Source organism: Streptomyces sp. SN-593 (assembly GCF_016756395.1).
GTDB lineage: Bacteria > Actinomycetota > Actinomycetes > Streptomycetales > Streptomycetaceae > Actinacidiphila > Actinacidiphila reveromycinica.
Window position 1 is genome coordinate 6,900,711 of sequence record NZ_AP018365.1, and the last position, 52,404, is coordinate 6,953,114.

Consider the following 52,404-nt stretch of genomic DNA (forward strand, 5'->3'; position numbering starts at 1 on the left):
CGGCCCGGACGCTGCTGCTGGCGGTCCTCACCACCGTCCTCCGCGCCCACGGCAAGCACCGGGCGGGGGTGGCGGCGTGACCGCCAACTACCCCACGTCCACCGAGACGTTCGGGCATGAGCCGTTCCGTTACGACGGCGTACCCAACTGCATCCGGTGCTACACCGAGCGGCGCGGACGCCGACGCCCCGTTCCGTGGCCGTGCACGAGCGCCGTCGTCCTCGGCCTGGTCGTGGTGGATGCGGACCGCTGGAACGCCCGCAACCCGGTCGGCACGCCGGTGTGCGCGTACCCGCTGGCACGCCCGGAGCACCCGGCGTTCACCCCGGACATGCGCCTCACCACGGCGACCCGCACCCCGGCGTGGCGCCTCGGACACGGCACCTCAGTGGTGGCCGTGGACGGCTACCCGGGCGGCATCGCACTGACCCACATCGACCCGATCGGCGGTGCGTGATGCCCCTGCTCCCGCTCCTGTCCCTCGCCGCCGTGCTGTGGGCCGGCCTGTGCGCCGCCGCCCTCGCCTGGACCCGCCCCACCCCGACACCCGCCACGCCCGAGGAGGGCAACCGATGAACGGACCGGACCACTACCGCGAGGCCGAGCGGCGCCTGCTCATGGCGTGGGAGGACGACTCCACGCCGGAGCGCTCCATGCAACTGGTGGCCGAGGCTCAGGTGCACGCCACGCTCGCGCTCGCCGCCGCCACCGCGACGCAGACCTCGGTCTCCGCGTTCAGCGCCGACATCAACAGCCGGGACGTGGACGCCTGGGACGACGCCATCGCCCCGGACAGCAACGCGGCCTCCGCGCACGACGCCGCCGACGACGAGGCGGGTGAGTCCCGGTGACCAACGCGATCGACCCGTTCTGGGCCCAGTTGCTGGCCGAGGAGGCCGCCGCGCGGGGCCGTGTCGCGGACCCGTCCGCGTGCGGTACGTGCCGCCAGCGCGCCGCCGCCGGCGAGCAGGTCGAGCATGACGCCTGCGCCCAGCGCGCCGTCCTCACCCCGGCCCCGGACGCGCCGAGCTGGGAGGCCATCACCTTCATGACGCGTGAGGAACTGGAGGCGCTGCCCGCCCGGTTCCACACCCCGGTGTTCCTGGACACGGCCAGCCCAAGTGCGTGGGTGTGCGCGGTGTGCTGGGGCGACGGATGGGTCAGCCAGTGGCCGTGCAAGACCGCGACCGAGAAGGGCACGGAGGTCTTCACGCCCGAGCACCACGTGAAGGAGCTGGCCCCGGTCGCCTCGCTGCGCACGTGCGGCGCCCCGATCCCCGAGGCGCAGCGCCGCGCCTACTGCTCGGACCGCTGCCGCTGGGCGGATGACGACCACGGGCCGAACGGAGACGACCAGTGATGCCCCGCCCCGCGCAGTGCGACGACGACTGCGACTACGACGACACCGGCCGCTGGCAGCACCACGCCCGGTGCGCCTCCCGCGACCCGTGGGCCGAGGACATGGCCGTCACGACCGCCCGCGAGGACGGCTACACGTGGCGCCCCGCCACCGTCCTGCACCTCCCGCAGCGCGACAGGAGGGCATCGTGACCGCCCGCGACGAACTGTACGAGCTGGCCGTGTGGGGCGACGACCGCACCGCCAACCAGAAGATCGACGCCTACCGCGCCGAGGTGCTGTACGAGGCGATCGCCAACGAGACCATCCCCCACGACCCGCAGCCCGTAGACGTACCCACCGGCGACGGCGGCACGTTCACCCTGCGCCTCGTCTGCGGACAGATGCCCATGCGCTGCGTCCGCTGGGGCGCACCCACCTTCTTCCAGCCCGGCCGGACGTACACCTCCGCCGGGTGGCAGTTCCGCTGCGACACCGTCACCACCCACCCGCACACCGGCGAGCGCGTCGCTCTCGGCTGGGCCCGCATCGGCCGGTCGGAGTGGACGACGTGCAGTGAGACCGAAGACACCTGGACCGCCGGGCACTGGACCGAGACCACCGATGGCGGTGCGCCCACCAAGGCCATGGAAGACGCCGAGCCGGACACCCCGGCCCGGCGGGCGGCCCGCGCCATCCAGGCCCTCCACGACCCGGCCGTCATCGGCTACATCATCGGCCCCGACAGCCTGAGCCTCAGGCTCCACCCGACCACCTGGCAGCAGTGGACGGACTGGCAGAAGCGCCTCGACTGCCCGATCGGACTCACCACGTACCGGGGCGGGTCCGCCACGGCACACGGCTGGTGGGACAAGGTGCCGGTCACCGTCACCGCGATCCTCGACCGGCTGTCCACGCGCGACGGCGGTGCCTCCTGATGGCGACCGCGACCGAGACGGCCACCGTGTGGCGCGGCCCCGGCGTGTACAGCGCCGACGAACTGAGCCTGGAGCAATACCACGCCGACATCGTGCCCGGCGGGTCGCTGTCCAGCAGCGGCGCCCGGGCCTTGCTCGACCCCGGCTGCCCCGCCCAGTTCGACTACGACCGGCGGCAGCCGCAACTCCCGAAGAAGGAGTTCGAGATCGGCACGGCCGTCCACTCCGTGCTCCTCGGCAGCGGCGCCGACCTGGTCGTGGTCGACGCGGAGATGTGGAACACCAAGGCCATCAAAGCCGAGGTCGCCGACATCCGCGCCGACGGGCACATCCCCCTCAAGCCGTCCGACATGCAGCAGGTCGCCGACATGGTCGCCGCCGTCCGCGCGCACCCCGTCGCCGGCCCCCTCTTCACGCCCGGCAGCGGCACCCCGGAGCAGTCCCTGTACTGGATCGACCCTGACACCGGCGTCACCTGCCGGGTCCGTCCGGACTGGCTCAAGCACCTGCCTGACCTGACTCTGTGCGTCGACTACAAGACCGCGGTCAAGGCGGACCCGGAGGCCGTGTCCAAGGCCATCGCGGAGCGCGGCTACCACCAGCAGGACGCCTTCTACATCGACGGCATCCAGCAGGTGCTCGGCCTGCCGGCCCGGTTCCTGTTCGTGTTCCAGTCCAAGACCGCCCCGTACCTGATCACCGTCCGGGAGTTGTCCGACGCGGACCGGGCCATCGGCCGCGCCAAGAACCAGCGGGCCCTGCGCATCTACGCCGAGTGCACCAAGACCGGCATCTGGCCCGACTGGACCGGGCCCACCGACTCCATCCCGTACATCTCGCTGCCCACCTGGGCGGCCACCCGCGAAGCCGAGGAGTACCTGAAGTGACCGAACTTGCCGTCCCCGAAGCCGCACCCGTCGCCGCCCAGAACGGCAACGCCACGGCCCCGCAGCAGCAGATGTCCGCCGGAGCCGGCGCGCTCGTCGAGTGGGCGCAGCAGGCCGACATCGCCTACCAGATGGCCCACAAGCTTGCCGCGACGAGCTTCGTCCCGCAGTCCCTGCGCGGCAAGCCCGGCGACGTCGCCGCCGCGATCCTCGCCGGTCAGGAGCTCGGCCTGAAGCCGATGGCGACGCTCAAGAGCATCGACGTCATCCAGGGGACACCGGCCCTGCGGGCGCACGCCATGCGGGGCATCTTGCAGAACAAGGGCCACGAGATCGAACTGGTCGAGACGGACGAGCAGCACTGCGTGATGCGCGGGCGCCGGGCCGGCTCCGAGAACTGGCAGACCGTCGTATGGACGATCCAGCGCGCCGCGAAGCTCGGGCTGACCGGAAAGGGCGAGTGGAAGAAGCAGCCGCAGACGATGCTCGTGGCCCGCGCCACGGGCGAGATCTGCCGCCTGATCGCGTCGGACGCCCTGCACGGTATGCCCTACGCCGCGGAGGAACTGTCCGGGACGACGGAGTTGACCGTCGAGCAGGTCCGGGCGCCGCTGTCCGTCTCCGCGATCACCGCCGCACCGACGCCCGCGGCCCAGCCCGAACCGCCGGTCGAGGAGTTCGTGGACCCGGAGGCGGACGACGCCGAGCACGCCGCGGCGGTCGCCGAGTTGGACGCGTTCGGCGCGGAGTACGAGGCCCCCGACATCCGCGGCGACGCGTTCCGCGAGTTGGGCCTGCCCGTCGAGGACGCGCCCGCGCAAGCCATCCGCGACCTCGTCACCAAGTGGCGCACCGCCGCCGCCTAACCCACCCGCTGCACGGCCGCCCCGCCCGCCGGTAACAGGCGGGGCGGCCTCCGATCAGGAGACCACACCATGACCGAACCGCAAGCACTTCCCCCGACCGACATCGAGTCCCTGCGCAACGAACTCGACCGCACCCGCAACGAACTCGCCAAGTACGTCGGCCACGAGCCGACCGTCGCCGAAGAGATGCAGTACCTCAGCGAGGAGAACGAGCGCCTCCGCAAGATCGCCGCGTTCCTGCTGCTGGAGTACGCCGAGAAGAGCACCGTCGACCTCTGGGACGACGACCTCGACACGATGACCGGGCCGCTCGACATCGAGCCGTCACCGGACCGCAAGGAAACTACCCGCGTCACCTACACCCGCGGCCCGGTCCGACCGCCGAAGCGCACCCGCAAGCCCATCAACCACCGCGCCGAGGCGGAGAAGCACGCCAGCCAGGCCGCACACCTCAAGAGCGACCGGCGGCACCACCCGATCGACCCGATCGCCACCGACTTCCACCTGCGCATGGCCACGGTCCACGCCACCCTCGCCGCCGGCGAGACCACGGCCGCCAGTAGCACCGACATGCGAGACGCCCTCATCCTGCTGCGGCGCCGCGAGTACGCGATGCGCGACCTGGTGTCCACGCACATCGCCAAGGGCCTCGCCAGCAGGGAGAAGAACCGCTGGGGCGCAGCCCGCGCCCTCGCCCAGGGCCTCGACGAGGCCGACGCCAACATGGACGACCTCATCGACGCCCGACTCACCGACGACGGATGGGACCCCCGATCCGCGTGGAAGGCAGTCGCCTCCGCTGTCCCCTCCGACGACCCGTGGGCGCCGACGCCCGACATCAGCGCCGACGTGCCCGAGCCGGTCCGCCGCGCCATCACCGAGCAACTCGTCCGCGCGCTGCTGGACCACGACGAGATCAACGGCGGCGAGTGGGCCCGGCGCCTCACGTGGGCGCTCAAGGGCGAGGGCATCGACCTCACCAGCGCCATCGAGAAGCGGATCTCCGACCTGACGCTCGGCCGCGACCCGTCCGAGCCCCCGTTCTAACCCACCCGCAGACGGGGCCGACCTGCCCGATCGAAGCAGGCAGGTCGGCCCCGGAAGGAGCATCCCATGAGCTGGCACAAGCGGCCCGCCCTGGCCTTCGACACCGAGACCACGGGGATCAACATCGAGTCCGACCGGATCGTGTCCGCCGCCGCCATCCACGTCTCCAGCGCCGGCGCCAAGGCCGCCACGTGGCTCGCCAACCCGGGGGTCGAGATCCCAGAGGCCGCCACTGCGGTCCACCACATCACCACCGAGCACGCCCGCGCCCACGGCCACCCCGCGAAGGACGTCATCGAGGACGTTGTCCATGTGATTGGAGAGGCCGTCCACGACGGCGTACCGATCGCCGGTCACAACGTCGTCTACGACCTGTCCATCCTTGACCGCGAGGCGCGCCGTCACCTCGGCTGCGGGCTCGATGGGGCATTCGACCTCACCCGTATCCGCGTCATCGACACCAGCGTCCTCGACAAGCACGTGCTGCCCCGCCGCCGTCGCGTGTCGGAGAAGCAGGGCGCCCGTCAACTCATCACCCTCGCGCAGGTCTACAGCCTCGGATGGGACGAGGGGGCCGCGCACGGCTCCGAGTACGACGCGCTGATGGCCGCGCGGATCGCGTACAGGATCGGGTCGTTGATCGAGATGCCGGCCGTGAAGCGCCCTGAGTTCGAGTTCGGCGAGTTCCAGCAGTTCGATCAGTTGCGCGGGTTGGACATCGACGCTCTGCACGACCGGCAGAGGGCGCTGGCCGTAGAGCAGGCGGCCGGTCTGGAGTCGTACTTCCGGCAGAAGGACCCGAACGCGGTGGTGGATGGCCGCTGGCCGCTGATCCCCTTCACCACCGAGGGGACGTCCCGATGATGACCGACGAGCAGGCCACGCAAGCCGTGTGGGACCTGATGGGCCACGCCATCGAAGGTCGCGGCGAGCAAGCCGCCCGGCTGCTGGCGGAGATCGGAGCGGACTCCGACGGCCCCCGAATGTACGGCATCTGCTGCGCCATTGCGGAGATCGGCAAGGCCACCCTCCGGCAGCTCTACCCCCACATGACGTGGGGGCCCTCCGGCTACATGTGGGCGATGCAGCAGCTCGGCCCCGGCAGCCCGGCCGACGTGTGGGCTGCGCGGTTCCTCGTCGCCTACGCCGACGGCGACAAGGCGAACGCGAACGCCCTGTGGAGCGCGGCAACGGCTGCCAGTGGCGACGAGCACGTGGACTCGATCTGTGCACTCGTCACCACCGTCGCCGGGCTCGCCATCACGGCGCTCCGCAAGAAGCGCGGGGAGGCGTGATGCAGACCGGCCACGCCCTCGTCGCCGTCATCTGCGTGATCGGCGCCCTCGCGTTCCTCGCCGCCGCAGTCGCCACCAACGGCCGCCGAGTCGAGACGCCGACCGGGCCCGCGCCCACCGCGTTCCGCTACTGCCCCGACGAGCAGCGCACCCGCGCCGCACTCCTGCACCCCGACGGCACCGCCCACTGCGGCGGCTGCGGCTGCCTCCTCGACCCGGCAGGTGACTGATGTCCTCCAAGCCCCCGCGCGTCCCCGCCCCGGCAAAGGTCACCGAGCAGGACCGGGCCGCCGCCGTCCGCCTCATCTGCCGCACCGTCCCCGACCCGCGGCACGCCCGCACCATCATCGCCGCCCTCGGACTGGAGGAGAAGTGACCACGCCCCTGCCCGGCATGCCCACCCCGCCCGCGCCGTCTGCCGACTACGAGACGTGGGCCGAGACCGTCCGTCCCGTGTACGCCGCCGCAGCCTCCACCGGCCGCACGTTCCTGTGCTGGCACATCGCCCGCGACCACCACCTCCCCGACCCGCCCAACCCCAAGCGCGACTGGGCACGCCTCATGAGCGACCTCCACCGCGCCGGCCTCATCCGCCAGGACGGCTACGGCGAAGCCCGCGACCACTCCGCCGTCCACGCCTGGCGCGGCACCCGCGCCGCCATGCAGGGGAGGGCAGCGTGACCACCGCCGTCCGGACCCCGCCCAGCCGCCGCTACATCAACCGCAAGCAGCGGGACCTCAACATCGCCCGCGGCATCCCCAACCGCGTCAACACCGCCATCGCCCGCGCCCACATCCTCGAACTCCGCAAAACCATGGGCTGGAACGCCATCGCCGCCGCCACCGGATGCAGCGCCTGCCACCTCCGCTACATCGCCGACGGACGCACCACCACCATCAACCGCGTCACCCACCAGAAGATCCTCCGCGCCAAGCCGGCTAGCACCAGCACCCGCGGCCTGTACATCGACGCCACCGGTACTCGCCGCCGCGTCCGCGCTCTCCAGGCCATCGGCTACTCCCAGCAGGCCATCGCCGAAGCCGCCGACACTACGCAGCACCGCATCAGCGTCATCTCCCTCGGCGCCGAACGAGTCCGACAGAAGATCGCCGACAAGATCGCCGACGCCTACCGGCAACTCGCCCACCACACCCCGCCCGACAACGCCTTCACCTGCCGCGCCCGCAACCACGCCGCCGCCCAGAAGTGGCTCACGCCCGACTTCTGGGAGGACTACGACCGGATCGACGACCCGCAGTTCGACCCGACCGCCACGCTCCCGACGAAGCAGATCCTCGCCGAGGACGCCCGCTGGTTCATGGCCATGGACGGCCTCACCGTCACCCAGGCCGCCGACCGTCTCGGCCGGTCCGTCGGCTACATCCGCGACTGCCTCGACGAGTACCCCGAGCAGGGGGCCGCGGCATGACCCTCGCCGACGCGGCCACGGCCCGTGACCAGCTCCGCGACCTCGCCACGCGTGGCTTCACCAGCGCGTGGCTCGCAGGACAGATAGGCGCCGACCGCCACCTCCTCACCCGCATCCGCTCCGGAGAACAGAAGCGCTCCTCCGCCTACGTCATCACCCGCATCCACCGGCTGTACCGCAGCCTCCACGACACCACCGCCGACCAGCACGGCATCGCGCCCGGGCCCGTGGCCCGCACCCAGCTCATCGCCGGACGAGGCGGCTGGACCGCCATCCCACAACCGGCCGACGAACCCGCCACCCACTGACCCCGGGAGACCACCCATGGGCTACTACCACTCCACCTACTTCGCCTACGGCATCCACATCCCTGTGGATGGCCCCGCCTGGGAAGAGTCGGAGCGCGCCGACGAGGAACTGCCGAAGATCAAGGCCGCCTGCCCGGACGTCGGCCACCTCGAAGCCGGCGACTACGACCGCGACCACTTCTTCCTCGTCACGAAGTGCCACTCGGTCGACCTCGGCCGATTCGAGCACGTCACCCCGCAGACCGCCACCCCGGAGCAGATCGCCGACTGGGACCAGCAACTCATCGCCGCCGCCATGGCCCTCGGCTACAAGGACACCTCCGCGCCCGGCTGGCTCGTCGTCCCCGACCTGAGCTGACCCGCACGCCGGCGGCCGGGCCGTGGCCACCACCGCCCCGGCCGCCGGACATCACCCACCCTCACCTCTGGAGACCCGCATGTCCCTGTTCCGCAAGTCCGCCACCGCCACCGCCCCGAGCGAGGCGCCGTCCGACCTCGTCAGCCTCATCAAGACCGCCGCCGTCAGCCTGGAGAAGACGGGCCTGTCCGGCCAGCGCGCCGCGGTGTACCTCGTCCTCGACCACTCCGGCAGCATGACGTCCTTCTACCGCTCCGGGGCCGTCCAGCGCCTCGCCGAACAAGCCCTCGGCCTGTCCGCCAACCTCGACGACGACGGCACCGTCCCGGTCGTCTACTTCGGCTCCCGCGCCGAGGACCCCATCGACGTCCGTGTCGACAACTACGCCGGGATCATCGACCGCACCCACCCGAGCGTCCGGTGGGGCTCCACTGACTACGCCGCCGCCATGCGGGCCGTCGTCGCCGAACACCGAGCATCCGGGGCGACCGTGCCCGCGCTGGTCATCTTCCAGACCGACGGCTCACCCGACAACCAGGGCGACGCCGAACGCGAACTGCGCAACGCCAGCAACCAGCCGATCTTCTGGGCGTTCGTCGGCTTCGGCAACAACATCCACTTCCTGGAACAGCTCGACGAACTGCGCGGCCGGGCCGTCGACAACGCGTCGTTCTTCCACGCCCGCGACCCGCGCAACGTCACCGACGCCCAGCTCTACGACGGCATCACCCGCGAGTACGCCGCGTGGCTCACCGCCGCCACCACCGCAGGAATCGTCCACGCCTGACCCACCCCGGCCCGGGGCGACCACCGCCCCGGGCCAGCACAAAGCCCCGCACACTGAGAGGAGCGCACGCCGTGCTGAACAACCAGATCATCGTCACGGACGACGGTCTTGACGCCTGCGCTCACAGGAACGATCACGGCGTCATCGACGCCGCACTCCTCGCCGGGGCCGAGTGGCAGCAGCTCCGGGAACGGAGCGCCAGGGCAGGCGGGGCGACCAAAGCCAGGCTCATCAAGTGCGCCAAGTGTTGGTTGAAGTACGGCTCGGAGCAGTGGCTGAGCCCGAAGGTGAACCACGTCGGTACCCGCATCCTCGCCCACCAGGCCGGCGAGGGTCGCGCCGATCACGACTACGAACCGGTCGAGACGCCAGAGCATCGGGCGTACAACAACCGTGCCTTCCGTATCGGCGACGACGAGGGCTACAACCCGCGCAAAGAAGCGTGGGCGTCGAACATGAAGACGCGCGCCGATGTCCTCCTCACGGGCACCCTCGCCATCGCCTACGAACACCAGCACTCGCCGTTCAGCGCTACCGGCCGCTACAGCGCGCCTGAGCGAACTCGGCTCGCCACCGCTGTCGGCCGCACCCCAATGTGGCACGCCACCAGCGACAAGGTGCGCGGCCAGGTGCCGATCCTCCGCACTGACGGCGGTCTTCCGCCCCAGGTGATCGAGAACCCGAACTACCGCCACGAGTTCCGCGGCGGCGTCTACCGCATCGAGATCTACACCTGCGACGTCCGGTGGGGCCACGAGTGTCCGGACGGCAAGTTCAGCGGCTGCGGCAAGCCCCACGCCCGCGGACAGGTCACGGCAGCCAACTTGGACGACATCATCCGTGGCGCGCCCGTCGCCAAGTTCATGCCCATGTACGACGTCCAGGTCATTCGCGCGCCCCGCTTCTTCTGGACCGACGCCGCTTCCTACGTCCAATACCTCGCCTACGTCGGCGCCCCCCTTGAACTGGCGCCACAGCCTGGTGGCGCACTGCTCGACAAGCAGGCGAGCCGGCGCGGACTCCGCAGCGGCCACTCTCAAAGCAAAGAAGCCCAGCTAGAGGCGTTGCGCGAGCAAGCGGTGGTTCTCTCGCGGCCGAAAGACCCGGCCCCCGTCCCACCTGCTGCGGCAACTGCCGTCTCTCGTCCGACGGACGGCTCGTGCTCGCACTGGGTCGGCGCGGAACGTCGCTACTGCCGTGAAAGCGTCGGCGTCCGCCACTACCTGCCCGGCATGCGCTGCCCGGCCCACACCCCCGCCCGCTTGAAGGGCCAGCCCGAACCGCCGGAGATGCCCGGCTGGGGCGCGGGAAGTCGGGGGGATCGCCAGTGATGTCAGTCGCGACGGTGAGTGCTCTTGACCTCGATCGCTCCGCCGATCGATGGGCCGTTCACGCGGATCTCCGTTGGCGCCGATGCGGCCTTCGTCGCGGACTTCTGAATGATCCGCGTGACCCGCTTCTTCGTCGCGTTGCGGCTCGGGTCCGGGGCAATCTTCGCCACCCACTCGCGCGTGAAACCGGTCCAGCGGGCCATGTCCGACGGGCCGACGCCTTCCGCACGCCATTTGACCAGCAGGCGGCGCACCTCAGCGTCATCGCGGTCGAAGGCTTCCTTCGACTTCGCGCGCCTCTTCGCGGCGGCCCTCAGCTCGGTCTCGGCGTCCATGGACACAAGCATGGCATGCGCGAACGGCGTGCGCATACCCCATGCTCATGCTTTGCGCGAATGGCACTCGCGAACAGTGCATGCGAACGGTATTCTCATCCGTGGGACGGCGCTTTCGCCGTTCTCAAGCCCCCATGAAGGTCTGGTTCCGCCTGCCCAAAGACCCCCTGACCAGCACCTCCTGAAAGAAGAACCCATGGGCTACGAACTCCGCCGTCAACTGCGCGAGGCGCTGGGACCGGACATCACCGGCCTCCAGCGCGCCGTGGCCCTGGAGATCGCCGACGACGCCAACGACGACACGAAGGAGAGCTGGGTGAAGCTCGAAGACCTCGCCCGATGGACTGGCGCGAAGGACACCAGTGTCGTCCGCAATGCCCTCAAGCGTCTCGCCGCGGCCGGCTGGGAGTTCCGCGTGCCGATCGGCAAGGGCAAGGACGGCCGCGCCATGTACGCGGTACCCGGCCGCCGGATGACGTTCCTCGTTCCCCCGTTCGAAGGGGTAGCCGTGGCTACCCCTAAGGGAGAGCCCACGCTCCCCCATGGGGGAGCCCCCGCTACCCCTCAAGCCCCACAAGGGGGAGCCACGGCACCTTCAGAAGGAGCCACGGCACCTTCTGAAGGTGCCGTGGCTCCCCCCTTCTCCTCAGCCCCTCACTCCCCTCAAGAAGAAGAAGCTTCTTCCGCGCCGTCGGCCGTCCGCGAAATCAGCGACGCCGACAAGGTCGAGTTCGGCAACTTCTGGGGGCTCTTCCCCAAGAGCCAGAACTTCGACAAGACCCGCGACGCCTGGACCGCCGAAGTCCTCGCCGGAGCGGACCCCAAGGAGATCACCGCCGCCGCCGTCGCCTACGCCCACGACCAAGCAGGCAACGACTGGCAGTTCGTCAAGTCCTCCGCCGGCTGGCTCCGCGACAAGCGCTACCTCGACAAGCACGCCCCCACGCCCACCGGCAAGCCCAACCTCAAGGCCGTCAAGGGCTCCGGGCACCGCCCGTTCCAGGCCCCCGAGGCCCACGTCTACCACCAGCAGAAGGGTTTCTGACCCATGCCCGAACCCCAGCGCCTCGGCGGAGAAGAGGCCATGCGCCGGGTGCGAGCCATCCTCGAAGCCCGCGGACTCGACCGCATCGAACCTGGCCCCGTCGACCAGGCGCCCGCCCCGGATGAGCCCGGCCACCCTGACTACCACCACCGCCAGCGCGTCCAGGTCGCCGTCAACCGCTGGACCACCGCCGTCCCCTACCGCTACCAGGACGCCGCCGCCACCCACCCCGACATCACCGCCTGGGCCGACCGCGCAACAGCCGACTGGCGCTCCGCCGGCTTCCTCGTCCTCACCGGCAGCTTCGGCACCGGCAAAACCCACCAGGCATACGGCGCGCTCCGCCGCATCGCCGAAGCCGGCCCCGACCGCTTCGAGATGATCGCGATCACTGCCCCCGACATGTACGGGCTACTGCGCCCCGGCGGCTCCGACCGCGGCCACGAAGCCGAACTCAAACGCCTCTGCCGCATCCCGCTGCTCCTCCTCGACGACCTCGGCACCGAGAAGATCAGCGAGTGGACCGAGGAAGCCACCTACCGGCTCCTCAACGAGCGCTACAACGAGTGCCGCCCGCTCATCGTCACCAGCAACTTCCCCACCCGCAGTGACGACGGCGAAGACCTCTCCGACCGGCTCGGTGGACGCATCGCGTCCCGCCTCTCCCAGCTCACCACCGTCGTCGTCCTCGACGGCCCCGACCTCCGACGCCAACTCAGGAGCATCGCGTGACCACCCCTGACCAGCCCATCGACGCTGTCCCCACCACCTATGGCGGCACCACCTTCCGATCCCGCCTCGAAGCCGACTGGGCCCAAACCCTCGACGCCAACGGAATCACCTGGCAGTACGAACCCGAGATGATCGCTCTCCCGTCCGGCGCGAACTACCTCCCCGACTTCTGGCTCCCCGAACTCGGCACCTGGATCGAGGTCAAGGGCCCCGGCATCCCCCGCACGGAGAAAGCCGTCGAACTCGGCAAGACCCGCGCCTGCCACTGCGACGGCGACTGCACCTGCCGCTGGCCCGGCGGAGAACTCGTCATCATCGGCCGCCCCTCCCTGCCCTGGGACGGGAACGCCCGCGGCCACCGGCCCTCAGCCGGCTACGCCAACTGGGAATCCGCCTTCGGCCCCAGCGCCTACCACGTGACGTGTCCCCGCTGCACCCGCGATCAGTGGATCACCCTGCGGCGTCCCTGGACCTGCCGCAACTGCCAGCGCGGGCTGGAGAAGCAGCAAATCCATCTCCCGCACGAGCGCAGCCTGCGGTTCGTCGAAGGCTCCGGCGGCATTGGCTCGGCCTTCTCCAACCCGGCGCTCGACGCGCCCCTCACCGACGAGGAGATAGCGGCCGTCGATCCGTACCAGGACCCCTACAGCCACGGTCTGCACGACCCCTGGAGCGACCAGTGACCCGCTACGGAACGCCCGCCCCCGACGGCATCCGGCACGTGCTCCGCGCCGACCACCACCCCGCCCGCGCCGTCCCCTGCCCGCACTGCGGGGCCGCCGCGCACCGGCCGTGCACCACCCGATCCAAGCGGCGCCTGCTGACCGACGCCCCCGTCCACCCGGCCCGCATCACCGCCTGGGCCCGCACCACGTCCGTGTGCCCCGTCTGCCAGGTCGAACCCGGAATCGACTGCCACCAGGGCGGCTGGCCCCTCTCCGGCGGCGACGTCCACCCCGAGCGGACCGAACTCGCAGGGGAGGCGGCATGAACAACCAGCGGACCATGTCGCTCGCCAAGCTGCTCCGCGAGTTCGCACCGGTGGAGCAGCTACAAACCCCGGGGCACTCGTGGGACACCGAGGCCGCATGGCTCAAGACCAACCACCCCCGGCGCCTCGCGCGAGTCCGCCGCAGCATCGAACGCCTCGGCATCGAAGACCCCATCCAGCTCTGCTACGGCCACCCCGACTGCGGAACCGAACGCCACGTCGTCGACGGCCACCACCGCATCGTCATCGCCCGCGACCTCGGCATCAAGCGCCTCCCCGTCGGCGACGCATGGGCCCCCGGCGCCGACTGGTTCATGGGTGCGAGCGACCAACTCGGCGACGACCCCGAGGAGGCCACCCCGTGACCGCCCTGGACCGGCTCCTCGCCGAGGAACTCCCCACCGGCCAAGTCCCCGACTACCGCTCCGGCACCACGGCCGCCCGCACGGCACACACCCCCTGGACGCCCGAGGAGCAGGCCCGGCACCGCGCCGACCTCCTGGCCGCGCTCGACGAGAAGCCGTTGCGGGTCGGCCGTCGCGCCCGGCCCGTCCGCCACCTCGCCGCCGTACCCCCCGCCGCGTGACCACCACCCGCCCGAAACCCCGCCCGAACCGCACCCCGACAGAACCGGAGAACACACCGTGACCAGCAGCGATACCCCGACGCACCACCCGATCACCCTGCTCGTCGGCGGGCAGGAATGCCTCGACCGCGAGTGCGAGGAGTACGCCACCGAGGACGGCGGCAACGACCCGGGCGTGGAGCGTTGCTCCCACATCCGCGAGGAGATCGTCTGCGCGCAGTGCTCGACCATGACCCGCGAGGGCTACTGGGAGAACACCGTGCCGTGGACCGGCCCGCACGCCACCACCGGCGGGGTGCAGCGGTGAGCGGCGGCGGATACGCCGGCATCAGCCTGGCGGGCCGGTGGGAGTGCGGGGCCTGTGGCGCTACCGGAGACGGCTGGTACGACGCGGAGGACAACACGCTCGTCCTGCACGACGAGGACGAGCAGCCCTTCGCCCCCGAGGACCACGACTGCGCGGCGAACGGGGTGCAGCGGTGAGCGAGCAGCAGCCCGGGCGCGGGCACCGCATCGAGGCCGGGCAGGAGTACGCGGCGTGCCGCCCGACGCCGTCCATGCCCGGCGAGCACTACACCCGTATCCGGGTCACGGAGACGCCCGAGCCGACCTGGCACACGGCCAGCGTTGTCACCGTCTACGCCGACGGAAGCACCACCCGGCCCCGCAACATCAACACCCGGAAGCTGCACGCGACCGGGTTCCGGCAGGACGGACACCCGCGCGTCACCGGCTACCGGTTGGTGCGGCACGTGGACGGCACGACGGCAGGAGACGCGTAATGATCATCCACTTCCGTGAAGACGACTGGCGGCCCACCGAACGCACCGGCTTCCGCAGGGCCGCGAAACTCTCCGCCGGCGAACTGGTGATCTGGGAACGCCGCGCTCACCGCGTGGTCGAGACCCGGGAACGGGACCTGACCGACTGGCCCGAGCGGTACCGGGAGAAGTGGGTCGAGTGGGGCATGCCCGACCCTGCCACGTGGGACTACCGGCCGTTCGTCGTCGTCCTGCGCCCCGACGACCAGCCGGCCGCGAAGCCGACCCACCTGCTGCGCCCGGCCAACCACACGTGGCGCACCCTGCCCGAGCACTACGCCGTGTGCCGCCTCTGCGCGGAGATCCCGCCGTGCCGCCACGTCCACAACGAGACGATTGCCGAACGGGCCGCGGAGCGGTTCGAGCAGGAGATGGCGATCTTGCCCGGCTGCTGCCACGCCTGCCGCGAACCCATCACCCGCCGCCAGAAGTCCGTGCGGTTCACCGGCCCCAACCTGATCCGGCCCGACCTCGGCGACGACTCTGCGGTCTTTCACCTGCGCGCGAAGTGCCACGGCTCCGTGCGCGCCTACGACGAACGCTGGGCCAAAGCCGTTGGCAAGCCCCGGCGCTTCTTCTGCGAAGGCACCATGACCGTGCACCAGGGCGGCTCCACGGACTGCACCGAGCTGGCGGACTGCCCCGGCGAGGTCGACCACCGGGCCCGGATCTGGCACCACCCCGACGGTGCGCGACACGGCAAGTACAGCGGCTGCTGGTGCCTCGCAGGGGTGATCGCGTCGTGACCCCGCCGCGCGGCCTGGTGTCGCCCCCGAGCACCCCGCACGGGCCGGACGGCCATGGTCCTCCCGGGCGGAGTTCGGGCCGCAGACGGGCGTACAGCCGATCTGTGGCAGCGCGCCGCACAACCCACCGATGTGACTGGAGCCCAGCAGTGAGTGCCCGCAGCAAGCGCAACCAGCCCGTCGGCGACATGTTCGACGGGATGCCGGACATCCTCGCGAAGCAGCCCCCGAAGGCCGCCGAGGGCGACCACGAGATCCGCACCCTGGACGAGGCAATCGCCCGCTCCCACGAGATCCTGGACCAGGCGCTTGCCGAGCATCCGGTCGTTGGCACCTTCTGGCTGTTCTCCGGCGGCAACGACTCCGTGATCGTCGGGCACCTGTTGCGCGGCCGGTACGACGCCGTGCTGCACGTGAACACCGGCACGGGCATCCCGGAGACCACCGCACACGTTCGCGCCGTCGCGAAGGTGTGGGGCGAGACCCTGCACGAGCTGCACCCGAAGAACCGGTACGAGGATCTCGTCCTCGGCAAGGTCATCGCCGGGTCCGGGCCGAACGCCGGGTGGCGGCCGATCTGGAAGGGCTTCCCCGGGCCGGCTGGCCACAAGGTCATGTACCGGCAGCTCAAGAACGAGCCGCTGATGCGGTTCCGCCGCGAAACGCTAGGCGACCAGAAGAACCTGCCCCGCGCCGAACGCAAGAAGATCATCTACCTGGGTGGGATGCGCTGGGCCGAGTCCGACAAGCGTTTCCGCAACGCCGAAGCCATCGACCCCGACGGCTCCATCGTGTGGGTGTCCCCGCTGGTGCACTGGACCGACGCGCACATGCGCGAATACCGGGCCCGGCACCGCTGCCAGGAGCAGCACGACCACGCCGAGCACCGCCTGTGCCGGCCGGATGCCCTGCCGCTCAACCCGGTCACCGAGCACCTGCACATGTCCGGCGAATGCCTGTGCGGCGCCTACGCCAAGCCTGGGGAACTCGACGAGATCGAGTTCTTCTACCCGGAGACCGCCGCGCGGCTGCGCGCCCTGGAGACGGAAGCGGAGCAGGCCGGGATGCCGTACTGCAAGTGGGGCCAGCCCAACGGCAAGCCGGCATCCGGCGCCCCGGCCGGGCGGCTGTGCTCCTCGTGCGTCGTGCCCGAAGGCCAGGACGAGCTGGCTTCGTTCTGGCTGGAGCGTGGGCTGATCGACGTCACCCAGGCGGCGTTGCTCGGGCACTCCGACGACGAGCCGGACGGCCGGCGCGCATGACCACGCAGGAGAGGCGCGCCGGCTCTTACCCGGCGCGCCTCCACCCCCGATCTGATCACACCCCGCTGGAGGACACCATGACCACACCCACCGAGCCGCTGTGCGCGGACCGGACTGGCGAGTACGGGCCGTGCGCCCGGCCGCTGGGCCACCCCGAGGCGTACTGCCGCAACGCGGCGCAGACCCAACTGTGGCTGCGGGACGCCGACACGCCGCCCGCTGACGATGCGCCGTTCGGCCTGGACGGTTGCACCTGCATCCCGTGGACCCGGCAGGGCGGCGTGGCCCGGTACTACGGGCCGACCGACACCGTCGACATGATCGGCGGCTGGAAGCGGCGCTCAGACTGCCCCCACCACGTGCCCACCCCGCCCGTGCCGGACGACGACGGGCTGCGGCAGACGGTCGTCTGCTCGTCCGACTGCGATCCCGACTGCGACGTGGACTGCCACGAAAACCACGCCGTCCCGTGGCGGCGGCACCACGACCCCGACACCTGCCCCGGGACGCTGCGGCAGCGGATTGAGACCGCCCTGCGCGACGCCGTGCACGTCTGCGGCGAGGACTGCCCCGCCCCGGACGAGGCCGCGTGCCACGCCGCGCACCCGATCCAGGAGGCCGTGTCGCACCACGGGGTCGTCACGGACCTGTACGCGCCGATCGCGGCCCTCGCCGACGCCGTGCTGCCGCTGGTGGCCGAACGCGAAGCGCAGGTGCTCCGTGGCGCCGCCGACCTGATCGCCAACCACCCCGGGGCCATCCCGTACCGGCCTCAACTTGACGAGGACGGCGGCTTCTGGTGGGACACCCGCGACCGGGACGCCGCCGCGAACCTGCTCCGTGCCCGTGCCGACGCCATCCGGCCCCAGGGCGGGGGCGCGTGATGGCCCTCTGCCCGGGGTGCGACGGGGTCATCCCCTGCCACTGCCACCTCCAGCCGCCCGTGCAGACCCGCCCCGGCGTGTACCTGGCGGTCCCGCGCATGTCCCGGGCCGAGGTCATCGCCGCCCTGGACGCACTGACCGCGGCCGACATGGACCACGCCAACGCCAGCCTCGCCCGCTCGGCGGTGCGGGCCGATACCGAGGAGACCCAGCCGTGACCGCCCTGCCCGTCATCCTCCAGGTCGTCCGCTACCGCTGCCCGTTCTGCACCCGCTCCCGGGCGAAGAAGACCGTCACCGAGCAGCACATCGCCCGCTGCTGGCACAACCCGGAAGTGCGCTCCTGCAAGACGTGCGTGCACTACGAGCCCGCCGAGGAAGGCCCGTACCCGGAGCACCCCGGATGGCCCGAGTCCTGCGGCGCCGAGCACGACATCACCGCCGGGATCGCCACCGGCTGCCCGCAGTGGGAGGCGAAGTGAGCGCCCGCATCACCCTCCACTGCGACCGTGAATCGCAGTACGGCCTGTGCACCAGCCAGCTCTACACCGAGGCCCTGACGCTCGACCAGGCCCGCGCGGCTGGCGGCCAACTCGGCTGGCTCTCCCACTCCGACGGCAACGACTACTGCCCCACCTGCTCCGGAGCCCCCCAGCCCCGCCGCACCAACGTCGTCCACCTCGCACCGAAGGACCAGCCGTGATTCACCTCGCCGAACTGGCGCGCGTCCGCCTCGCCCGTGGCCGCGTCGTTCACGCGGTCGCCCCGGTCGGTTCCCGGACCACTGCCTGCGGACTGCACGTCCACCTCGAAGACCCGTGGGGCCGCAAGCAGGACACCGCCCTCGACCCGACCACGCCCGTCACATGCCCCCGATGCCGCGCCCCCGAGGAGCTCCAGCCGTGATCCGCGCCCATGCCTGCTACAGCGCCGTCTGCGACGCCTGCGGCGAACCCCTCCGCGACCCGGACTCCGAGGCCGAGGTCCACTTCGCCACCGAGGACGAAGCGCGGCGCGTGGCCCGGTCGTACCGGTGGCCCGTCACCAGCGGCGCGCTGATCTGCCCCGAGACCGACCCGGAGCACCAGGCCGCGCTCGACCGGCTCATGCCCGCCGAACCCATGCCGCTGAACCAGCCCACCCTTGACGGAGAGACCGCCTGATGCCCATCACCCCGCTCACCAAGCCCACCTATGCCCTCGACTGCGACCGCTGCGGTATCCCCGCCGAACACGACGACGGCACACCCACCCTGTTCGAGTCGGAGGACGCCGCCCGCGCCTGGGCCCGCGACAACGGCTGGACGGTCGGCGACGAACTCCTGTGCACCCAGGACGCCATCGACGCCGCGAACCAGCGGGAGCACGACGAAGAGATCGCCGCCGCGATCCAGTACGCCATGGGAGACCAGCCGTGACCGACACCCCCGACACCCAGCAGCGCCCCATGCACGCCGTCGTCAAGACCGCCGACGGATTCACCGCGCACGCAGGGCTCCTTGAGGAATGCGCCCGCCCCGAGTGCGTCGCCGCCGCCACGCTGGCCGCCGAGCGGGCGGCCCACGAGGAGCACCGGCGGCAGCTCGCCGCCGCGCTCGGCGCGGACGCCACCACCGCCGACTGGCCGTACCTGCTCGGGCGCGCCACCGAGATCCGCGACGGCCGAGACCGCGCCGACACCGAGTGCACCCGGCTCGCCGGCGAGGCCGAGGAACACCAGCGCCAACTCGCCGAGGCCCGTGCGGCGCAGGCCCGCTACGAGGAAGAGACCGTCGGTCGGTTCAACAAGCAGGCCACCGAAGACCGGCGCCGCGCCGAGCAGGCGGAGGCGACCGTGCGCGACTACGAGAACCGCATCACCTGGGAGACCACGTGCGGGGAGCATGCCCGGCTTCTGGACTCGTGCCGGGTGGCTGACGAGGCGCGCGAGCGGGCCGAGGCCGCGCTCACCCGCGTCCGGGAGCTACGCGCACAGGCCGACCGCGAGGACCCCGCCTCGTGGGGGCCGACCTGGGCAGCGCTGAACGCCGCCCTCGATGGCGACCGGCTGGCCGAGGTGCCGTGCACCCACCGCTGCGGGTGCGGGCACGACCAGCAAGACCACACCACCTCGGGCTACTGCAACGCCTGCGGCGTCAGCGACTGCCCGAACGACGGGCACTACCCGAGCGACTGCCCGAAGGAGATCCACCGATGACCGAACAGACCATGCAGCAGAACCCCGACGGTTCGTGGACCGAAGCAACGCCGCTCACCCTCACAGACTCGTTCGACGTCGAGGTCACCGGCCGCGGTCCGTTCGAGTGGGAGGCGTGGATCGGCATGCGCCGCGTCGCTGCCGGTCGCGCCCGCACCCGCCTCGGACTCCAGATCGCCCTACTCCGCGCACGCCGCAAGCACACCTGACCGCCCGCCCCCGCGCCCGGCCGAACCAAACCGGCCGGGCGCGGGGCGACCACCTGGTGGCTTTGACGAGGGACGGGGCGCTGTCACAACACCGCGCCAGCTCTCTTCTACGGAGGTGTAAGGCCGACCGCCTCCACGCGAACCGCCACCAGGGAGTGCCGTGACCCTCGAAGACCTCGCCAACATCCTCCGCGCCATCGCCGCACTCACCACCATCACCCGCAACACGATCACCCGGACGAAGGAGACCCGATGATCTGCCCCACCCGCGCCCCACCCGCGACAGCCAGCGCGCACCCCGCGACCAGCACTGCCACGATGCTGGCTGCACCTGCGGACATCGGGTCGAGCGGTACACGGCCGTGACGGTCCACGACCGAACCCCGACCGTGCCCATCAGCGTCCCCCCCATCGAGGACGCCGACCCGCCCATCAACCTCGGCGCACACCTCAACCTGACCGTGTAGGAAGGAGCAGACTGATCACGTGATCGACACCTACCGCTACCACGTCGTCGCCGACGCCCTCACCAAGCCCGGCGACACCCTCATCACCCTCATCTGCAAGGGCTGCGACGACACGCCGGACAAGGACCCCCGCGTCTACACCTTCGACATCAAGTGGCCCAGCCTCGCCCAACTCCACGAAATCGCAGAACTCCACGACCGGCAACACCCGGGCGCCCCGGCATGACCATCGCTCCGCCGCCAGCTCGGCCAAGTCCGGCGGCGGAGCGGAGACGGGCTAACCGAAGCGACCGCAGCGTCAGTTGGCACTCCGCAGTAAAGCCGGCGCCGGAAGTCCCGCTGGCCGGGGCGAGAGAAGGTGACGGATGACGGCCGGGCTCGCGGACAGGACCGCGAGGCCGTTGCATGCCTGGCCTGGCCCGGTTCCTCGGATGCTGATCGTCCCCCACTTCGCGCCAGTCGCAAGCAGCTTCGACCAAGCGCGGGCCTTCTGCTTGTTGATGTAGCCCACCGGGCCGATGCCGTCCGCGGAGTGCACGGCGATAGCGAAAGGATCATGGGGGTTGTCGGGCTCGGGCACCAGCCGGAGCGGCTGTCCGGGGCGTAGGTCTGCGGCGCGGGCAGCTCTGGCGTGGTACTTCTCGCCACGGGCGTTGGTGACGTACATGCCGGCCGCGGCAAGATGCCGGTTGGTGGGTCCAACGAGGAGTCCGGTTGCGTCTTCACAGAGGCGCAAGGCGCCTGCGTACTCGACGAGGTGGAAAGCCGGCATGCGGCCGGGCGGTGGCACGAAACGGCCTGCCAGTGCATCGGACGGAACATACATGAGGCTTCCCCCTTGCTTGCGGAACGCCATTTGATCGGACCTTGGGCACATCTGCGTGACGTGTTCTCGATTCGTGACACAAGCCCCCCGCCGCCCCGCTACGATCACGGCCCATGTCTTCGAACTGGCCCGACTGGGCCAACGCGGCAACCGCAGGGTTCAGCGCGGTCGCGGCCGGCGGTTCGTGGTGGGCGGCGGCCCGCGCGAACGGAATCGCCAAGGAAGCGACCACCGCCGCCGAGTCGGCGAATCGCACGGCCGAGGCGCTTGCACGGATCGAGCGCGACCGCCGCCAAGGCGAGCTTGCCCCACAATTCGAGATCGCACTGGCTGGCGAACAGGGCGACCACGCCACCCTCGACGTACAGCTCCGCGGACCAGCGGCGCTCAGTCGACTCGATGAGATCGTGATCGAGGTGACTCCCAGCGATGACCGAGACCGCACGCTGCGGCTACCGCACCCCGGGATGACGCAGGAGCAGATCGACGCCCACACGTGGGGGCCGTACCGCTTTCGCCCGGGCATCGACGAGGCAGACGCGCACGGACAGCGCATCGCGGCATTTCCGCTGGTCGTCGGGCGCGGAAGGCCAATCGCCGTTGAGCGCACCCGCCCGCCCGCGTGGCAGGAAGGGGCAAACCGCGATCAGCGGTGGCGCGATCAGTGGGACGGCAAACCCATCAAGCTGCGCATCCACTGCCGCAGGGGCGATCTCGTATGGGAGCTGCCCTACGACCTTCCGATCCCTCCGACGCCCCGCATCCGGGTCATGTAGCTGCCAGACTGCTCGCCTGGCGTGAGGGGGAATCGTGAGCGTCCTGGAGTTCATCTCGTCGCTGAAGTGGCCCGTCGTCGTGCTGGTGGGCATCTTCGTGGTGTCGCGGGGGTTCAAGCGCAACCCGGACATGGGCGCCTGGTTCCGGCGATGGCTGGACAGTCGGGACGTGAGGGGCCGCGTGGGCCCGGCGGAGTTCGAGGCCAATCTAAACGCGACGCGGGATGCACTGGTAACGGCCGCAGCCAGTGATGACGTCCTCGCAGCCGCGGATCAGCCGGTATCCGACCTCCTTGTGCCATCGCCGGACACGACCGCGTTGCGACGCGACGCGGTCGAAGTGGTGATGCGGACTGCGGCACGGTGGGGCTGGGACATGGCCGACATGGGATTCCGAAATCCGCCGGTGCCCGTGATCCAGTGGGATGACGACGGTACGCCGAAGATCTTGTTTGGCGAGGGTGCTTCCCGGAATCCCACACCCATGGCAGACAGATACGTCCCAGAGTGGCCGGGACCGCAGGGCTGAACTACGTCGCGGGCACCGTGGTGCGGATCAACCATCGATCGACGCCAGCCCTGTCGGCCGCCGGGCGCACACTGTCGGCATGAGCGAGTACGAGGTTCTGCGCGACACGTGGGGCACTGCCGCAGAACGCCACCAGACGCACCGGCCGCGCCTGTACCGCGGAGCGGATGGCATCTACCGCTGCCCCGAATGCGATCCGCCCGGCCTGTGGGCGCTGCCCGTCGAGCGTCTGCGCCTCGCGGTCGACGGGCACGCGTACCGGCGACGGCAGAAGAACCGAGTGAAGCGGAGGCGTCGATGAGCGATGACACCCACACCCACGGCGAGTTCCTCGACGCACTCCTGGAGCGCTTGGAGGCCCTCGGCTGGGAGATCGAGTACGCCCCGGGTGGCTGGCCACACGGGGAGATCGAGGTCATTTACCCCGACCCCAAGACGGGCCACGCCATGCGATTCTCCGGCTGGTGGATCAGTTGGCGCCCCGTGGACGGTGTAGTCGCCTGCGGGGTTGGCGACGACACGATGGACCGCCGGTGGCGCGCGACCCTCGACGTGGACACGACCGACCCGGTGGCCGTGGCGAATGCCGCAGACCGCGCCATGCACCTGCTGTGGCACCAGGAGGACGCCGACCTGCGCGAGAAGCTGTATGCGCAGGAGGCCCGACACCGGGCGTTCCGGCAGGACGTGGAAACCCTCGCCAACCGGATCGTGGTTACGCCCGGGATGCTTCGGACCGTGCTCAAGTCGGAGAGGAAGTCGTGGTGAGCGAGAGCCTGTACGACCAGATGGTCACCGAGATCCGCTTCTTGGAGATCGCCCGCGAGGAGTCGAAGCGGACGGTGTACTGCGAGCCGCACCGCGAGCACCAGATCCGCGCAGCCGTTGATCAGGCGGGCGTCGCCGACATCATCACCGTGCGGGCGAGCCCGGCATGCCCGGCAGGGGAGCTGCTGATCGTGGACGAGGGCGCGCTCAAGGCGGCGGGCGAGGTCGCGAAGAGGGAGCTTCTGCAAGGGCTCCAGCGGCAGCCGTGGCGGTTCGGGGGTGAGGCATCGTGACCAGCGACGACATCGCCAGCCACCTCTATCTGATCTTCGCCGACGACGTGCCGCTCTGCGGCTGCGGCGATCCGCAGTCGGCCCGCGCCCTCGTCCACCAGATCCTCAGCCTCGCGCCGCTCTACGAGAACCAGCGCTACAAGGAAGCCGAAGCACGGTGCGGCACCAACGGCGCCTACTACGTCGTCATGGGCCTACTCACCAATGCGGGTCTCCTCGAACACGGCACGGTCATCGGCGGCTCATGGCTCACCGACCGAGGCCGCTGGCTCCTGTGGGCGGTTGACCAGCTTGGCGGCATCGACAACATCGCACACCGCCTCGACGAGGCCGGATACCCGCACGACTGGGACCGCGAGAAGCACGCCATGCAGGAATGCGTAGACGCCTGCTGGACGATCCCCGCGCCCGCCACCACCTGATCCGCCGCACGACCAGGAGCACGCCATGCCAGTCACGGACGCCGCCGACTACCAGTGGCCCACCTGCACCGCCTGCCACCGAGACCTCCGCACCGACGAACTCGGCCGCATCGCCTGCCGAATCTGCCGCGACCGCGCCGAACGCGACCTCAACGCACTCCCCGGACCAACCGGGCTCTACGCCCAACTCTCCGCCTGCATGGCCCCCGGAGCATCCATCAGCGACGGCCGAGCGCCAGCCGGCCGCACCGCACCCCTGCCGGTCCGGCTCGCACCCCTCGACCTCGCAGCCCGCGGCGGCGTCGTCACCGTGTTGCAGACGTGGCTCGTCGACTGGCACGACATCCTCGGCTGGACCCACCCCCGCTGGCGGGGCAACCTCCAGCAGCAGCTTGACCAAGTCGTGGGCGCCTTGCGGAACAACCTCGACTGGGCATCCAGCGACCACCCCGCATTCGCCGAATTCGCCGACGAACTCGCGCAACTCGTCCGCGCCTGCCGACGGCAAACCACCGGCGAACGCCCCGAACGCCGAATCGCCGTCACCTGCCCCTGTGGCGGCATCCTTCGCGTCACCGTCTCTACGCCCGGAGCCCGCTGCTCAGGCTGCGACACCCAATACGACCGGATCGGCGTACTCGAACTACCACTTGCCGAACGAGTCACGGCCGCCTGACCACCCACGACACGCACGCAAATCCCGATCGATCGGGCTTGCGCGTGTGATCGTCATATGTCACAGTGCCTTCAACGAAGGACACGTGCGCCTTCTGCAAACCTCAGGCCCCCGATTCGTCGGGGGCTTTCTGCATTCCCGGAGGTGCCCATGCGTCCGGTCGAAGTGCAAGTCGAAGACCTCGTGTTCGCGAACGAGGCATCCGCAGAGACCGGCGTACCCGAAGCCGTCATTCGCAAGTGGGCGTCACGCGGCGCCATCCAGCGCTTCGCGGGAAACGGCCGGCTCACCGGCAACGGTCATGAGTACAAGACGATGTACGCGCTACCGGAGATCCGTGAGCGTGCCGCCCGGTACAAGCCGACCCCGCAGCGCGGCCAACGAGCCGCCTGACCACACAGACGCCGCGCTTGACCCCCGTCGCGCGGCCCGCAGGCCGATGCCAGAAGGCGACGCCTGCACCGCGCGGCCCGCTGCGGGTCGGGCCGCGCGGACCTTCCACCACGGACGCCCCAGACCCGTCCCCGCGCACAGACGCGCCACGGCAGGGGCACACACGAGCGGCCCAGCCTCAGGGACGGGCGCAGGCCGCCACCAAGACGGGGACGCCGCCGGCAGACGAAGGCTGTCGTCCGATGCTGGCCAGTACCGGTTCGAATCCGGAACGGCGGCGCGCCCTGAACAACCAGCCCCTGTAGCTCAGCGGTAGAGCGTCCCCCTCGTAAGGGGAAGGCCGGCGGTTCGACACCGTCTGGGGGCTCCGGGTGCATGAACGTTACGGGTTCAGGTCGCGGCTCCGGTTCGATTCCGGGTGCACCCCACAACCAAAACACGCCCGCCGCTGATCCCGGCGGGAAGGACGCCCCGCGACTCCAGGCACGGGGCGTCCACACACCTGGAGGAATGATGGCCGCGCTCACCGACGACCGGCGCCAGGAGGTCTGCGACTGGCTCACCGCCAACGGCATCAACCCCAACGACGTGCCGGTCGACGCCGACGTGGAGATCCAAGGCGACGGCGACCAGCGCACCCTGCGGTGCGAGGTGTACGTCACCAACGAGTTCGGCGACAAGGTGCGCGACGAAACCGGCAACGACATCGCACGCAACCACATCGGCGTCCCGCTCGCCGTCGAACCGCCCGAGTGGTGGGAGCCGCGCATCAAGCCCACGCGAGAGCAACTCATCGAGCAGCTTGCCGAAGCGCGGGAGTACATCAAGCGGGTCGACCGCGAGGCCGAGCGGACGATGGAGAAGTGGGACTCCGACCTTCTGGCCGCGACCCGCAGCGCCCGAGCGCGCGTGGAGGAAGCCGGCGCCCAGCTCATCGCCGTGTACCGCGAGCGTGCCCACCTGGTGGCGCACCTCGCCGCGATCCTGCCGTCCACCATGGCCGACGACCCCAGCGACCCCGACTGGCGCATCGTCTATCTCGACACCCCCAGCGGACAGTGGTCCTGGCACATCGCCCAGCGCGACCTCGACCTGTTCGCCCACGTGCCCGACGGCGAAGCCACGTGGGACGGGCACACCACCGACGAGAAGTACCAGCGGGTGCGGGACCTCACCCAAACCGTCGCAGAACAGCAGGGCGCCCAGGCGGTACGGGTGGTCACCCGGTAGGTGGCCCCGCCATAGGGACACGGCAGGCGCACCGCCGAGTGAGGTGACACCACGCGATGGCATCCACCAGCGACCGCGGTTACGGAACCGACCATCAACGGATTCGGCGAGCGCTACTCGCCGAGGCATACGGCCGGCCCTGCCACCACTGCGGCGCACCCATGCTCAAGGGCCAAGCCCTCGACCTCGACCACACCGCCGACCGGAGTGCCTACCGCGGCTTCGCTCACGCCTCGTGCAACCGCAGCGAAGGCGCCAAGCGAGGCAACGCCAATCGCCGCAGGTCAAAGGGCATGCGAACCTCTGAAGCTTGGTGAACCAATCAAAACGGACATAGTACGACAGGCGGGACGAGGGGGGCATGTCCGACACGGGTTCATGATCGTCTCCTGACCCCGCCCCCAGTGAACGAATCCGTCCGTGAGGCTTTGCGTCCCGGGACACGAAAAAAGCCCCTCTCGCTCATCTTCTGAGCGATCAGGGCTTGTGACCTCGGCGTCCGTTCCGCCGTTGCAACTAGGTTCTCGCAGGTCAGAGGCTTAGTCAAGCCAATGGGGTCCATTCGTTCTTGATTCTTTTCGCCGCTCCGAGAGGAGCGTTCAAGCGGGACCGCTGACGGGACACCCGTCGTGCGGCAATCCTCACAGGCACCAGTCGCTGATCACGGCTGGGAGGAAGCCCCGAGTCTCCCGGCTCGGGGCTTCCGCATCTCCGGGAGGCCTCATGGCTCGTAAGCCCGATACGCCGTGTTCAACCTGCGGAAAGTTGCTCTGGGGAGGCTCCACATCGCTCCCGGCTGGCGAACGGAAGTGTCGTCAGTGCCGCCGGGCGACGCGGCGCCGCGAATGCCTCCACTGCAGAAGCGCGTTCCTGAGCGTGGGTAACGCCTCGTACTGTTCGACCTCTTGCTCCAATAAGTCGCTGGCGACGGTCGCGGGTAGGGCACGCCTGCCCCTTCGGCCGTGCGCCGACTGCGGCGTGCAGGTGCGTAGCCGGGGGACGATACCGCTCTGCCTGGAGCACCAGGCCGAGCGGAAGCTGGAGCGGTATCGGCGCAAGAACCGGCAGCGGCGCGGCGACGACATCGTGTCGGAGTCGTACACCCTGGCGCAGATTGCCGCGCGGGACGGGTTCCGGTGCGGACTATGCGGGCTTCTCGTGAACATGCGGCTGCGGCGCCCGAACCCGCTGTCGCCTTCAATCGATCACATGGTGCCGATCTCGGAAAGTCGTGACGACACCCGGGCCAACGTGCAGTTGGCGCACCTGTCGTGCAACGTCGCCAAGGGCGTTCGGCCGATGGGTGAGCAACTGGCGTTGATCGGCTAGGGATCCCAATGGTGAGGACTTGCGACTGCGGCAAAGAGTTCGAGGCTAAGCGGTCTTCGGCCCGGTACTGCTCCGAGCGGTGCAAGAAGCGCGCACAACGCCGCCCCGGCGGCGTCGAGGCCGACGTCAAGGTACTTCCACGGCCGGCCGACGACGAAGGGGATGGCGCGCTCGCCGAGGTGGTGCGCGCCGAGCTTGCCGCAGTTGCGCGTGCGGAGACATCGGCTGGCCAGGTGGCCTTGGCGTTGGCTCGGCGGATTGACGGTGCGGAGCAGGAGTCAGGGGCGTCGCTGGCGGCGCTCGTGAAGGAGTTTCGGGCATCCCTTGCGGCGGCTACGGCTGGCGCCGAGGTGGAAACGGATCCCATTGACGAGTTGAGGGCGCATGTGCAGCGCAAGCGCGCGGCTCGTTGAGCCGGCCTTTTCGTGGGTGCCCCCGCACGTGGACACCTACGGGGCGCAGGTCGCCGAGTTGTCGAAGCTGGCCGGGTTCGTGCCGGACCTGGAGCAGCGCCTGATCCTGGATGCGATCTTCGCAGTAGACAGCGCGGACAAGGTGGCCGCCCTGGAGGCCGCGGTCGTGGTGGGCCGGCAGAACATGAAGACCGGGCTGTTCAAGATGGCGGCACTGGGCTGGCTCTTCATCACTGACCAGCGACTCGTGGTGTGGTCGGCTCACGAGTTCCGGACGGCGCAGGAGGCGTTCCGGGACATGGAGCAGCTCATCATGGATACGCCGAGATTCGCCGCCCGGGTGAAGCAGATTCACCGAGGGAGCGGGAACGAGGCGATCGAGCTTCACGGGGATCGTCGTCTGATGTTCAAGGCGCGGACGCGGACGGGTGGTCGTGGTCTCTCCGGAGACAAGATCATCCTTGATGAGGCGTTCGCGTTGCAGCCGACGCACATGGGGTCGCTGTTCCCCACCCTGGCGGCGCGCCCGAACCCGCAGGTGGTGTACGGCTCGTCGGCTGGGCTCATCGACTCCGGCGTCCTGCGCGGGATCCGTGATCGTGGCCGCAAGGGCGGAGACCCGTCGCTGACGTACTTCGAGTGGTGCGCGCCACCCCCGAATGAGGCGTGCGCGGACGGCGAGACGTGCACGCACGCCCAGGACGTGAAGGGGTGCGGGTGCGACAACCTCGACCTGGTAAAGCGCGCAAACCCGGCGGTAGGCCGGCGCATCACCGTGGAGTACATCCTCGGCGAGCGCCGCGGTCTTCCCCCCGCCGAGTACGCCCGCGAGCGGATGGGCTGGTGGGACGACCCGATCGGCGGGGAGACCCCGATCAAGCCGGGCGACTGGGCTGCCTGCCTCGACGAGGAGTCGAAGCGGGAGGGCACGGTGGCGCTGGCGGTGGACATCACCCCGGACCGGTCCACGACGTCGATCGCGGTGGCAGGCCGGCGATCGGATGGCCTGGTGCACGGCGAGGTTGTGGAGCACCGACAGGGCACCGGGTGGGTGGTTGACCGGCTGGTGGAGTTGTTCGAATCGATCGAGCCGACACCGGTGGCGCTGATCGTGGACCCGGCGGGGCCGGCTGGGTCGCTGGAGAAGAGCTTGCTGGAGCGCGGGTTCACCTTGGACAAGGAGCCGTTGGGCGACGCGTGGCGGCTCCACATGATGGGGACGCGGGAGTACGCGCAGGCGTGCGGCGCCCTTGCTGACGACATCGCCAACGACCGGTTCCGGCACATCGGGCAGACCCCCCTGGATACGGCGGTGGACGGGGTCGCGACCCGGCCGCTTGCAGAGGCGTGGGCGTGGTCGAGGCCGAAGTCGGGTGCGGTCATTGCCCCGTTGGTGGCGGTGACGCTGGCTCGCCATGGTCATGCGACATACGGCGTCGAGGAGCCACAGGCTCCGTTCGTACTCGTTGGGTGAGGGGGCGTCGTGGCGGCGTGGAGCGAGCAGATCCCGCTGGATCAGATCACCGCGGAGGCCCGCAGGATCCGGTTCTGGCGCACTGTCCTGACTGTCCTGGGCGGCCTGCTGTTCGGGGTGGGCTGGCTGGCGGCGAAGGGCTGCGGGCTGGTCTGGCTGGGCGTGGCCTGGGTGGCGGCGGCGCTCCGAATCGGATGGCAGGAGGCCCGTCGTGGGGCTGCTCGAACGGATTGAGGCGCAGCGCGCCGCGGCGCGCACCGGCTCACGGGATGCCCCGCTGGATCTGAACCAGTGGGCGCAGTACTTCGGGTTCGGCGGCCTGGACTATCCGATCGTCCAGACCACGATGAACACCATCGACCAGGAGGCTGTCGCCCTCACTACGGCGGCGGCAGCGAAGACGAACGGGCCGATCTTCTCGCTGATCCTGGCCCGGCAGCAGATCTTCAGCCAAGCCCGATTCCAGTGGACGCGGTTCTCCGGTGGCGCCCCGACGGACCTGTTCGGCTCGCCGGAGCTTGGGTTGCTGGAGCGGCCGTGGCCGGGCGGCACAACGGGCGACCTGCTGGGTCGGATGGAGTGGAACGCATCGACGGCCGGCAACTCCTACGTGCGGCGTACTCGCGCGGACCGGTTGAACGTCCTGCCGCCGCAGTGGGTGATCATCGTGTTGGGGTCGCAGACGAACGCCGACAATCCGGCCGAGGCGCCGGACGTCGAGGTCGCCGGCTACGTGTATGACCCGCCGTCGGGTCCGATGCGGTTCTACCCGGCGGACGGCTCCAACGGGAGGATGGCGCACTACGCGCCGATCCCCGACCCGGACTTCCACTTTCTGGGCATGTCGTGGATCACGCCGGTGCTGCGGGAGTTGCAGGCCGACTCGATGGCGACGGAGCACAAGGCCCGCTTCTTCCAGAACGCGGCCACACCGAACCTTGCGATCAAGTTCGATCCATCAGTGAAGCTTCAGCAGGTCCAGGCATTCAAGGAGCTGATGGAGGAGGAGCACACCGGGGTCGCGAACGCCTACCGGACCCTGTACATGGGCGGCGGCGCCGATCCGAAGGTGATCGGCGCGGATATGCGGCAGCTCGACTTCGCCGCGACGCAGGGCAAGGGCGAGTCGCGTCTCGCGGCGGCGGCCGGTGTCCCGCCGTCCTGGGTGGGTTTCTCGGAGGGGCTGCAAGGGTCCGCACTGAATGCAGGGAATTTCTCCAGCGCCCGGCGGCGCCTGTCCGACGGGACGCTGGAGCACCTGTGGTCGAACGCCGCAGCATCCCTGGAGCCACTGCTCACGCCGCCCGACTCCGGATCGTCTCTCTGGTATACGACCCGGTCGGTGGCGTTCATGCGGGAGGACGCCGAGGTGCTGTCCCGCATTCAGCAGACCCAAGCACAGACCATCACCGCTCTCGTCCGGGACGGGTTCACCCCGGATTCGGCGACGCAGGCGGTCCTGAACAACGACATGTCCCTGCTCAAGCACACCGGCCTCACATCGGTGCAGCTCTTGCCGCCGAGCAACGGCCAGGAGCCGTTCAACCCCAACGCCCCGGCGGTACCGCCGGCTGAGCAGCAGCCCCATGGCGGTGCTACCCCAGCGGAAGGAGCCGGGCAGTGACCGGTGATCAGAACCTGCATTCGCGCGTGTTCGCGCTCGACGACATCCAGATCCGAGCTGGCGGAGACGGCCGCACCGTGACGGCCTACGCCGCGGTGTTCGACAGTCCCACGTTCATCGTCGACCAGGATGGCGAGTACGACGAGCAGATCGCCCGCACGGCGTTCGACAAGACCGTCCAGGAGCGCGCGGGTCGGATCGGCGTGTTCTACAACCACGCGAAGACCCTGCACGGGACGCCATCGGAGTCGGGGTCGGTGCCGATCGGCGTTCCGCTGGAAGCACCTCGCGCGGACGGCAAGGGCCTGCTGACGGTCACCCGGTACAACAAGACCCCGCTGGCTGACGCCGTGCTGGAGTCGATCCGCAACGGCGATATCACCGGGCAGTCGTTCACCGGCAGGTTCATCAAGTCCACGCCGACCGGCCCGTACCTACCGGACCGGTCGACAGGTCAGCGGACGCTGGTGACCCGGCAGGAGATCGCCCTGATCGAGTATGGGCCGACGCCGATCCCGGCTTACTCGGACGCTGCGATCGTCGGCGTCCGGTCTCAGGGCGCCTCTGGCAACCTGGACGCGCCGAACGTCGCCGACCTCGACGCCGCAGCCGTTGCCCATGCCACGGCGCAGGGCTGGACGATGCCCGACGGGGCATGCCCGATTCGCGATCTGGACCACCACGGTCGCGCCGACCTCGACACCGCGCTCGTGGCAGTCGACAGCACCACCGCGGACGACGTCCGCGCCCACATCACCCAGCGGGCCGCGGAACTCGGGCTGTCCAGCCTGATCCCGGCCTCCTGGCCCAGCACTTCGGGACGCACCGAGCCGGCCCCTCGCACTCCAGCCGCTGTGCATGGCACTGGAGCCGCCGTCACGCCGACCGCACCTTCCGGAGCCGCATCCGAGCCGCACACGCACTCGGCGAACATCACCAACCGCTCGACGAACGAAGCGAGGACAGACATGGACGACCGCATGACGGTCGAGGAGCGGGCGGCTCGCCAGAGCGAGATCCGGGCCCGGCTCCAGGAGATCGACAGCGAGTACTCCGGTGCGACGATGCCCGCCGAACTCCAGCAGGAGTGGGACGGGCTGCTGGAGGAGAACGAGACGCACGGTCGTGCGCTCGCGGACAGCGAGCGGCGTCAGGCGCAGCTCCAGGCGGTGCTCGCCGCGAACCCGGGCGCCACGGAGCGCACCGACCGGGCTGGCTTCCTCGGCGGCGGTCGGCAGGCGCCGGCGGTGCACATCGGGGTGGACGTGTACGACACGACCTCGATCCGCACGCAGGCGCGGAACCCGGAGGAGGCGGCCGGGATGCTGCGGGACCGGGCGATGCGCGCGATCGAGATCGCGCAGTTCCCGGGCGCGGAGTCCCGTGAGGCGGCCCAGGAGCGCGCGTCGTACCTGGTCGACACGAAGGACGACGAGCACGGCACCCTGGCGCGTCGCATGCTCACCACCGGGAGCCCGATCTACAACCGGGCGTTCGGCAAGATGATGCAGAAGCTCAGCGTCAACGGCCTGACCGGTGAGGAGCACCGCGCCCTCAGCCTGGGCGTGGACGCAGGTGGCGGCTACGCGGTGCCGTTCCAGCTCGACCCGACGGTGATCCTCACCTCCAGCGGCGTGATCAACCCGCTGCGGCAGGTCGCGCGCGTCGAGCAGATCGTCGGGAAGGCGTGGGAGGGCGTCACCTCCGCGGGCGTCACCGTGACGCGTGGCTCGGAGGGCGACCAGGCTCCCGACTCGACGCCGACCCTGGGCCAGCCCAGCGTGACGACCACTCGGGTGCAGGGCTTCGTGCCGTTCTCCGTGGAGATCGAGCGCTCGTGGAACGAGATGCGCGGCGAGGTCACCATGCTGCTCCAGGACGCCAAGGACACTGAGGAGGCCGGGTCGTTCATCACCGGCGACGGCACGGGCACCAACCCGGGCGGCGTGATCGGCACGATCGGCGCGGGCCAGAAGGTCGGCCAGTCGGGCAGTGCGGGCGCGCTGACGATCCCGGACGACCTGTTCGCGCTGGAGACGGCGCTGCCTCCGCGGTTCCGTCCGCGCGCGACGTGGCTGGGCAACAAGACCATCTACAACAAGGTTCGGGCGGCGGCGCAGAGCAAGGGCGGGCTCGCCGGCGACCTGTGGGCGCGTCTTCAGACCGGCCAGCCGCCGGAGCTGATCGGCTACTCGGCCTACGAGGTGTCGTCGATGGACGGCACCATCGAGAGCACTGGCGGCGGCGACAACCTGGTGCTGGCCTTCGGGGACTTCAAGACCGGGTTCCTGATCGTGGACCGGATCGGCATGAGCGTGGAGCTGGTGCCGCACCTGTTCGGCGCGAACGGCCGCCCGACCGGGCAGCGCGGGATCTACGCGTACTGGTCGAACAACTCGAAGATCATCGTCCCGAACGCGATCCGCGTCCTGAACGTCGTCAGCCCGACCTGACCTGCCACTGGGCCCCGGCGCTATCCGCCGGGGCCCTCACCGGAGAGAGGAGATCGTCATGGCAGGCGACATTCTGGTCGCGCGGCGCACTGCGGCCGTGGTCTGGCAGGGACGGCAGATCGTGCTCCAGGCCGGCGAGACCTTCGCGCGGGCTGGTCACCCGATCCTGGACGTCTACGGCGCGGAGTTCGAGCCGATCACCGTGCACTTCGACACGGACGGCGTCGAGGAGGCCCTGAAGCCGCAGAAGGAGGCGGTGAAGGTGCCTAAGGCCGCGACCGGCGACGAGGGCGACGACTCGAAGCCGACCGCATCGGAACCCGCATCCGCCGCCGCGCAACCGGCCGCAAAGGACGTCCGGGCGTGGGCGAAGGACAACAGCGTCGAGGTGCCGGCCCGTGGCGCGATCCCCGAGGACGTGATGGCGCAGTACGTGGCGGCCCACGCGGAGGCGTGACGTGTCCATCGTGACCCTGGCGGAGGCCAAGCAGCAGCTTCGCATCGCAGATACGGACACGTCGTGCGATGACGAGGTGCAGGCGTACTGCGACGGGATCACTGCGGTTGTCGAGGACTACATGCACGAGGTCGTCGAACCGCGCACTGTCGTTGAGGATGTTGACGGCCATCGCCATTTCGGTCGGCGGTTCCGTCTGTGGTCGGTGCCGCTGATCTCCCTTACGTCCGTCAAGTCCGTGTACACGGAGTACGAGTGGGACGTGTCGTTGATGCGGCCCGATCCGCAGACGGGGCTGGTGCGTGTGCTGTCCGGTCCGCCGGTGCGCGGCCTGGTGGAGGTCACATACCAGGCCGGCTACGAGGACGTGCCGGTGAACTACAAGCGGGGCGCGTTGGTGGTGCTCCAGCACAACTGGGAGACGCGCCGAGGTGTGGGTGCGCTGCGGTCTTCGGTGGTGGGCCCGGAGGAGATCCACAATCCGCATTGGATGTACTCGATTCCCCGTAAGGCGCTGGAGTGGCTGGGGTCGCCGAGGGTGGTGGTGGGCTGATGGCGTGGTTCTCGACGGTTCCCGTCGTTCTGGATGCTCTCGCCGCGGAGTTCAAGTCGGCGCTGTCCACCGCGGGCGGCTTCGACGGCGTGGTGGTGTTCGACGGGCCGACCGTGACCGAAGGCGCTCCCACGGAGGCGGTCACGGTCGGCTACCACGACGACGAGGTCACCTCGGTCGACGGCGAGGACACCCGGGAGGGCCTGTCGACGCAGCGGAGCCGCGAGCGTTACACCGTGAACTGTGCCGCGGCGGTGTTGACGGGCAGCGGCGACATTCGTGCGGCTCGCGCTCGGGCTTACGACATCCTCAACGTTCTTGGGTCCGCGCTCGCGGTCAATCCGACGCTGGGGCAGTCGGCCATGAGTGTGCAGCCCGGCAGTATGACGTTGACGCAGACCCAGGACACGGACGGCGCGGTCGCGGTAGTGATGTTCGGCGTGGACGTGGACGCGTTCACGCGGTTGTGACCTACTCCTGCACGGTCCCGCCGAGGACTTTCGCGATGCGCGGTGCCATCTCCTTGCTGAGCTTGACGGATGCAGCGTTGTCGGAGGCGAGGCTGACGGCCCAGGTGTCGCCGGTGACGGCGATCCCTCCGAAGCCCTTCGACATGCCCGTCCAGGTCACCACTGCCTCGGGGTTGCGGAACATGTTGATCCCGGAGTCGCCGGGCGCCGCGCCGGGCTTCTCGGTGACGTCGAAGTCGTAGGCGGCATCGATGCCCATGTCGGAGCCGTCGTTGCTGCTCTTGTGGAGCATCGACACGACGAACCCCGCCGCTTCGAGCTTGTCGGCGATGGCCTGCGCTGACGTGTAGTGGCCGCCTCCCGTCCCGGTCGGGGCTGGGCTGCTGGCGACTGCCCCCGCTGGCGCCGCGGTGGCGGTGTCGTGGACGGTGTGCGTCTTGGTGGGCCCGAGGAGGGCCCATCCGCCTGCGCCGATGACGAGTCCCGCGACTGCTGCTGCGGCGGTCGGTATGTGTCTGTTCATGATCCCCCCTGGATCGTCCCCTGAGTGTGGTGCGCCCGCACTCTGCCATGTCTGCCGCGGCCCTGCGGTGGTTTCTTCTGAATCGTGAGGAGGCGGGGCCGGTGGCGGCTCTTGCGACGAATGTGGTGCCCCGAACGGGGCTGCAACTGGACGCCTTGCTTGTGGCGGCCACCTCGGGTGGCGATACGGCGCTGACCGGCGCCGGGGTGTTCCTGGTGGTGAAGAACGCGGACGCGTCGGCACACGTGGTGACGTTGGCGACGCCGGGCACGGTGGACGGTGACCTCGCGGTCGCGGATCGATCTGTGTCCGTGGCCGCGGGCAAGACCTTCTTCATCCCGCTGACGGCGACGTACCGGGACCCCAGCACGGGCCGGGCGTCCATCACCTACGACGGTGTGACTTCGATGTCGGTCGCGGTCGTGAGGGTGGGGTCGTGATGGCGGAGAGCGTGCGGATGGAGCATCCGAACCTGCCGGGACAGGTCATCACGGTGTCGCCGCTGGCGGTGCCGCATCACCAGGCGGCCGGATGGGTGCCGGCGACCGACCCGGAGCCAGAGCCGCGCAAGCCGAAGAGAGCGTCGGCCCCCGATCCCGAGCCCACCACCGACGCCCCGGCCGATGCCGGGGCTTCTGCATCTTCCGACAGCGACAGCGAGCCGACTAAGCGGCGGCGCACGCAGACCCCCAAGGAGGAGTCATGACTGCTACCCCGATCGCCGCCACCGTCCGGTACTTCCGGCCGGAGAAGACGAAGGTCTACTGGCTGCCCGCCGTGGCAAACCCGACGTCACCGACGCGTCCCGAACTGGACGCGGGCACCGACCTGTCGGACGAGGTCTCCGACATCTCCGGCTGGTCCGTGACCTCGGACACCGTGGACACCCCGGACCTCGGCAGTCGGTTCGTGGGGAAGATCCCCTCGACGATCTCCGCCGACGACAGCTCGCTGACGTTCTACGCGGACTCGTCCGGGCAGGACGTGCGCGGCCTCCTGACCCGCAACCAGAGCGGGTTCATCGTGTGGCTGGACGAGGGCGACACCGGCGACTACTACATGGACGTCTTCCCGGTGCGGGTCTCCTCGGTCCCGAAGGTCCGCGACATGTCGAACGCGGCGACGATCACCGTGAACTTCACGGTGACGCGCGAGCCGAGCGAGAACGTCACCATCCCGGCCTGACGTGGCGAAGTACAGCGGGAAGGACTTGTCCACCATCGCCCGCGAGTTGCGGAAGATGGACGACAAGACGATCCTGGCGGCCTTTCGTAAGGAACTGCGGAAGTCGGCCCAGCCGTTGGTTCCTGCGGTGCGGGCGAGCATCCGACGTATCCCGTCGTCGCGCCCGTACTCGGCTTCGGGCCTGCGGGGGCAGATGTCCCGTGCGACCACCCTCCAGGTGAAGACCGCGGGCAAGCAAGCCTCGGTCATCATCCGCGTGGACGGCCGGAAGATGCCCGCTCGCGCCAAGGCCGTGCAGGCGTACATGGAGGGCTCGAAGCCGAGGTGGAGGCACCCGGTTTTCGGCAATACGGCCGCGTGGGTGCAGCAGCCGGCCCAGCCCTACTTCTACAAGGTGATGCGCGCGGCCGGCCCGAAGGCCCGGCTCGCGGTGAACCGTGTCATTTCCAATGTCAGCAAGAAGATCACGTGAAAGAGAGCAACTGTCATGGCGTTGACCCGCGACGCGATCCTCGCGAAGTCCACCGACCCGGAGGTCGAGGAGGTTCCCATCCCGGAGTGGGACGACTCCGTGTTCGTGAAGGGCATGAGCGGTGCCGAGAGGGACGCGTTCGAGATGTCCAGCCGTCGGAAGGGCGAGACGGACCTGCGGAACTACAGGGCGCGGTTCCTGGTGCGGACGCTGGTGGACGAGTCCGGGAAGCGGCTGTTCCGCGACGAGGACGCTCCGACGCTCGGCAAGCACCCATCCCGCATCATCTCCCGCATGTTCGACGCGGCGTCCCGGCTGTCCGGGATGGATGACGAGGAGGTGGAGGAGGCGGAGGGAAACTCCGAGGAGGAGACGGCGGCGATGGCGGCTGGCTCCGATTCACCCTCGTTCTCGCCCGCGACCTCGGCTGCACACGCGCAGAGCTTCTCGCCCGCACCGACTCCCGTGAGCTGACCCTGTGGCAGCTCCTCTACTTCGTTGAGGCCGAGGAACGTGCCGCGGATGAGGCTGAGGCCGCCGCGATGAAGTAGCCCACACCGAGCCACCGTGCTCCCGTCAATTCGAGGGGGGCACGGTGGCCATTTCTACGACTGGTGTGCGGTTCGACGTCATTGCGCGGGACTCGGCGAGCAAGGCGTTCGACAAGATCGGCAAGCAGGCCGGGAAGCTCGACGGCGGCTTCGGGAAAGTCATCAAGAGCGCCGCGAAGTTCGGCGCCGTGCTGTCCGGGAGCGTCGCTGCGGGTCTGGCGGTGGCTGCCGATAAGGCGGTGGATTTCCAGACGGAGATGACCCGTATTCAGACGCAGGCTGGCGCCTCGGCGAAGGACGTCTCGACCCTGTCAAAGCAGGTGCTCTCGCTCGGAAAGTCCACGCAGCAGGGCCCACAGCAGCTTTCCGAGGCGCTGTACCACCTCAAGTCCGTCGGCATGGACAACGTCGATGCCATGAAGGCGTTGAAGACGGCGTCCGATCTCGCGGCGGTTGGCGGATCGGATCTCGAAGCGACGACGAACGCCTTGGCGGGCGCGTGGCGTACCGGGATCAAGGGCGCCACGAACATGGACCAGGCCGCCCGGACGCTGAACGCGACGATCGGCGCGGGCAACATGTCCATGGAGGACATGGTCTCTGCCCTCGGTACGGGAATTCTCCCGACGGCTAAGACTTTCGGCCTGACGCTCTCCCAAGTCGGCAGCGCCCTCGCGCTTTTCACGGATGAGGGCGTCGACTCCGCGTCGGCAGCTACCCGCCTGCGCATGTCCATCTCCCTGCTGGCCGCGCCGTCGGGTGCCGCGTCGAAGCAACTCAAGAAGATCGGCCTGACGGGTACGCAGCTCGGCGATGCGATGCGCGGCAAGGACGGCATCATCGGCGCCATCAGCTTGCTGAAGGACCACCTGGACAAGTCCGGGTTGAGTGCGACGCAGTCGGCTGCTCTGCTGTCTCGTGCTTTCGGTGGCGGCAAGTCGTCGTCGGCGATCCTGTCTATGGTCAATAACCTGGACGTGCTGGAGAAGAAGCAGGTCCAGGTCAACAACAGCATGGACAAATTCCCTGCCGCTGTAACGGCGCAAAGGAAGACCGTCCAGGCGCAATTCAACCTGATCAAGTCCAACTTGCAGGTGATGGAGATCGAGCTGGGCGACAAAGTCCTGCCGATCCTGTCGTCGGTGGTGCAGTACATCACCAAGACCGGCATCCCGACGCTCGGCCGGTTCACTGCTGCTGCGGCGAATCTGATCCCGATTGAGGCGCTGAAATCGAGGGCATCGCAGCTCGGGGGGATTCTCCAGTCCGCCTACAAGTCGGTGGGATTGGACAAGCTCACCGACCTGCTGGGCGGGTCTACGAAGAAGGCCACGTACCCGGTGTATCACCGGGTGACGGCTGACTCGTCGTCGCCGATCCAGCCGGGCACGACGGCCGCGCAGTCGAAGAAGCTCAACAGCACCCTGAACCCGACGAAGGTCTTCAAGGGTGGGGAGAACCTGTCGGCGTCGCAGTCGAAGGCGCTCGCGTCTGCCGGGAAGGCGAACCCGGGCGGCCTCGGCAACTTCGGGGAGAACCTGTCGCCAGCGCAGTCGCAAGCGTTGTCGAAAGCTGCCGCGCCGCCGTCGATGACGAAGCGCATCACCAGCGTGCTGGCCGCGGCCATCGGCAACGCGATCAAGACCGTGGACTGGCATGCTCTCGGTGGAACTCTGGGCAACGGGCTTGACGCCGCCTTCGGTTTCGTCGCGGATCATTCGAAGGCGCTCGGCAAGGACGTGTCGAAGGCCATTCAGAACATCGACTGGGTGGATGTCGGGAAGACGTTCGGCACGACGGCGATCCCTCTGGCCATCGGTTTCATCGACAAGCTGTTCGCGCCGCTTTTCACCGTGAGCTTCTGGAAGAAGCATTGGCTCGACGCCATCATCGCGGTGCTGTCGGTGGTGCCGATCGGTAAGGTCGGCGACGCGATCGGGACGGTCTTTTCGAAGATCCCCTGGGGCGACTCGATCAAAGCTATCGGCGCGGCCCTGGACAAAATTCCGTGGGTGCAGACCCTGGATTGGGCGTCCTGGATTGGTCGGACGTCAGGTCGGGCCGCGACCGCCGTGGGCGATGTTGTGACGCGCATGTACAGTGCTTTCACGGGTGCGTTTACCCGCGTGGCGCCGCGGCTGGCGGGGTGGCTCGGCACCGAGCTGGGGCTGATCCCGACGCGCATCGGCTTGATGGGTCTGGAGCTGCAGTCGGCTGCGGAGAAGGCGTTCAAGACGCTGACGGACAGCGTCCCGGGGATTTCCGGGAAGTTCGTCCGCGTGGTGCTCCGCTACTTGGGGAAGTTCACGTTCTACCAGTCGGGGATTGATCTGATCTCGGGCTTGTACAACGGCGTTGTGGCGAGGCTTGAGGGCGCCGCGAAGTGGGTGCGCGCGCATATCGTTGACCCGTTTGTCAGCTACGTGAAGTCCGCGTTCGGTATCCACTCCCCGTCCACGGTCTTCGCTGGTATCGGCGGGTATTTGATCTCGGGTCTGTACAGCGGGATCACGTCTGCGCTGGCTGGTGTGGGCAAGTGGGTGGTGTCGCACATCAAGTCGCCGCTGGTGTCGGCTGTGGTGAAGCCGTCGTCGTGGCTGACCGGCGCGGGCGGCAGCCTGATTCACGGCCTGATGTCGGGCGCATCCGCAGTGATGAACGACGCGAAGAGCGGGATCGGCCACTGGGCTGGTCAGGTCAAGGACAAGATCGTTGGCAGCATCAAGGCGGTCTTCGGCATCCACAGCCCCAGCAAGGTCATGGCAGAGCTAGGCGGGCACATGATGTCCGGCCTGATGAAGGGGCTGTTGCAGGGCAAGGACGTCTTGAACGCCGCCGTCAAGGGGCTGTTCCACAGCCCGCTGGACGCTGCGGAGAGCCTGCTGTCGAACGGGGTCTCGCTGCCTGCGAAGTGGGCGGCGAAGCTCCTGTCGGCGAAGACCCCGAACGCCGGCTCGGGGACGCCTCTGTCGCCGGGTGTGGCGTCGGCGCAGAAGTACGCGTCGGGTCTCGTCGGTCAGATGTGGCCGAAGAGCGCCAGCTCCGAGATGTCCGCGCTGATCAAGCTGTGGAACAGCGAATCGGGATGGAGGGCGAACGCCGAGAACCCCACGTCAGGCGCCTACGGCATCCCGCAGAGCCTCCCCGGATCGAAGATGGCGGCCGCCGGCTCGGACTGGCGAACGAACGCGGCCACACAGATCCGGTGGGGCCTGTCGTACATCAAGGGCCGGTATGGCGACCCCATGACCGCGTGGGCGTCGTGGAACTCCCACTCGCCGCACTGGTACGCGAAGGGCACGCCCGGGAGCGGCGCGGCCCGCGGCTGGGCGTGGGTGGGCGAGAAGGGCCCGGAGCTGGTCAACTTCGGCGGCGGCGAGACGGTGCTGAGCCACCTCGATTCGCTGCTGACCGCCCGCTCGGCAGGGATCAAGATCCCCGGCTACGCGTCGGGCACGGTGAGCCTGAGCCGGGCCCGGAGCGACGTGTCGAAGGCGCAGAAGCAGGTCGACGCGCTGGAGAAGCAGATCGCAGCTCTGCGGCGCGCCGAGGCGACGGCGCACACCAAGGCGCAGCGCAAGGCCGACCAGCTCGCGATCATGGCGGCCGAGGAAGACCTGAAGGCGGCCCGGAAGCGGCTGACCGCGGCAAACAAGGAACTCGCGACCGCGAACTCGCACTCCAAGCAGGTGCAGTCCGTCGCGAACACCCTCGCCAACGGCTGGCTGAAGACGCTGCAAACCGGCACCGCGAGCGCCATCGCGTCGGCGGTGAAGTCGATGAACACGAAGCTCCAGGCTGCTGGCGCAGGTGGCCTGGTGTCGGGCATGAACAAGTCGGCGTCGAAGCTGGAGTCCCTGGCGAACCAGCGGGCGGCGATCCAGTCGAAGATCGCGTCGGCGAAGTCCTACGCGTCGGATCAAGCATCGTCCCTAGGCGACTACCTGGGCATCGGGGACACGTCGGCGTCGTCGGTGTCCAGCCTGATCACGCAGATGCAGCAGTCCCAGTCGACCGCGAAGTCCTTCGCCACCGAGGTGGCGAAGCTGTCGAAGATGGGCCTGTCCAAGACGCTGCTGTCGCAGCTCGCGGACGCCGGCCCGGGCAGTCAGCTCGCGTCGACTCTGGCCGGCGCCAGCAGCTCCGACATCGCGAACCTCAACAAGCTCGCGGCGGCGCAGAACAAGCTGACCACGTCCTACGGCAACAGCCTCGCCGACTCGATGTACGACTCCGGAAGCCAAGCCGGGAAGGGCTTCTTGACGGGCTTGCAGGCCCAGGAGAAGGCCATCCAGGCGGAGATGAACAAGCTCGCGGCCGGGATGGTGTCCACGATCAAGAAGAAGCTGGGCATCCACAGTCCGTCGAGGGTGATGCGGGACCAGGTCGGCAAGCAGGTGGCGCTGGGAGCGGCTGCGGGTGTGCGGATGCACGCGCCGCAGGCGGTCAGGGCGACGCAGCGCATGGCCGACATGATGGGCGCGGTGCGGGTCCAGCGCTCCGGCTCGGGGTCCATGGCCACCGCCGCAGCCCCGGCGCGGGGCGGCGAGTTCACCGGGAAGCTCTACCTCGACTCGGGGCAGTTCCTCGGGGTCGTGCAGGGCACGGTCGAACCTCTCATCCGCAACGCCGTCGAGGCAGGGATTGACGACCTGGCGGCGGCGGCCGGCAACACGGGGGGTGCGTAGTGGCGATCCCCGGGAACTTCTTGTCGGCGGTTGCGGAGATGGTCGATCCGGATACGTCCGGGTGGACTACGACCCTGAACTGCACGAAGAGCCTCGGGAGCGGCGGCCGGAATGGCGACGGCGTCCTGACGATCACCAGCGTGGCGTCCGGCGATATGCAGGCTGCGACGTCCGCGGCGTACAGGGTGACCGCCGGGACGGTCTATCAGGCGTTCGCGGATGCGGCCTCATCCACCCAGCCGGAGCGCATCGGTATCCAGTGGCTCAACGCGAGCTACGCGGCGGTGGGGACGGCAACCTGGTCGCTGACGACGGACGCTGCGTCGGCGAGCTGGCACAGGATCAGTGTGGCCGCGCCCGCGCCGGTGGGTGCGATCTACGCCCGGGTAGCGCTGTCGGCCACCACCACGGCGGCCGCCCGGACGCACTTCTTCGAGAACGTGTACCTGGGGCCGCCGCAGCGGACCTCCGGCAATCTCCTGTCGTTCAACGCCGAGTCCGGCGGGGACATCGACGGGACCGCGTGGGCGGTGGATGCGAACTGCACCATCGCTCGTGACGTGCCGGTCGTGACGTGGCCGGTGTCCTGGTACCTCAGCGGCGGCGAGGTCGTGAAAGCCACGACCACCGCCAACGGCAACATGTCGGTGAAGTGCTCGGAGACGCCGTCCGTCCAGCCGGGCGTGGACTACCGCGGCTACCTGTACATCAACGCCCCCACGAGCAGCGCGGCGTGCTGGGTGGAGCTGCGGTGGATGGACGGCAACGGGACGCTCATCTCCACCAAGAGGGCTGCTCTGGCGCCCCCGGCGGCCGTGGGCTGGTACCGACAGATCGTGTCCGGCGTGGCCCCGGCGGGCGCGGCTCACGTCGTGCTGGCCGCTGGCGTGACGTCGGCTACCGCCGCCCAGGTGCTGCGGGTGGAAGGCGCCACGATCCAGCAGGCGTCGGCGGCGCCGGTGGCGATCGGCACGGTCATGCCGTATGAGGACGCCAGCTTCGAGCAAGGCGTGGGCCAGTGGACGGTCGCCTCGGGTGTGGCGACGATCGCCCGGTCCACGCCGTGGGGGGCCGCCGGGTACGACGGCGTGTACGCCATGGTTGTGACGTCCTCGACGGCCACAACGAGCGTGCTGGCGTCCGGCAAGTACCCCGTCGTGGCTGGACTGAACTGGCGCGCGCAGATCCAGTTCTCCGCCGCGTCCGGGACGTGGGGAGTCGCTCCACAGATCCACTGGTACGACGCGTCCGGCGTGAGCCTGGGCGCATCGTCCCTGCCTGCCGATTCGCTCGCGCCGGCGGGCGGCTGGTGGCGGGACTGGAATGACATCATCGCCCCGGCGAGCGCCGCCTCGGCCCGGGTCGAGGTCGACATCACGGCGCCGTCCGCAGGCGCGGTGTGCCAGCTCGACGCGGTCTCGCTCACGCAGACGGCGCCGGCGTTCTCCGCGACGGCCGACAGCTCGCGGGCTGTGGTCACGCTGGTGATGCGGGAGCTGACGGTCGGGGCGACGCTGACGGTGTACCGGGTGGTGGGCAGTACGCAGGCGGTGGTGCGCGGATCGTCGGGCGCCCTCCAGGGCGTGGTGGCGACGAGCGCGCAGATGGTGGTGGAGGACTACGAGGCCCCGCTGGGTGTGGACGTCTGGTATCGGATCGAGCAGTACGACGCGACCACCGGGGATTTCGGTGGGAGCGAGGCGTCGGCGACAGTACGGCTCGCCCTCGCGGACGTGTCGGACTGCTGGATCAAGGACCCGTTGCAGCCGCAGCGGAATGTCCTGGTCAGGGCGAGCGCCGCGCCGGACTGGGCCCGGCCGATCGAGCAGACCGAGTACCGGGTCAGGGGTCGTCGCAACTCGGTGATCTTGTCGGACGTGCGCGGTGGCCTCACCGGGACGCTCGCGGTGTGGACGGATGACGATCCGGGCCGCGGCGCCCTGCACTTCGCACTCGACTCGGGGAATCCGCTGCTGATCCAGTTCTCGCCGGGTCTCGGTCTCGACGACTCCTACTACGCGGTCGGTGACATTACCGAGGCGCGGCCGGTGGCCTATGGCGGGGAGCCCCGGCGGCTGTGGTCGCTGGCGCTGACGCAGCAGGACGCGCCGATCGGCGGGGTGGGTGGCACTGCGGGCTGGACGGTGCAGGACGTGCTGACGACGTGGCCGACCGCCCTGGATGTGGCCACCGCCTACGCAACAGTCCTTGACCTGGTCCTCGACAACCGGGAGGCGTGAGCGTGTACACCCCTCCCTCCTCGCGGTTCCTGGCCGCGCTCAACTACAGCCACCGCGTGGTGACCCGCGTCGAGCTGGTGCTCACCGACGGCACGGTCGCTGACCTCGACCACACGGGCGGCTCCGTGACCGTGGACCGGTCGGCGACCGCCCGGCGCACCTGCTCGGTGACCCTCGCGGACACGTCCCTGATCCCGCGGACCGCCGCCGACAAGCTCAGCGTCTACGGGAGCCAGCTCCGGATCTTCCGGGGCATCGGTTACCCCGACGGCACCGTAGAGACGGCACCTATCGGGGTGTTCCGCGTCGAGGAGGTGTCCGGGGATGTGGACATCGGCCCGGTGACGATCACCGGGTCGAGCATGGAGGCGCAGGTCGCCGACGCGCTGTTCACCGCGCCCACCACCGTGCAGTCCGCCGCCACCACCGCAGTCGGCGGCATCGGCACCCTCATCCACGCCGTGCTCCCGTCGGCGGTCATCATCAACCGGGCCACGGACGCGACGGTCGGCACGATGACATGGGACCAGCAGGACAGCAGGTGGGACGCCTGCACCACGCTGGCCACCGCGATCGGCGCCGAGGTCTACACGGACGCGGCGGGCCAGTTCATCATCGCGCCGCTACCCGACCTGTCCGGGCCGTCCGTGGTGTGGGAGGTCGCCGCCGGCGAGGGAGGCGCGCTCATCTCCGCCGACCGGGGCATGGCCCGATCGGGCGTCTACAACTCGGTGACTGCCTACGGGGAGAACACCACGGACGACACGGCGGCGGTGTCGGCGACGGTGGAGGACACCGACCCGACTTCGCCGACTTACGTCCTCGGCCCGTTCGGCAGGGTGCCCACCTTCTACTCGTCGGCGACTCTGACGACGACCGCGCTATGTACGGCGGCGGCGACGCAACTCCTGAAGACCAGTCTCAAGCCCAACGCCAGCGCGGACATCACCTCGCTACCGAACCCGCTGCTCGAACCCGGCGATGTGATCCGGGCCGGCTACCTGGACGGCACGCGGGAACTCCACCAGATCGCCAGCTTCGAGATCAGCCTGGACACGTCCGGTGACTTCACGTTGGCGACGATCGCCGCGAAGGAGGACTCGTGACGAGCCATGCAGCGCGCCGGGCGGCCCGTGCCCTCGCCACGGCCGGGAAGCGCAAGGCCGCCGCCGCCCCGCTGGTGCGGGGCGCGGACTGGCGGACCGCGACCGTCGCCACAGTCGGCACAGACGGCACCATCACCACCACAGACGGCATCCCCGCCCGCCGCATGGCCAGCTACTCCCACCCGGCCGCCGGCGACCGTGTCGTCATCTCTCGGTCCGGAAGCGGCAACTGGCGCGCCGAGGGGCTACTCGTCCACTCCACGGACACGGAGTGGACGACGTACACGCCAGCGGTCACCGGCGCCGGATCGGCGACGTGGAGCACCCGCGACGGCTGGTGGAAGCGCTCCGGCAGCCTGATCTTCTTCACCGCGTACATGACCGCGTCGGCCGTCGGCACGGGTACATCGAACGTCATGTTCTCCCTGCCGTCCGTTCCCTTCCGCGGCAGTGCGAACCGCAGGCAGGCCATCCCGTGTCACGTCAGCAACGTCGGGTCGTGCATCGGTGTGGTCGCGGCTGGCGGAACGCTCGCCGCGGTGGACAGCATCACGACATCGACCGGAGCGAACATCGTCGGCACCGGCATCGCCGCCAACACGATCATCACCGTCACCGGCATGTACCGCGAGGCATGACCGAACCCATGCAGAGGCAGGAGGCACCCGGTGGCTAACGACGCCTGGGGGCAGGGCATCGACACCCTGGACTACACCGACCAGCCGGACCTGGTGGTCCTCGGTCAGACGCTGCGGGACGGGCTGACACCGCGGTCGGTGATGCGGTTCGCGGATGCTACGTCGCGGGATGCGGCGGTCGCCTCCCCGGTCGCAGGGATGATCGCGTGGCTGACCGCGACGAAGGTCTGGACCGGATTCGACGGCACCGCGTGGGTTGCTCTCGCTGCGGGGACTCAGGCGTGGACGACGCCGACGCTGGCCACCGGCTACACCGCGAACGGCAACAGCAACGGCGTCCCGCAGTACAGGGTGGTCAATCTCTTCGGCGATCTAGTCGTGATGTGGCGGGGCGGCCTCGGCGTCACCTACACGTCCGGCGCACCGGCGAACAGCGGGAACTTCCTGCATGACCCGCTGCCGGCCGGGGCAAGGCCGACCACCTTCCGCACGGTGACCGCGGCCTGCTCGGCGGTGTCGTCGGAGAGCCTGTCCGTAAAGATCGACTTCAAGGCGGACGGCACCAGCTCGATCGTCACCCAGTCCGGGGTGCAGCCGCCGTGGGTGTCCCTCAACAACATCATGTACAGCCTGACGAGCTGACCCGTGGCGTCTTCCCCGCGGCCTTCCGTGCCGCCACCGGACCCTGCACCGCCCGCCGACGTGCAGACCCTCGTGGACGCTGGACTCATGCCCGAGCAACCCGTGCCGTCCCCCGACCCGCCAGCGGACGATCCTCCCGTCGAGGAACCCGCCACCACCACCTGACCCCGCGCCGACCGGCCGGGGTTTTCTCATGCCCAGGAGCACCCGTGACTGTTCACCGCCACCGCTACACCCCGACCGATCCGCGGCTCGGCCGGCACATCGCCCACGACGAGCGGTCCCGCGCGTTCGCGCACCCGGAGATGGATGCGTCGCAGCTCCAGGCCGTCGAGTGGACGCGCCGCATCCCGATCCTCAATCAGGGCCAGGTCGGGAGCTGCACCGGCAACGCGCTGACTGGTGTGATCGGTACGGACTCTGCCGAGCGTATGGCGTCCCCGGTCGTGCAGCTCCGCGCCGACAAGAAGAAGGTCTTCAAGGCGGGCAGCTACCGGCTCGACGAGTCCACGGCGCTCAAGTTCTACTCGCTGAACACCCGCGAGGACGACTGCGACGGCACCTACCCGCCGGACGACACCGGCTCCAGCTCACTGGCCGCGGGCAAGTCGGGGAAGGCCGTCGGGCTGTTCAGCGGCTACCTGCACGCGTTCTCCCTCCTGGCGATGCAGACCGCTCTCCAGCAGGGCGCCGTCCTCATCGGTATCCCCTGGTACCAGTCGATGTTCACCCCGAAGACGGACGGCACCCTCGATGTCGACCCGTCCTCGGGCGTGGCGGGTGGTCACGAGCTGGCGGTGTCGGGCTGGGACAAGGACCGGTTCAAGGTCGACAACTCGTGGGGCGGCCCGTGGGGCGACCACGGGTCCTGCTACGTCACCAACCAGCAGATGCAGCAGTTCCTCGCCGATGGTGGCGACTGCCTCGCACCCAAGTGGGCCGAGCGATGACCGCCCCGTCCGTGGGCCGTGTCGTCCACTACGTCTCCTACGGCACGCCGGGCGGCGAGTACACCTCGCAGTGCCGGGCCGCGATCGTCACCGACGCCGAACCGCTCGGGGCCGATGCGGAGCCGGACCAGGTCTTCGCCAGCCTGTGCGTGCTCAACCCGACCGGGATGTTCTTCAACACCCACGTGCTCCAGGACGAGGACGGCCACGTCGGCGGCACCTGGCACTGGCCGGAGCGTGACGAGTGACCGGCTGCGAGGGCCAGGACTGGGCCTCTTACCAGTCCAGCACGCCGTCCACGACCGGCCTCGCGTTCGCGGCGGTCAAGGCCACCGAGTCGACCACCTACACGAACTCCCGGCACGCCGCGCAGGTCGCGCACGCCCGCGCCGCCGGACTGGTCATCATCCACTACCACTTCGTGCGCCCGGGCAGCATGGCCGCGCAGATCGCCTACTTCCTGAAGCAGGCCGTCGTGCAGACCGGGGACGTGCTGTGCCTGGACTGGGAGGACACCGGCGTGTCCGGCGCGGACAAGGACACGTTCCTCAAAGCCCTCCAGAAGGCCGCACCGGGCCACCGCGTGATCCTCTACTGCAACATCGACTTCTGGAAGACCCGCGACACCACGAGCTTCGCCGCCGACGGCCTGTGGATCGCCGACCCCAGCGCCGCGAAGGGCTCCCCGCGCATCACCGCGCCGTGGCTCATGCACCAGTACAGCGAAGCCGGCGGCATCGACCGCGACTACTGCAACCTCACCGCCACCCAGCTTCGCGCGTGGGCGGCCGGTACGACACCGACCCCGGAGGACGACGTGGCGCTCACCACGGACGACATCAACAAGATCGCGGCGGCGGTGTGGGCTGCGGACGTGATCCCCGCGGCGCGGCCGCCGCACGCGAACGACGACTACAAGACGAACCCGACGTGGACCGCGAAGTACGGCGTGCAGGCTGCGGTCGAGGCAGCGCGTACCGCGTGCGATGTGGCGCCAGTCGCCCTCACCGACGCGCAGGTGACCGCGCTCGGTGCCCAACTCGCCGGGTCCGCGACGTTCGCCACGGCTGTCGCGGAGCAGGTCGCCGACCTCCTCGCGCAGCGCCTCCAGTCCTGACGGGATACCAGTGATCCTCAACCTGACACCGCACCCGATCCGGCTGTACGGACCGGATCGGGTGGACGGCTCCGACGACCTCACCGAGGGACTGGTGGAGACGTTCCCGCCCGAGGCGACTCCGGCCCGGCTGGCGATGGTCGAACTCGGCGGCGGTGTGCACTTCGAGATGGTCGAGTACGGGCACGCCGAGAACCTGCCGCCGCGGCGGGATGGCGTGCAGTACATCGTGTCTCTCGTCGTCGCCCTGGCACTCGCCGACCGCAGGCCGGATCTTCTCGTGCCGTACCGCGAGGTCCGCAACTCCTCCGGCACGGTCATCGGATGCCGGTCGCTCGCCCAACCCGTCTGACCCGCATCACTTCGGCACATCCCGAAGTGACTCCTACCAGCAGAAACGGTCTTCCCATGTTCAAGCTTTTCGGCCGCGAACCGGCCCTGTGGGTGTCCGCCGTGTCGGCGGCTCTGTCTCTCGCGGTGACGCTCGGCGTCGGCCTGTCGGCCGACCAGGCCGGCGCGTGGACCGCCGTGATCAGCGCCGTGTTCGGCGTGGTGACCGCCATCCTGACCAGGCCGATCGCCCCGGCCGCTTTCACCACGGCGGTCGCGGTCGCCGCTGACCTCCTCAGCGCCTACCACTACGACGTCAGCCCGGGCGCGGTCGCCGCCGTCAACACCACGGTTCTGGCGATCCTCGGGCTGCTGACCCGCGGGCAGGTCTCCCCAGCGGCGTACCTGACGCGGGCCGACGTGACCAAGGCAGCCTGACCGACACCAGCACCACATGTAAGGGGTGAGCGTGCCCGATGACGTCTCCGCAGGCGAGACCTACCGGCGCCTCCAGGACCACGAGGCGCGTACTCAGCGCGAGCACGAGGCGCTCGACACCCGCATCACCAACCTGGCCCGGGACACCGTGCCGCTGCGCCTCTACCAGCAGACGGAGCGCGACCGGGACGACGACATGAAGGCCGTCACCGACCGGGTTGCGAAGATCGAGGACCGGCCCGCGATCAGCCTCGCGCGATGGTTGGGCATCCTCACCGTGGCCGCCGCGTTCCTCGCGCTCGCAGTTCAGGCATACGGCACGCTGAAGGGGGCGCAGTGACGACAGACCTGCCGCAGTCGCGGCGTCCTCGGCGGGCAACCCTGCTGGTGGTGGCAGCGTGGGTGGCGGCGCTGGTCCTTGCGGGGTTCGTCGCGCTGGTCCTGCACTCCGTCCAGGAGTCCAATCGGCGCCTCGCCCAGGGACAAGACGCCCAGGCCACCGTCATCTCGCGCCTGTCCGCGAGCCTGGATACCACCCGGACGCAGTTGCAGCAGCACGGTGTCACGCCGTCCGCCCCACCGGCGCGCAGCATCGTCGGTGACGTCCCTGGGGTTCCCGGCGCTGTCGGCGCGCAAGGCGAGCAGGGCGTCCCCGGGACGCCTGGCGCGACGGGGGCGACGGGGAAGGCCGGCGTGCAGGGGAGCCCGGGGCCGGCGGGTTCTCCTGGCGCTGACTCGACGGTCCCGGGGCCGGAAGGGTCGCCGGGCGTGGCTGGGGTTCAGGGTGATCCCGGTCCTGCGGGCCCGGCAGGGAAGGACGGTGCCGCAGGGAAAGACGGAACCGACGGCAAGGACGGCGCCGCGGGTCAGCCTCCGGCCGGCTGGACGTACACGGATCCGGCGGGTGTGGAGTACGCGTGCGGCCCGGTCGCGGACTTCGACGCGTCGGCGCCCCGCTACACGTGCACCGTGGACACGCCGACGGCGCCGTCCAACTCGTCGAAGCGCAGCCTGCTGGGCATCGGGATGCTCGCCGGGTCCGCCGTGTACCGGCGGCTGTGAAGCAGCCGACGAGTGAGCCCCCACCGCTTCGGCGGTGGGGGCTATTTGTTCTTGCTGATCCCTTTGGCGACTTGGGAGACGCGTGCCTTGCTGATGCCGAGGGCGCTGGCGACCTCGTCTAGGGATTGCGTCTGGCGGAGGGTGGCGACGGCGTCTCCTCGGACGGCGCGGAGTTCGGCGTGGAGGTCGGGCATGGCGTCGAGGACGGCGCCGGTGGCGCGGGCGCGGTCGGTGAGGTCGGGAATGGTGGCGAGTTGGGCGATCACGGCGCGGATGGCGGTGGTGCCGTCGTAGGTCTCGGACATGATTTAAGGGTACCCCTTGACACGTGATTAGGGGTACCCCTAAACTAAGACACGTAAGGACAGGGCAACACGAGAGGAGGTGACAATGATGGGGACCGTGGCCACGATCATCTCCCTGGCGGTGAGCCTGGCGAGCATGATCGGATCGGTCGCCTGCGCGTGGTACGCCCGCGAAGCCGTCAAGGCTCGCGGGAAGCACCGCAAGCGGTGATCAGGCCGGAGGGGGTGAGCGTTAGTCACCCCCTCCGGGGTCCCATCATCCCAGCACTACCGCCCAGACCACCACCCGCAGACACAGGAAGGAGGAAGCACTGTGAGGATTCTCCGCTGGAGCCCGATCGTAGCCATCGCCGCGGCTGGCGCCACTCTCGCCTCGGTCGGCGTTGCTGGCTGGGCCTGGACGATCTGGGCCGTGTGCGCCGTGGCCGCGGCGACCGCGGTCGCCTACCAGGTGCGCCTCGACCGACACTGACCGGCCCACACAGCACCGCCCCCGCCGGTGATCCGGTCGGGGGCGGTGTCATGCCGGCTGACGTCATGCCCACGGCGGGCTGGCGCTCCCGTCGGCCCACCGTGCGAGCTGGCGCCCGTCGACCAGGCCGATCCCGGCCCT

At 69.7% G+C, this 52,404-nt stretch carries 83 protein-coding genes and 1 tRNA gene (2 of these 84 running past the window's edge); 79 read left to right on the forward strand and 5 right to left on the reverse strand.

The window, feature by feature from the left end; all coding sequences use genetic code 11:
- From RVR_RS29575 to RVR_RS29665, 19 genes are all read left to right on the forward strand, one after another.
- Positions 1-80 carry the 3' portion of a hypothetical protein gene (locus tag RVR_RS29575; protein ID WP_202236966.1) on the forward strand. The gene continues 169 nt to the left of window position 1, outside the view, so 80 of the gene's 249 nt are visible here — the last part of the coding sequence; its start codon lies beyond the left edge, outside the window; it ends in the stop codon at positions 78-80.
- Positions 77-457, forward strand: a complete 381-nt coding sequence (locus RVR_RS29580) for a hypothetical protein (protein ID WP_202236967.1) — start codon at positions 77-79, stop codon at positions 455-457. The genes RVR_RS29575 and RVR_RS29580 overlap by 4 nt, the downstream gene beginning before the upstream one ends.
- A 115-nt stretch (positions 458-572) precedes the next feature.
- Positions 573-851, forward strand: coding sequence for a hypothetical protein (locus tag RVR_RS29585; protein WP_202236968.1), 279 nt, complete (start codon positions 573-575; stop codon positions 849-851).
- Positions 848-1,360: a hypothetical protein gene (locus RVR_RS29590; RefSeq protein ID WP_202236969.1), complete on the forward strand. Its 513-nt coding sequence runs from the start codon at positions 848-850 to the stop codon at positions 1,358-1,360. The genes RVR_RS29585 and RVR_RS29590 overlap by 4 nt, the downstream gene beginning before the upstream one ends.
- Positions 1,360-1,551: a hypothetical protein gene (locus tag RVR_RS29595; RefSeq protein ID WP_202236970.1), complete on the forward strand. Its 192-nt coding sequence runs from the start codon at positions 1,360-1,362 to the stop codon at positions 1,549-1,551. The genes RVR_RS29590 and RVR_RS29595 overlap by 1 nt, the downstream gene beginning before the upstream one ends.
- The gene (locus tag RVR_RS29600) at positions 1,548-2,276 is read left to right on the forward strand and encodes a hypothetical protein (protein ID WP_202236971.1); all 729 of its coding nucleotides are present in this window, start codon (positions 1,548-1,550) and stop codon (positions 2,274-2,276) included. Before RVR_RS29595 ends, RVR_RS29600 begins: the two co-directional genes overlap by 4 nt.
- The gene (locus tag RVR_RS29605) at positions 2,276-3,163 is read left to right on the forward strand and encodes a PD-(D/E)XK nuclease-like domain-containing protein (protein ID WP_202236972.1); all 888 of its coding nucleotides are present in this window, start codon (positions 2,276-2,278) and stop codon (positions 3,161-3,163) included. Before RVR_RS29600 ends, RVR_RS29605 begins: the two co-directional genes overlap by 1 nt.
- Positions 3,160-4,029, forward strand: a complete 870-nt coding sequence (locus RVR_RS29610) for a hypothetical protein (RefSeq protein ID WP_202236973.1) — start codon at positions 3,160-3,162, stop codon at positions 4,027-4,029. Before RVR_RS29605 ends, RVR_RS29610 begins: the two co-directional genes overlap by 4 nt.
- Positions 4,030-4,098: 69 nt before the next feature.
- Positions 4,099-5,076: a hypothetical protein gene (locus RVR_RS29615; protein WP_202236974.1), complete on the forward strand. Its 978-nt coding sequence runs from the start codon at positions 4,099-4,101 to the stop codon at positions 5,074-5,076.
- Positions 5,077-5,142: 66 nt separating this feature from the next.
- Positions 5,143-5,940 carry an exonuclease domain-containing protein gene (locus RVR_RS29620; RefSeq protein WP_202236975.1) on the forward strand — a complete coding sequence of 266 codons (798 nt, stop codon included), beginning with the start codon at positions 5,143-5,145 and terminating at the stop codon, positions 5,938-5,940.
- On the forward strand, positions 5,937-6,371 hold the full coding sequence (locus RVR_RS29625; protein ID WP_202236976.1) for a hypothetical protein: 435 nt from the start codon (positions 5,937-5,939) through the stop codon (positions 6,369-6,371). The genes RVR_RS29620 and RVR_RS29625 overlap by 4 nt, the downstream gene beginning before the upstream one ends.
- Complete coding sequence (locus tag RVR_RS29630; RefSeq protein ID WP_202236977.1) at positions 6,371-6,601, forward strand: hypothetical protein; 231 nt, start codon at positions 6,371-6,373, stop codon at positions 6,599-6,601. Before RVR_RS29625 ends, RVR_RS29630 begins: the two co-directional genes overlap by 1 nt.
- A complete protein-coding gene (locus tag RVR_RS29635; protein WP_202236978.1) occupies positions 6,601-6,747 on the forward strand; it encodes a hypothetical protein in 147 nt (48 codons plus the stop codon). Before RVR_RS29630 ends, RVR_RS29635 begins: the two co-directional genes overlap by 1 nt.
- Positions 6,744-7,052, forward strand: coding sequence for a hypothetical protein (locus RVR_RS29640; protein ID WP_237405035.1), 309 nt, complete (start codon positions 6,744-6,746; stop codon positions 7,050-7,052). Before RVR_RS29635 ends, RVR_RS29640 begins: the two co-directional genes overlap by 4 nt.
- Complete coding sequence (locus RVR_RS29645) at positions 7,049-7,801, forward strand: hypothetical protein (RefSeq protein WP_202236979.1); 753 nt, start codon at positions 7,049-7,051, stop codon at positions 7,799-7,801. The genes RVR_RS29640 and RVR_RS29645 overlap by 4 nt, the downstream gene beginning before the upstream one ends.
- Positions 7,798-8,109 carry a hypothetical protein gene (locus RVR_RS29650; protein WP_202236980.1) on the forward strand — a complete coding sequence of 104 codons (312 nt, stop codon included), beginning with the start codon at positions 7,798-7,800 and terminating at the stop codon, positions 8,107-8,109. The genes RVR_RS29645 and RVR_RS29650 overlap by 4 nt, the downstream gene beginning before the upstream one ends.
- 16 nt (positions 8,110-8,125) lie before the next feature.
- A complete protein-coding gene (locus RVR_RS29655; protein ID WP_202236981.1) occupies positions 8,126-8,467 on the forward strand; it encodes a hypothetical protein in 342 nt (113 codons plus the stop codon).
- A gap of 79 nt (positions 8,468-8,546) precedes the next feature.
- On the forward strand, positions 8,547-9,254 hold the full coding sequence (locus tag RVR_RS29660) for a VWA domain-containing protein (RefSeq protein WP_202236982.1): 708 nt from the start codon (positions 8,547-8,549) through the stop codon (positions 9,252-9,254).
- Positions 9,255-9,325: 71 nt separating this feature from the next.
- Positions 9,326-10,585 carry a hypothetical protein gene (locus RVR_RS29665; protein WP_202236983.1) on the forward strand — a complete coding sequence of 420 codons (1,260 nt, stop codon included), beginning with the start codon at positions 9,326-9,328 and terminating at the stop codon, positions 10,583-10,585.
- Positions 10,586-10,587: 2 nt separating this feature from the next.
- Here RVR_RS29665 and RVR_RS29670 read toward each other — a convergent pair whose 3' ends face one another.
- Complete coding sequence (locus RVR_RS29670) at positions 10,588-10,920, reverse strand: hypothetical protein (RefSeq protein WP_202236984.1); 333 nt, start codon at positions 10,918-10,920, stop codon at positions 10,588-10,590.
- A 196-nt stretch (positions 10,921-11,116) separates the two neighbouring features.
- Here RVR_RS29670 and RVR_RS29675 point away from each other — a divergent pair, with 196 nt between their 5' ends.
- From RVR_RS29675 to RVR_RS29775, 21 genes are all read left to right on the forward strand, one after another.
- The gene (locus RVR_RS29675; protein WP_202236985.1) at positions 11,117-11,965 is read left to right on the forward strand and encodes a helix-turn-helix domain-containing protein; all 849 of its coding nucleotides are present in this window, start codon (positions 11,117-11,119) and stop codon (positions 11,963-11,965) included.
- A gap of 3 nt (positions 11,966-11,968) precedes the next feature.
- Positions 11,969-12,697, forward strand: coding sequence for an ATP-binding protein (locus tag RVR_RS29680; protein WP_202236986.1), 729 nt, complete (start codon positions 11,969-11,971; stop codon positions 12,695-12,697).
- Positions 12,694-13,380: a PDDEXK family nuclease gene (locus RVR_RS29685; protein ID WP_202236987.1), complete on the forward strand. Its 687-nt coding sequence runs from the start codon at positions 12,694-12,696 to the stop codon at positions 13,378-13,380. Before RVR_RS29680 ends, RVR_RS29685 begins: the two co-directional genes overlap by 4 nt.
- Complete coding sequence (locus RVR_RS29690) at positions 13,377-13,688, forward strand: zinc finger domain-containing protein (RefSeq protein WP_202236988.1); 312 nt, start codon at positions 13,377-13,379, stop codon at positions 13,686-13,688. The genes RVR_RS29685 and RVR_RS29690 overlap by 4 nt, the downstream gene beginning before the upstream one ends.
- A complete protein-coding gene (locus tag RVR_RS29695) occupies positions 13,685-14,053 on the forward strand; it encodes a ParB N-terminal domain-containing protein (protein WP_202236989.1) in 369 nt (122 codons plus the stop codon). Before RVR_RS29690 ends, RVR_RS29695 begins: the two co-directional genes overlap by 4 nt.
- Entirely contained in the window at positions 14,050-14,274 is a 225-nt protein-coding gene (locus tag RVR_RS29700; protein ID WP_202236990.1) for a hypothetical protein, read from the forward strand. The genes RVR_RS29695 and RVR_RS29700 overlap by 4 nt, the downstream gene beginning before the upstream one ends.
- Before the next feature lie 58 nt (positions 14,275-14,332).
- On the forward strand, positions 14,333-14,581 hold the full coding sequence (locus tag RVR_RS29705) for a hypothetical protein (RefSeq protein ID WP_202236991.1): 249 nt from the start codon (positions 14,333-14,335) through the stop codon (positions 14,579-14,581).
- Positions 14,578-14,757, forward strand: coding sequence for a hypothetical protein (locus RVR_RS29710; RefSeq protein ID WP_202236992.1), 180 nt, complete (start codon positions 14,578-14,580; stop codon positions 14,755-14,757). Before RVR_RS29705 ends, RVR_RS29710 begins: the two co-directional genes overlap by 4 nt.
- Complete coding sequence (locus RVR_RS29715) at positions 14,754-15,056, forward strand: hypothetical protein (protein ID WP_202236993.1); 303 nt, start codon at positions 14,754-14,756, stop codon at positions 15,054-15,056. Before RVR_RS29710 ends, RVR_RS29715 begins: the two co-directional genes overlap by 4 nt.
- Positions 15,056-15,841 (forward strand): hypothetical protein, encoded by a 786-nt coding sequence (locus RVR_RS29720; RefSeq protein ID WP_202236994.1) that lies wholly within the window; start codon positions 15,056-15,058, stop codon positions 15,839-15,841. Before RVR_RS29715 ends, RVR_RS29720 begins: the two co-directional genes overlap by 1 nt.
- Before the next feature lie 149 nt (positions 15,842-15,990).
- The gene (locus RVR_RS29725) at positions 15,991-17,103 is read left to right on the forward strand and encodes a phosphoadenosine phosphosulfate reductase family protein (protein WP_202236995.1); all 1,113 of its coding nucleotides are present in this window, start codon (positions 15,991-15,993) and stop codon (positions 17,101-17,103) included.
- A gap of 77 nt (positions 17,104-17,180) precedes the next feature.
- The gene (locus RVR_RS29730) at positions 17,181-17,987 is read left to right on the forward strand and encodes a hypothetical protein (protein ID WP_202236996.1); all 807 of its coding nucleotides are present in this window, start codon (positions 17,181-17,183) and stop codon (positions 17,985-17,987) included.
- Positions 17,987-18,205: a hypothetical protein gene (locus RVR_RS29735; protein ID WP_202236997.1), complete on the forward strand. Its 219-nt coding sequence runs from the start codon at positions 17,987-17,989 to the stop codon at positions 18,203-18,205. The genes RVR_RS29730 and RVR_RS29735 overlap by 1 nt, the downstream gene beginning before the upstream one ends.
- Complete coding sequence (locus RVR_RS29740; protein WP_202236998.1) at positions 18,202-18,468, forward strand: hypothetical protein; 267 nt, start codon at positions 18,202-18,204, stop codon at positions 18,466-18,468. The genes RVR_RS29735 and RVR_RS29740 overlap by 4 nt, the downstream gene beginning before the upstream one ends.
- The gene (locus tag RVR_RS29745) at positions 18,465-18,689 is read left to right on the forward strand and encodes a hypothetical protein (protein ID WP_202236999.1); all 225 of its coding nucleotides are present in this window, start codon (positions 18,465-18,467) and stop codon (positions 18,687-18,689) included. Before RVR_RS29740 ends, RVR_RS29745 begins: the two co-directional genes overlap by 4 nt.
- A complete protein-coding gene (locus RVR_RS29750; RefSeq protein ID WP_202237000.1) occupies positions 18,686-18,892 on the forward strand; it encodes a hypothetical protein in 207 nt (68 codons plus the stop codon). Before RVR_RS29745 ends, RVR_RS29750 begins: the two co-directional genes overlap by 4 nt.
- Positions 18,889-19,149, forward strand: coding sequence for a hypothetical protein (locus RVR_RS29755; RefSeq protein ID WP_202237001.1), 261 nt, complete (start codon positions 18,889-18,891; stop codon positions 19,147-19,149). The genes RVR_RS29750 and RVR_RS29755 overlap by 4 nt, the downstream gene beginning before the upstream one ends.
- The gene (locus tag RVR_RS29760; protein ID WP_202237002.1) at positions 19,149-19,403 is read left to right on the forward strand and encodes a hypothetical protein; all 255 of its coding nucleotides are present in this window, start codon (positions 19,149-19,151) and stop codon (positions 19,401-19,403) included. Before RVR_RS29755 ends, RVR_RS29760 begins: the two co-directional genes overlap by 1 nt.
- Positions 19,400-20,182, forward strand: coding sequence for a hypothetical protein (locus tag RVR_RS29765; protein WP_202237003.1), 783 nt, complete (start codon positions 19,400-19,402; stop codon positions 20,180-20,182). The genes RVR_RS29760 and RVR_RS29765 overlap by 4 nt, the downstream gene beginning before the upstream one ends.
- Positions 20,179-20,391, forward strand: a complete 213-nt coding sequence (locus RVR_RS29770) for a hypothetical protein (protein ID WP_202237004.1) — start codon at positions 20,179-20,181, stop codon at positions 20,389-20,391. Before RVR_RS29765 ends, RVR_RS29770 begins: the two co-directional genes overlap by 4 nt.
- Before the next feature lie 486 nt (positions 20,392-20,877).
- On the forward strand, positions 20,878-21,084 hold the full coding sequence (locus RVR_RS29775; protein ID WP_202237005.1) for a hypothetical protein: 207 nt from the start codon (positions 20,878-20,880) through the stop codon (positions 21,082-21,084).
- 72 nt (positions 21,085-21,156) lie between these two features.
- Here the strand turns inward: RVR_RS29775 and RVR_RS29780 are convergent, their stop codons facing one another.
- Positions 21,157-21,714 (reverse strand): HIRAN domain-containing protein, encoded by a 558-nt coding sequence (locus tag RVR_RS29780; RefSeq protein WP_202237006.1) that lies wholly within the window; start codon positions 21,712-21,714, stop codon positions 21,157-21,159.
- Positions 21,715-21,797: 83 nt separating this feature from the next.
- Between RVR_RS29780 and RVR_RS29785 the strand changes: the two genes are divergently transcribed.
- From RVR_RS29785 to RVR_RS29880, 20 genes are all read left to right on the forward strand, one after another.
- Positions 21,798-22,460, forward strand: a complete 663-nt coding sequence (locus RVR_RS29785; RefSeq protein ID WP_202237007.1) for a hypothetical protein — start codon at positions 21,798-21,800, stop codon at positions 22,458-22,460.
- A gap of 34 nt (positions 22,461-22,494) precedes the next feature.
- Positions 22,495-22,989, forward strand: coding sequence for a hypothetical protein (locus RVR_RS29790; protein WP_202237008.1), 495 nt, complete (start codon positions 22,495-22,497; stop codon positions 22,987-22,989).
- 79 nt (positions 22,990-23,068) lie between these two features.
- Positions 23,069-23,290: a hypothetical protein gene (locus tag RVR_RS29795; RefSeq protein WP_202237009.1), complete on the forward strand. Its 222-nt coding sequence runs from the start codon at positions 23,069-23,071 to the stop codon at positions 23,288-23,290.
- Entirely contained in the window at positions 23,287-23,757 is a 471-nt protein-coding gene (locus tag RVR_RS29800; RefSeq protein ID WP_202237010.1) for a hypothetical protein, read from the forward strand. Before RVR_RS29795 ends, RVR_RS29800 begins: the two co-directional genes overlap by 4 nt.
- A complete protein-coding gene (locus RVR_RS29805; RefSeq protein WP_202237011.1) occupies positions 23,754-24,050 on the forward strand; it encodes a hypothetical protein in 297 nt (98 codons plus the stop codon). Before RVR_RS29800 ends, RVR_RS29805 begins: the two co-directional genes overlap by 4 nt.
- On the forward strand, positions 24,047-24,472 hold the full coding sequence (locus RVR_RS29810) for a hypothetical protein (protein ID WP_202237012.1): 426 nt from the start codon (positions 24,047-24,049) through the stop codon (positions 24,470-24,472). The genes RVR_RS29805 and RVR_RS29810 overlap by 4 nt, the downstream gene beginning before the upstream one ends.
- A gap of 25 nt (positions 24,473-24,497) precedes the next feature.
- Positions 24,498-25,148, forward strand: coding sequence for a hypothetical protein (locus RVR_RS29815; protein ID WP_202237013.1), 651 nt, complete (start codon positions 24,498-24,500; stop codon positions 25,146-25,148).
- Positions 25,149-25,298: 150 nt separating this feature from the next.
- Entirely contained in the window at positions 25,299-25,541 is a 243-nt protein-coding gene (locus tag RVR_RS29820) for a hypothetical protein (RefSeq protein WP_202237014.1), read from the forward strand.
- A gap of 295 nt (positions 25,542-25,836) precedes the next feature.
- A tRNA-Thr gene (locus RVR_RS29825) sits at positions 25,837-25,908 on the forward strand.
- A gap of 146 nt (positions 25,909-26,054) precedes the next feature.
- Positions 26,055-26,771 carry a WDGH domain-containing protein gene (locus tag RVR_RS29830; RefSeq protein WP_202237015.1) on the forward strand — a complete coding sequence of 239 codons (717 nt, stop codon included), beginning with the start codon at positions 26,055-26,057 and terminating at the stop codon, positions 26,769-26,771.
- Between the two features lie 56 nt (positions 26,772-26,827).
- Positions 26,828-27,088 (forward strand): endonuclease domain-containing protein, encoded by a 261-nt coding sequence (locus RVR_RS39210; protein WP_202237016.1) that lies wholly within the window; start codon positions 26,828-26,830, stop codon positions 27,086-27,088.
- Between the two features lie 661 nt (positions 27,089-27,749).
- Complete coding sequence (locus RVR_RS29840) at positions 27,750-28,100, forward strand: HNH endonuclease (protein ID WP_202235284.1); 351 nt, start codon at positions 27,750-27,752, stop codon at positions 28,098-28,100.
- 8 nt (positions 28,101-28,108) lie between these two features.
- Positions 28,109-28,513, forward strand: a complete 405-nt coding sequence (locus RVR_RS29845) for a hypothetical protein (protein ID WP_202235285.1) — start codon at positions 28,109-28,111, stop codon at positions 28,511-28,513.
- Between the two features lie 28 nt (positions 28,514-28,541).
- The gene (locus RVR_RS29850; protein ID WP_202235286.1) at positions 28,542-29,987 is read left to right on the forward strand and encodes a terminase; all 1,446 of its coding nucleotides are present in this window, start codon (positions 28,542-28,544) and stop codon (positions 29,985-29,987) included.
- Positions 29,988-29,996: 9 nt separating this feature from the next.
- Positions 29,997-30,221 (forward strand): hypothetical protein, encoded by a 225-nt coding sequence (locus RVR_RS29855; RefSeq protein WP_202235287.1) that lies wholly within the window; start codon positions 29,997-29,999, stop codon positions 30,219-30,221.
- Positions 30,199-31,611, forward strand: coding sequence for a phage portal protein (locus RVR_RS29860; RefSeq protein ID WP_202237017.1), 1,413 nt, complete (start codon positions 30,199-30,201; stop codon positions 31,609-31,611). Before RVR_RS29855 ends, RVR_RS29860 begins: the two co-directional genes overlap by 23 nt.
- Positions 31,608-34,064 carry a phage major capsid protein gene (locus RVR_RS29865; RefSeq protein ID WP_202237018.1) on the forward strand — a complete coding sequence of 819 codons (2,457 nt, stop codon included), beginning with the start codon at positions 31,608-31,610 and terminating at the stop codon, positions 34,062-34,064. The genes RVR_RS29860 and RVR_RS29865 overlap by 4 nt, the downstream gene beginning before the upstream one ends.
- 58 nt (positions 34,065-34,122) lie before the next feature.
- Positions 34,123-34,521 carry an Lsr2 family DNA-binding protein gene (locus tag RVR_RS29870; RefSeq protein WP_202237019.1) on the forward strand — a complete coding sequence of 133 codons (399 nt, stop codon included), beginning with the start codon at positions 34,123-34,125 and terminating at the stop codon, positions 34,519-34,521.
- 1 nt (position 34,522) lies between these two features.
- On the forward strand, positions 34,523-35,074 hold the full coding sequence (locus RVR_RS29875; RefSeq protein ID WP_202237020.1) for a phage gp6-like head-tail connector protein: 552 nt from the start codon (positions 34,523-34,525) through the stop codon (positions 35,072-35,074).
- Positions 35,074-35,544, forward strand: coding sequence for a hypothetical protein (locus tag RVR_RS29880; RefSeq protein WP_202237021.1), 471 nt, complete (start codon positions 35,074-35,076; stop codon positions 35,542-35,544). Before RVR_RS29875 ends, RVR_RS29880 begins: the two co-directional genes overlap by 1 nt.
- A 1-nt stretch (position 35,545) precedes the next feature.
- Here the strand turns inward: RVR_RS29880 and RVR_RS29885 are convergent, their stop codons facing one another.
- On the reverse strand, positions 35,546-36,067 hold the full coding sequence (locus RVR_RS29885; RefSeq protein ID WP_202237022.1) for a hypothetical protein: 522 nt from the start codon (positions 36,065-36,067) through the stop codon (positions 35,546-35,548).
- Between the two features lie 101 nt (positions 36,068-36,168).
- Between RVR_RS29885 and RVR_RS29890 the strand changes: the two genes are divergently transcribed.
- The 17 genes from RVR_RS29890 to RVR_RS38000 all read left to right on the forward strand — a co-directional run bounded on the left by RVR_RS29890 (position 36,169) and on the right by RVR_RS38000 (position 51,486).
- The gene (locus tag RVR_RS29890; RefSeq protein ID WP_202237023.1) at positions 36,169-36,507 is read left to right on the forward strand and encodes a hypothetical protein; all 339 of its coding nucleotides are present in this window, start codon (positions 36,169-36,171) and stop codon (positions 36,505-36,507) included.
- Positions 36,507-36,773 carry a hypothetical protein gene (locus tag RVR_RS29895; protein ID WP_202237024.1) on the forward strand — a complete coding sequence of 89 codons (267 nt, stop codon included), beginning with the start codon at positions 36,507-36,509 and terminating at the stop codon, positions 36,771-36,773. Before RVR_RS29890 ends, RVR_RS29895 begins: the two co-directional genes overlap by 1 nt.
- Positions 36,770-37,252: a phage tail tube protein gene (locus RVR_RS29900; protein WP_202237025.1), complete on the forward strand. Its 483-nt coding sequence runs from the start codon at positions 36,770-36,772 to the stop codon at positions 37,250-37,252. Before RVR_RS29895 ends, RVR_RS29900 begins: the two co-directional genes overlap by 4 nt.
- A 1-nt stretch (position 37,253) precedes the next feature.
- Positions 37,254-37,724, forward strand: a complete 471-nt coding sequence (locus RVR_RS29905) for a hypothetical protein (protein ID WP_202237026.1) — start codon at positions 37,254-37,256, stop codon at positions 37,722-37,724.
- Between the two features lie 15 nt (positions 37,725-37,739).
- Positions 37,740-38,198, forward strand: a complete 459-nt coding sequence (locus tag RVR_RS29910; protein WP_202237027.1) for a phage tail assembly chaperone — start codon at positions 37,740-37,742, stop codon at positions 38,196-38,198.
- A gap of 142 nt (positions 38,199-38,340) precedes the next feature.
- Positions 38,341-42,963, forward strand: a complete 4,623-nt coding sequence (locus tag RVR_RS29915; RefSeq protein WP_202237028.1) for a phage tail tape measure protein — start codon at positions 38,341-38,343, stop codon at positions 42,961-42,963.
- 140 nt (positions 42,964-43,103) lie between these two features.
- The gene (locus tag RVR_RS29920; protein WP_237405036.1) at positions 43,104-45,203 is read left to right on the forward strand and encodes a hypothetical protein; all 2,100 of its coding nucleotides are present in this window, start codon (positions 43,104-43,106) and stop codon (positions 45,201-45,203) included.
- A gap of 2 nt (positions 45,204-45,205) precedes the next feature.
- The gene (locus RVR_RS29925) at positions 45,206-46,309 is read left to right on the forward strand and encodes a DUF5047 domain-containing protein (RefSeq protein WP_202237030.1); all 1,104 of its coding nucleotides are present in this window, start codon (positions 45,206-45,208) and stop codon (positions 46,307-46,309) included.
- On the forward strand, positions 46,306-46,947 hold the full coding sequence (locus RVR_RS29930; RefSeq protein ID WP_202237031.1) for a hypothetical protein: 642 nt from the start codon (positions 46,306-46,308) through the stop codon (positions 46,945-46,947). The genes RVR_RS29925 and RVR_RS29930 overlap by 4 nt, the downstream gene beginning before the upstream one ends.
- 30 nt (positions 46,948-46,977) lie before the next feature.
- A complete protein-coding gene (locus RVR_RS29935; protein ID WP_202237032.1) occupies positions 46,978-47,589 on the forward strand; it encodes a hypothetical protein in 612 nt (203 codons plus the stop codon).
- Positions 47,590-47,798: 209 nt separating this feature from the next.
- Positions 47,799-48,539, forward strand: a complete 741-nt coding sequence (locus tag RVR_RS29940) for a C1 family peptidase (protein WP_202237033.1) — start codon at positions 47,799-47,801, stop codon at positions 48,537-48,539.
- Positions 48,536-48,787 (forward strand): hypothetical protein, encoded by a 252-nt coding sequence (locus RVR_RS29945; RefSeq protein WP_202237034.1) that lies wholly within the window; start codon positions 48,536-48,538, stop codon positions 48,785-48,787. The genes RVR_RS29940 and RVR_RS29945 overlap by 4 nt, the downstream gene beginning before the upstream one ends.
- Entirely contained in the window at positions 48,784-49,656 is an 873-nt protein-coding gene (locus RVR_RS29950) for a glycoside hydrolase family 25 protein (protein ID WP_202237035.1), read from the forward strand. The genes RVR_RS29945 and RVR_RS29950 overlap by 4 nt, the downstream gene beginning before the upstream one ends.
- Before the next feature lie 10 nt (positions 49,657-49,666).
- On the forward strand, positions 49,667-50,008 hold the full coding sequence (locus RVR_RS29955; RefSeq protein WP_202237036.1) for a hypothetical protein: 342 nt from the start codon (positions 49,667-49,669) through the stop codon (positions 50,006-50,008).
- A gap of 56 nt (positions 50,009-50,064) precedes the next feature.
- On the forward strand, positions 50,065-50,424 hold the full coding sequence (locus tag RVR_RS29960; RefSeq protein ID WP_202237037.1) for a hypothetical protein: 360 nt from the start codon (positions 50,065-50,067) through the stop codon (positions 50,422-50,424).
- A 31-nt stretch (positions 50,425-50,455) separates the two neighbouring features.
- A complete protein-coding gene (locus RVR_RS29965; RefSeq protein WP_202237038.1) occupies positions 50,456-50,764 on the forward strand; it encodes a hypothetical protein in 309 nt (102 codons plus the stop codon).
- Positions 50,765-51,330: 566 nt separating this feature from the next.
- Positions 51,331-51,486: a hypothetical protein gene (locus RVR_RS38000; RefSeq protein ID WP_237405037.1), complete on the forward strand. Its 156-nt coding sequence runs from the start codon at positions 51,331-51,333 to the stop codon at positions 51,484-51,486.
- A gap of 41 nt (positions 51,487-51,527) precedes the next feature.
- Here RVR_RS38000 and RVR_RS29975 read toward each other — a convergent pair whose 3' ends face one another.
- Entirely contained in the window at positions 51,528-51,791 is a 264-nt protein-coding gene (locus tag RVR_RS29975) for an RNA polymerase subunit sigma-70 (RefSeq protein WP_202237040.1), read from the reverse strand.
- 85 nt (positions 51,792-51,876) lie between these two features.
- Between RVR_RS29975 and RVR_RS38725 the strand changes: the two genes are divergently transcribed.
- Together RVR_RS38725 and RVR_RS29980 are read left to right on the forward strand one after the other, a co-directional pair.
- Positions 51,877-52,002: a hypothetical protein gene (locus RVR_RS38725; protein ID WP_272933117.1), complete on the forward strand. Its 126-nt coding sequence runs from the start codon at positions 51,877-51,879 to the stop codon at positions 52,000-52,002.
- Positions 52,003-52,104: 102 nt separating this feature from the next.
- On the forward strand, positions 52,105-52,263 hold the full coding sequence (locus RVR_RS29980) for a hypothetical protein (protein WP_202237041.1): 159 nt from the start codon (positions 52,105-52,107) through the stop codon (positions 52,261-52,263).
- Positions 52,264-52,326: 63 nt separating this feature from the next.
- On the opposite strand, the gene RVR_RS29985 is transcribed toward RVR_RS29980, so the two are convergent.
- Positions 52,327-52,404 carry the end of a restriction endonuclease gene (locus RVR_RS29985; protein WP_202237042.1) on the reverse strand. The gene runs 537 nt beyond the window's last position, so the window shows 78 of its 615 coding nt (coding positions 538-615); its start codon lies off the right edge, out of view; its stop codon occupies positions 52,327-52,329.

Bases quoted from the DNA above. Each gene is read 5' to 3' on its own strand.
- RVR_RS29585 (WP_202236968.1), top strand. From the start codon at position 573: ATGAACGGACCGGACCACTACCGCGAGGCCGAGCGGCGCCTGCTCATG.
- RVR_RS29595 (WP_202236970.1), top strand. From the start codon at position 1,360: ATGCCCCGCCCCGCGCAGTGCGACGACGACTGCGACTACGACGACACC.
- RVR_RS29605 (WP_202236972.1), top strand. From the start codon at position 2,276: ATGGCGACCGCGACCGAGACGGCCACCGTGTGGCGCGGCCCCGGCGTG.
- RVR_RS29615 (WP_202236974.1), top strand. From the start codon at position 4,099: ATGACCGAACCGCAAGCACTTCCCCCGACCGACATCGAGTCCCTGCGC.
- RVR_RS29620 (WP_202236975.1), top strand. From the start codon at position 5,143: ATGAGCTGGCACAAGCGGCCCGCCCTGGCCTTCGACACCGAGACCACG.
- RVR_RS29625 (WP_202236976.1), top strand. From the start codon at position 5,937: ATGATGACCGACGAGCAGGCCACGCAAGCCGTGTGGGACCTGATGGGC.
- RVR_RS29630 (WP_202236977.1), top strand. From the start codon at position 6,371: ATGCAGACCGGCCACGCCCTCGTCGCCGTCATCTGCGTGATCGGCGCC.
- RVR_RS29635 (WP_202236978.1), top strand. From the start codon at position 6,601: ATGTCCTCCAAGCCCCCGCGCGTCCCCGCCCCGGCAAAGGTCACCGAG.
- RVR_RS29650 (WP_202236980.1), top strand. From the start codon at position 7,798: ATGACCCTCGCCGACGCGGCCACGGCCCGTGACCAGCTCCGCGACCTC.
- RVR_RS29655 (WP_202236981.1), top strand. From the start codon at position 8,126: ATGGGCTACTACCACTCCACCTACTTCGCCTACGGCATCCACATCCCT.
- RVR_RS29660 (WP_202236982.1), top strand. From the start codon at position 8,547: ATGTCCCTGTTCCGCAAGTCCGCCACCGCCACCGCCCCGAGCGAGGCG.
- RVR_RS29670 (WP_202236984.1), bottom strand. From the start codon at position 10,920: ATGGACGCCGAGACCGAGCTGAGGGCCGCCGCGAAGAGGCGCGCGAAG.
- RVR_RS29675 (WP_202236985.1), top strand. From the start codon at position 11,117: ATGGGCTACGAACTCCGCCGTCAACTGCGCGAGGCGCTGGGACCGGAC.
- RVR_RS29680 (WP_202236986.1), top strand. From the start codon at position 11,969: ATGCCCGAACCCCAGCGCCTCGGCGGAGAAGAGGCCATGCGCCGGGTG.
- RVR_RS29695 (WP_202236989.1), top strand. From the start codon at position 13,685: ATGAACAACCAGCGGACCATGTCGCTCGCCAAGCTGCTCCGCGAGTTC.
- RVR_RS29720 (WP_202236994.1), top strand. From the start codon at position 15,056: ATGATCATCCACTTCCGTGAAGACGACTGGCGGCCCACCGAACGCACC.
- RVR_RS29730 (WP_202236996.1), top strand. From the start codon at position 17,181: ATGACCACACCCACCGAGCCGCTGTGCGCGGACCGGACTGGCGAGTAC.
- RVR_RS29735 (WP_202236997.1), top strand. From the start codon at position 17,987: ATGGCCCTCTGCCCGGGGTGCGACGGGGTCATCCCCTGCCACTGCCAC.
- RVR_RS29760 (WP_202237002.1), top strand. From the start codon at position 19,149: ATGCCCATCACCCCGCTCACCAAGCCCACCTATGCCCTCGACTGCGAC.
- RVR_RS29770 (WP_202237004.1), top strand. From the start codon at position 20,179: ATGACCGAACAGACCATGCAGCAGAACCCCGACGGTTCGTGGACCGAA.
- RVR_RS29780 (WP_202237006.1), bottom strand. From the start codon at position 21,714: ATGGCGTTCCGCAAGCAAGGGGGAAGCCTCATGTATGTTCCGTCCGAT.
- RVR_RS29785 (WP_202237007.1), top strand. From the start codon at position 21,798: ATGTCTTCGAACTGGCCCGACTGGGCCAACGCGGCAACCGCAGGGTTC.
- RVR_RS29795 (WP_202237009.1), top strand. From the start codon at position 23,069: ATGAGCGAGTACGAGGTTCTGCGCGACACGTGGGGCACTGCCGCAGAA.
- RVR_RS29800 (WP_202237010.1), top strand. From the start codon at position 23,287: ATGAGCGATGACACCCACACCCACGGCGAGTTCCTCGACGCACTCCTG.
- RVR_RS29815 (WP_202237013.1), top strand. From the start codon at position 24,498: ATGCCAGTCACGGACGCCGCCGACTACCAGTGGCCCACCTGCACCGCC.
- RVR_RS29820 (WP_202237014.1), top strand. From the start codon at position 25,299: ATGCGTCCGGTCGAAGTGCAAGTCGAAGACCTCGTGTTCGCGAACGAG.
- RVR_RS29830 (WP_202237015.1), top strand. From the start codon at position 26,055: ATGGCCGCGCTCACCGACGACCGGCGCCAGGAGGTCTGCGACTGGCTC.
- RVR_RS39210 (WP_202237016.1), top strand. From the start codon at position 26,828: ATGGCATCCACCAGCGACCGCGGTTACGGAACCGACCATCAACGGATT.
- RVR_RS29845 (WP_202235285.1), top strand. From the start codon at position 28,109: ATGGTGAGGACTTGCGACTGCGGCAAAGAGTTCGAGGCTAAGCGGTCT.
- RVR_RS29870 (WP_202237019.1), top strand. From the start codon at position 34,123: ATGGCAGGCGACATTCTGGTCGCGCGGCGCACTGCGGCCGTGGTCTGG.
- RVR_RS29880 (WP_202237021.1), top strand. From the start codon at position 35,074: ATGGCGTGGTTCTCGACGGTTCCCGTCGTTCTGGATGCTCTCGCCGCG.
- RVR_RS29885 (WP_202237022.1), bottom strand. From the start codon at position 36,067: ATGAACAGACACATACCGACCGCCGCAGCAGCAGTCGCGGGACTCGTC.
- RVR_RS29895 (WP_202237024.1), top strand. From the start codon at position 36,507: ATGGCGGAGAGCGTGCGGATGGAGCATCCGAACCTGCCGGGACAGGTC.
- RVR_RS29900 (WP_202237025.1), top strand. From the start codon at position 36,770: ATGACTGCTACCCCGATCGCCGCCACCGTCCGGTACTTCCGGCCGGAG.
- RVR_RS29910 (WP_202237027.1), top strand. From the start codon at position 37,740: ATGGCGTTGACCCGCGACGCGATCCTCGCGAAGTCCACCGACCCGGAG.
- RVR_RS29945 (WP_202237034.1), top strand. From the start codon at position 48,536: ATGACCGCCCCGTCCGTGGGCCGTGTCGTCCACTACGTCTCCTACGGC.
- RVR_RS29960 (WP_202237037.1), top strand. From the start codon at position 50,065: ATGTTCAAGCTTTTCGGCCGCGAACCGGCCCTGTGGGTGTCCGCCGTG.
- RVR_RS29975 (WP_202237040.1), bottom strand. From the start codon at position 51,791: ATGTCCGAGACCTACGACGGCACCACCGCCATCCGCGCCGTGATCGCC.
- RVR_RS38725 (WP_272933117.1), top strand. From the start codon at position 51,877: ATGATGGGGACCGTGGCCACGATCATCTCCCTGGCGGTGAGCCTGGCG.